General features: G+C 49.1%; 55 protein-coding genes and 1 riboswitch (2 of these 56 only partly in view). Of the genes, 24 read left to right on the top strand and 31 right to left on the bottom strand.

Going from position 1 to position 57,397, the window contains the following annotated elements:
- A protein-coding gene (locus tag JWG88_RS03650) for a hypothetical protein (protein WP_205232330.1) crosses the window boundary here: on the top strand, positions 1–897 show its 3' portion. 183 nt of this gene lie to the left of the window's left edge; the window shows 897 of its 1,080 coding nt (coding positions 184–1,080); its start codon lies off the left edge, out of view; its stop codon occupies positions 895–897.
- A 74-nt stretch (positions 898–971) separates the two neighbouring features.
- A complete protein-coding gene (locus JWG88_RS03655; RefSeq protein ID WP_205232331.1) occupies positions 972–2,954 on the top strand; it encodes a monovalent cation:proton antiporter family protein in 1,983 nt (660 codons plus the stop codon).
- 81 nt (positions 2,955–3,035) lie between these two features.
- Here the strand turns inward: JWG88_RS03655 and JWG88_RS03660 are convergent, their stop codons facing one another.
- The 8 genes from JWG88_RS03660 to JWG88_RS03695 all read right to left on the bottom strand — a co-directional run bounded on the left by JWG88_RS03660 (position 3,036) and on the right by JWG88_RS03695 (position 14,791).
- A complete protein-coding gene (locus tag JWG88_RS03660) occupies positions 3,036–3,227 on the bottom strand; it encodes a hypothetical protein (RefSeq protein WP_205232332.1) in 192 nt (63 codons plus the stop codon).
- 351 nt (positions 3,228–3,578) lie between these two features.
- Positions 3,579–4,340 (bottom strand): SagB/ThcOx family dehydrogenase, encoded by a 762-nt coding sequence (locus tag JWG88_RS03665; RefSeq protein ID WP_205232333.1) that lies wholly within the window; start codon positions 4,338–4,340, stop codon positions 3,579–3,581.
- 243 nt (positions 4,341–4,583) lie between these two features.
- Complete coding sequence (locus JWG88_RS03670) at positions 4,584–5,732, bottom strand: PQQ-dependent sugar dehydrogenase (protein ID WP_205232334.1); 1,149 nt, start codon at positions 5,730–5,732, stop codon at positions 4,584–4,586.
- Between the two features lie 62 nt (positions 5,733–5,794).
- Complete coding sequence (locus tag JWG88_RS03675) at positions 5,795–6,919, bottom strand: AI-2E family transporter (RefSeq protein WP_205232335.1); 1,125 nt, start codon at positions 6,917–6,919, stop codon at positions 5,795–5,797.
- Positions 6,920–7,554: 635 nt separating this feature from the next.
- Positions 7,555–7,809: a hypothetical protein gene (locus tag JWG88_RS03680; RefSeq protein WP_205232336.1), complete on the bottom strand. Its 255-nt coding sequence runs from the start codon at positions 7,807–7,809 to the stop codon at positions 7,555–7,557.
- Positions 7,810–8,289: 480 nt separating this feature from the next.
- A complete protein-coding gene (locus tag JWG88_RS03685) occupies positions 8,290–10,572 on the bottom strand; it encodes a heterodisulfide reductase-related iron-sulfur binding cluster (protein ID WP_205232337.1) in 2,283 nt (760 codons plus the stop codon).
- Between the two features lie 918 nt (positions 10,573–11,490).
- Entirely contained in the window at positions 11,491–12,876 is a 1,386-nt protein-coding gene (locus tag JWG88_RS03690; RefSeq protein ID WP_205232338.1) for a sigma-54 interaction domain-containing protein, read from the bottom strand.
- Positions 12,877–13,402: 526 nt separating this feature from the next.
- On the bottom strand, positions 13,403–14,791 hold the full coding sequence (locus JWG88_RS03695) for a sigma-54 interaction domain-containing protein (RefSeq protein ID WP_371927033.1): 1,389 nt from the start codon (positions 14,789–14,791) through the stop codon (positions 13,403–13,405).
- 433 nt (positions 14,792–15,224) lie between these two features.
- Between JWG88_RS03695 and JWG88_RS03700 the strand changes: the two genes are divergently transcribed.
- Entirely contained in the window at positions 15,225–16,043 is an 819-nt protein-coding gene (locus JWG88_RS03700; protein ID WP_205232339.1) for an alpha/beta fold hydrolase, read from the top strand.
- Here the strand turns inward: JWG88_RS03700 and JWG88_RS03705 are convergent.
- Together JWG88_RS03705 and JWG88_RS03710 are read right to left on the bottom strand one after the other, a co-directional pair.
- Positions 16,040–16,273, bottom strand: coding sequence for an SHOCT domain-containing protein (locus tag JWG88_RS03705; RefSeq protein ID WP_205232340.1), 234 nt, complete (start codon positions 16,271–16,273; stop codon positions 16,040–16,042). The genes JWG88_RS03700 and JWG88_RS03705 overlap by 4 nt on opposite strands.
- A gap of 232 nt (positions 16,274–16,505) precedes the next feature.
- Positions 16,506–17,246 carry a pseudouridine synthase gene (locus JWG88_RS03710; protein ID WP_205232341.1) on the bottom strand — a complete coding sequence of 247 codons (741 nt, stop codon included), beginning with the start codon at positions 17,244–17,246 and terminating at the stop codon, positions 16,506–16,508.
- Between the two features lie 218 nt (positions 17,247–17,464).
- Between JWG88_RS03710 and JWG88_RS03715 the strand changes: the two genes are divergently transcribed.
- From JWG88_RS03715 to JWG88_RS03750, 8 genes are all read left to right on the top strand, one after another.
- Positions 17,465–18,301 carry an alpha/beta hydrolase gene (locus tag JWG88_RS03715; RefSeq protein ID WP_205232342.1) on the top strand — a complete coding sequence of 279 codons (837 nt, stop codon included), beginning with the start codon at positions 17,465–17,467 and terminating at the stop codon, positions 18,299–18,301.
- A 467-nt stretch (positions 18,302–18,768) separates the two neighbouring features.
- Positions 18,769–19,611 (top strand): cyanophycinase, encoded by an 843-nt coding sequence (locus tag JWG88_RS03720; RefSeq protein WP_205232343.1) that lies wholly within the window; start codon positions 18,769–18,771, stop codon positions 19,609–19,611.
- Positions 19,604–22,216: a cyanophycin synthetase gene (gene cphA, locus JWG88_RS03725; protein ID WP_205232344.1), complete on the top strand. Its 2,613-nt coding sequence runs from the start codon at positions 19,604–19,606 to the stop codon at positions 22,214–22,216. Before JWG88_RS03720 ends, cphA begins: the two co-directional genes overlap by 8 nt.
- Before the next feature lie 131 nt (positions 22,217–22,347).
- Positions 22,348–23,130 carry an ADP-ribosylglycohydrolase family protein gene (locus JWG88_RS03730; RefSeq protein ID WP_205232345.1) on the top strand — a complete coding sequence of 261 codons (783 nt, stop codon included), beginning with the start codon at positions 22,348–22,350 and terminating at the stop codon, positions 23,128–23,130.
- 396 nt (positions 23,131–23,526) lie between these two features.
- Positions 23,527–24,153: a MarR family winged helix-turn-helix transcriptional regulator gene (locus JWG88_RS03735; protein WP_205232346.1), complete on the top strand. Its 627-nt coding sequence runs from the start codon at positions 23,527–23,529 to the stop codon at positions 24,151–24,153.
- A 345-nt stretch (positions 24,154–24,498) separates the two neighbouring features.
- Complete coding sequence (kamA, locus tag JWG88_RS03740; protein ID WP_205232347.1) at positions 24,499–25,821, top strand: lysine 2,3-aminomutase; 1,323 nt, start codon at positions 24,499–24,501, stop codon at positions 25,819–25,821.
- Positions 25,811–26,644, top strand: a complete 834-nt coding sequence (gene ablB, locus JWG88_RS03745) for a putative beta-lysine N-acetyltransferase (protein WP_205232348.1) — start codon at positions 25,811–25,813, stop codon at positions 26,642–26,644. Before kamA ends, ablB begins: the two co-directional genes overlap by 11 nt.
- A gap of 310 nt (positions 26,645–26,954) precedes the next feature.
- The gene (locus JWG88_RS03750) at positions 26,955–27,422 is read left to right on the top strand and encodes an NAD(P)H-dependent oxidoreductase (protein WP_205232349.1); all 468 of its coding nucleotides are present in this window, start codon (positions 26,955–26,957) and stop codon (positions 27,420–27,422) included.
- 29 nt (positions 27,423–27,451) lie between these two features.
- Here the strand turns inward: JWG88_RS03750 and JWG88_RS03755 are convergent, their stop codons facing one another.
- The 7 genes from JWG88_RS03755 to JWG88_RS03785 form a co-directional block, all read right to left on the bottom strand.
- Positions 27,452–28,075: a hypothetical protein gene (locus JWG88_RS03755; RefSeq protein WP_205232350.1), complete on the bottom strand. Its 624-nt coding sequence runs from the start codon at positions 28,073–28,075 to the stop codon at positions 27,452–27,454.
- A gap of 184 nt (positions 28,076–28,259) precedes the next feature.
- The gene (locus JWG88_RS03760; RefSeq protein WP_205232351.1) at positions 28,260–29,030 is read right to left on the bottom strand and encodes an SDR family oxidoreductase; all 771 of its coding nucleotides are present in this window, start codon (positions 29,028–29,030) and stop codon (positions 28,260–28,262) included.
- 211 nt (positions 29,031–29,241) lie between these two features.
- Entirely contained in the window at positions 29,242–29,742 is a 501-nt protein-coding gene (locus tag JWG88_RS03765) for a rubrerythrin family protein (protein ID WP_205232352.1), read from the bottom strand.
- Between the two features lie 178 nt (positions 29,743–29,920).
- A complete protein-coding gene (locus JWG88_RS03770) occupies positions 29,921–30,400 on the bottom strand; it encodes a universal stress protein (RefSeq protein WP_240194236.1) in 480 nt (159 codons plus the stop codon).
- A gap of 434 nt (positions 30,401–30,834) precedes the next feature.
- Entirely contained in the window at positions 30,835–31,284 is a 450-nt protein-coding gene (locus tag JWG88_RS03775) for a DUF4442 domain-containing protein (protein WP_205232353.1), read from the bottom strand.
- A gap of 73 nt (positions 31,285–31,357) precedes the next feature.
- The gene (locus tag JWG88_RS03780; protein ID WP_205232354.1) at positions 31,358–32,626 is read right to left on the bottom strand and encodes a radical SAM protein; all 1,269 of its coding nucleotides are present in this window, start codon (positions 32,624–32,626) and stop codon (positions 31,358–31,360) included.
- Between the two features lie 78 nt (positions 32,627–32,704).
- The gene (locus JWG88_RS03785) at positions 32,705–33,931 is read right to left on the bottom strand and encodes an MFS transporter (RefSeq protein ID WP_205232355.1); all 1,227 of its coding nucleotides are present in this window, start codon (positions 33,929–33,931) and stop codon (positions 32,705–32,707) included.
- Positions 33,932–34,228: 297 nt separating this feature from the next.
- On the opposite strand from JWG88_RS03785, the gene JWG88_RS03790 reads away from it, so the two are divergent.
- Positions 34,229–35,080 (top strand): mechanosensitive ion channel family protein, encoded by an 852-nt coding sequence (locus tag JWG88_RS03790; RefSeq protein ID WP_205232356.1) that lies wholly within the window; start codon positions 34,229–34,231, stop codon positions 35,078–35,080.
- 124 nt (positions 35,081–35,204) lie between these two features.
- Positions 35,205–36,269, top strand: a complete 1,065-nt coding sequence (gene corA / locus JWG88_RS03795; RefSeq protein WP_205232357.1) for a magnesium/cobalt transporter CorA — start codon at positions 35,205–35,207, stop codon at positions 36,267–36,269.
- 84 nt (positions 36,270–36,353) lie between these two features.
- On the opposite strand, the gene JWG88_RS03800 is transcribed toward corA, so the two are convergent.
- From JWG88_RS03800 to JWG88_RS03815, 4 genes are all read right to left on the bottom strand, one after another.
- A complete protein-coding gene (locus tag JWG88_RS03800; RefSeq protein ID WP_205232358.1) occupies positions 36,354–37,241 on the bottom strand; it encodes a hypothetical protein in 888 nt (295 codons plus the stop codon).
- Positions 37,242–37,321: 80 nt separating this feature from the next.
- A complete protein-coding gene (locus JWG88_RS03805) occupies positions 37,322–37,849 on the bottom strand; it encodes a GDYXXLXY domain-containing protein (RefSeq protein ID WP_205232359.1) in 528 nt (175 codons plus the stop codon).
- The gene (locus JWG88_RS03810; RefSeq protein ID WP_205232360.1) at positions 37,842–38,915 is read right to left on the bottom strand and encodes a DUF4401 domain-containing protein; all 1,074 of its coding nucleotides are present in this window, start codon (positions 38,913–38,915) and stop codon (positions 37,842–37,844) included. The genes JWG88_RS03805 and JWG88_RS03810 overlap by 8 nt, the downstream gene beginning before the upstream one ends.
- Positions 38,912–39,880, bottom strand: a complete 969-nt coding sequence (locus tag JWG88_RS03815) for a DUF2157 domain-containing protein (RefSeq protein WP_205232361.1) — start codon at positions 39,878–39,880, stop codon at positions 38,912–38,914. Before JWG88_RS03815 ends, JWG88_RS03810 begins: the two co-directional genes overlap by 4 nt.
- Before the next feature lie 463 nt (positions 39,881–40,343).
- Between JWG88_RS03815 and JWG88_RS03820 the strand changes: the two genes are divergently transcribed.
- Positions 40,344–40,685, top strand: coding sequence for a hypothetical protein (locus tag JWG88_RS03820; RefSeq protein WP_205232362.1), 342 nt, complete (start codon positions 40,344–40,346; stop codon positions 40,683–40,685).
- A gap of 471 nt (positions 40,686–41,156) precedes the next feature.
- On the opposite strand, the gene ribB is transcribed toward JWG88_RS03820, so the two are convergent.
- A complete protein-coding gene (ribB, locus tag JWG88_RS03825; RefSeq protein ID WP_205232363.1) occupies positions 41,157–41,903 on the bottom strand; it encodes a 3,4-dihydroxy-2-butanone-4-phosphate synthase in 747 nt (248 codons plus the stop codon).
- Positions 41,904–42,008: 105 nt separating this feature from the next.
- A riboswitch (FMN riboswitch) is annotated at positions 42,009–42,156 on the bottom strand.
- A 917-nt stretch (positions 42,157–43,073) separates the two neighbouring features.
- Between ribB and JWG88_RS03830 the strand changes: the two genes are divergently transcribed.
- From JWG88_RS03830 to JWG88_RS03870, 9 genes are all read left to right on the top strand, one after another.
- Complete coding sequence (locus JWG88_RS03830; protein ID WP_205232364.1) at positions 43,074–43,430, top strand: cupin domain-containing protein; 357 nt, start codon at positions 43,074–43,076, stop codon at positions 43,428–43,430.
- Positions 43,431–43,544: 114 nt separating this feature from the next.
- Entirely contained in the window at positions 43,545–43,793 is a 249-nt protein-coding gene (locus tag JWG88_RS03835) for an amphi-Trp domain-containing protein (protein WP_240194237.1), read from the top strand.
- Between the two features lie 237 nt (positions 43,794–44,030).
- Positions 44,031–44,378, top strand: coding sequence for a hypothetical protein (locus JWG88_RS03840; protein ID WP_205232366.1), 348 nt, complete (start codon positions 44,031–44,033; stop codon positions 44,376–44,378).
- A 270-nt stretch (positions 44,379–44,648) separates the two neighbouring features.
- Positions 44,649–45,230, top strand: coding sequence for a sugar O-acetyltransferase (locus tag JWG88_RS03845; RefSeq protein ID WP_205232367.1), 582 nt, complete (start codon positions 44,649–44,651; stop codon positions 45,228–45,230).
- 119 nt (positions 45,231–45,349) lie between these two features.
- Positions 45,350–45,976, top strand: a complete 627-nt coding sequence (locus tag JWG88_RS03850) for a DUF1294 domain-containing protein (protein ID WP_205232368.1) — start codon at positions 45,350–45,352, stop codon at positions 45,974–45,976.
- Positions 45,977–46,028: 52 nt separating this feature from the next.
- Complete coding sequence (locus JWG88_RS03855; RefSeq protein WP_205232369.1) at positions 46,029–46,637, top strand: NAD(P)H-dependent oxidoreductase; 609 nt, start codon at positions 46,029–46,031, stop codon at positions 46,635–46,637.
- Between the two features lie 96 nt (positions 46,638–46,733).
- Positions 46,734–47,063, top strand: coding sequence for a DUF1330 domain-containing protein (locus JWG88_RS03860; RefSeq protein ID WP_205232370.1), 330 nt, complete (start codon positions 46,734–46,736; stop codon positions 47,061–47,063).
- A 387-nt stretch (positions 47,064–47,450) separates the two neighbouring features.
- Positions 47,451–47,921, top strand: a complete 471-nt coding sequence (locus JWG88_RS03865; RefSeq protein ID WP_205232371.1) for a universal stress protein — start codon at positions 47,451–47,453, stop codon at positions 47,919–47,921.
- A gap of 128 nt (positions 47,922–48,049) precedes the next feature.
- Positions 48,050–48,406, top strand: coding sequence for a hypothetical protein (locus JWG88_RS03870; RefSeq protein WP_205232372.1), 357 nt, complete (start codon positions 48,050–48,052; stop codon positions 48,404–48,406).
- 37 nt (positions 48,407–48,443) lie between these two features.
- On the opposite strand, the gene JWG88_RS03875 is transcribed toward JWG88_RS03870, so the two are convergent.
- From JWG88_RS03875 to JWG88_RS03910, 8 genes are all read right to left on the bottom strand, one after another.
- Complete coding sequence (locus JWG88_RS03875) at positions 48,444–49,949, bottom strand: mechanosensitive ion channel family protein (protein ID WP_205232373.1); 1,506 nt, start codon at positions 49,947–49,949, stop codon at positions 48,444–48,446.
- Positions 49,946–50,845 (bottom strand): lipoyl synthase, encoded by a 900-nt coding sequence (gene lipA, locus JWG88_RS03880; protein WP_205232374.1) that lies wholly within the window; start codon positions 50,843–50,845, stop codon positions 49,946–49,948. Before lipA ends, JWG88_RS03875 begins: the two co-directional genes overlap by 4 nt.
- Positions 50,805–51,536 (bottom strand): lipoyl(octanoyl) transferase LipB, encoded by a 732-nt coding sequence (gene lipB / locus JWG88_RS03885; protein WP_240194238.1) that lies wholly within the window; start codon positions 51,534–51,536, stop codon positions 50,805–50,807. The genes lipA and lipB overlap by 41 nt, the downstream gene beginning before the upstream one ends.
- On the bottom strand, positions 51,496–52,953 hold the full coding sequence (gene gcvPB, locus JWG88_RS03890; protein ID WP_205232375.1) for an aminomethyl-transferring glycine dehydrogenase subunit GcvPB: 1,458 nt from the start codon (positions 52,951–52,953) through the stop codon (positions 51,496–51,498). The genes lipB and gcvPB overlap by 41 nt, the downstream gene beginning before the upstream one ends.
- Positions 52,950–54,284 carry an aminomethyl-transferring glycine dehydrogenase subunit GcvPA gene (gene gcvPA, locus JWG88_RS03895; RefSeq protein ID WP_205232376.1) on the bottom strand — a complete coding sequence of 445 codons (1,335 nt, stop codon included), beginning with the start codon at positions 54,282–54,284 and terminating at the stop codon, positions 52,950–52,952. The genes gcvPB and gcvPA overlap by 4 nt, the downstream gene beginning before the upstream one ends.
- A 28-nt stretch (positions 54,285–54,312) precedes the next feature.
- Positions 54,313–54,711 carry a glycine cleavage system protein GcvH gene (gene gcvH, locus JWG88_RS03900; RefSeq protein WP_205232377.1) on the bottom strand — a complete coding sequence of 133 codons (399 nt, stop codon included), beginning with the start codon at positions 54,709–54,711 and terminating at the stop codon, positions 54,313–54,315.
- A gap of 77 nt (positions 54,712–54,788) precedes the next feature.
- Entirely contained in the window at positions 54,789–56,042 is a 1,254-nt protein-coding gene (locus tag JWG88_RS03905; protein ID WP_205232378.1) for an aminomethyl transferase family protein, read from the bottom strand.
- Positions 56,043–56,128: 86 nt separating this feature from the next.
- Positions 56,129–56,572 (bottom strand): Lrp/AsnC family transcriptional regulator, encoded by a 444-nt coding sequence (locus JWG88_RS03910; protein WP_205232379.1) that lies wholly within the window; start codon positions 56,570–56,572, stop codon positions 56,129–56,131.
- A 354-nt stretch (positions 56,573–56,926) separates the two neighbouring features.
- Between JWG88_RS03910 and JWG88_RS03915 the strand changes: the two genes are divergently transcribed.
- The gene (locus tag JWG88_RS03915) at positions 56,927–57,343 is read left to right on the top strand and encodes a CBS domain-containing protein (RefSeq protein ID WP_205232380.1); all 417 of its coding nucleotides are present in this window, start codon (positions 56,927–56,929) and stop codon (positions 57,341–57,343) included.
- On the opposite strand, the gene mnmL is transcribed toward JWG88_RS03915, so the two are convergent.
- Positions 57,336–57,397 carry the 3' end of a tRNA modification radical SAM protein MnmL/YtqA gene (mnmL, locus tag JWG88_RS03920; RefSeq protein WP_205232381.1) on the bottom strand. Its footprint extends 862 nt past the window's final position, so the window shows 62 of its 924 coding nt (coding positions 863–924); the start codon falls outside the window, past its right edge; the stop codon is at positions 57,336–57,338. The genes JWG88_RS03915 and mnmL overlap by 8 nt on opposite strands.

Genomic DNA, 57,397 nt, shown 5'->3' on the forward strand with positions numbered 1-57,397 from the left:
CCTCTGGGGAGTGACAGAGACCGCTTTCTCTATTTAATAAATGATATACAAAATAGAAAGGATGATTATGCCGCTCAGCTCAGTCACATCACCCTGGCCTCCATGTCCGAGGAAAAATCAAAAGACGACGAAACCGAACAGCAGATAGTCTCCTCGCTTCTGGGTCGGAAAAGCGATTTTCCCGATCCGGTTGAAACAGGCAGAAAGCAGATGGTGTGGCAGGCCCGGCTGGTTCTCAAAATTGCCGAAATTCTCGACCGGGAAGAAGAGGAAGTGGCCCAGGCCCTTCTTTTTCTTGAAGACAGCGAGGCGGATGTCTTCAGCAGCCTCAAAGGTGAGAGTGAGGAGGAAGAGGGTGAAAACCTCTATGACGATCTCAGCAAGCTCACTGAAAAAATGGGCGCACCGCGCCTGAAGTCGATAGAGAAGCGGCTGCGGGCCTGGTTCAGGTTTACAGACGGTGAGGATCTGCCGAAATGTAAGATATGGTCGACCAGCAGACCCGAGGTTGCCGATCTCCTTTTCGAGAATCATGAAAAAACACATAACCGCCCGCCCGAGAAGATAGCAAGTATTGAGCTCCCCGCAAAAGCAGCTGTTGAGGGCGTTGATATTATTGAAGCGACAGAGCGGTTTCATTCCATTTGCGATACCCATATCACCTCTTTTTATAATATGGTGATCGAGGCTTCTTCCGATATCACAGGGGATAGCAAATTTTCCGATATGATGGAACAATGGCGGTCTTTGCTCGAGCTTAATTTTCCTGCGGCAACAGTGGGAAGATCGACTGTGAATTTCTATCGCTTCTCCGATCCGATTTCCTGCTTTTCCGGTACACAAACATCGGCATCGAATCAAGGTCCGACTTTGCTGGCGCTTATTGTGTCCCACTAAACTATTTTTTCCGAAATCGGATGTATTACAAATCTCACCGTTAATATTCTACTACCGTCTCTTTTGCTAATCTAATGGGAATTGCCGCCGATATAATCGTCCTTGTTCTTACCGCTTTTTTCTGCGGGCTGATCATGCAGCGACTGCATCAGCCGCTGATCCTCGGCTATATTATGGCCGGCATCATCCTCGGCCCCCATACCGGCGGCTTTACCATTGCCGAGGTCCATAATATTGAACTGCTCGCCGAGATAGGCGTCGCTCTGCTGCTTTTCGCCCTCGGCCTGGAATTTTCCCTTAAAGACTTAAAACCGGTCAAGCATATTGCCCTGATCGGCACTCCGCTGCAGATGCTGCTGACCATCGGCTTCGGGGTGATGATCGGTAAGTTTCTGGGTTTCGACGGCAAAACATCACTGTGGCTCGGGGCACTGATATCGATCTCGTCGACCATGGTGATCCTGAAGACCCTGATGAACCAAGGCTGGCTGGGTACGCTGTCGAGCAAGGTGATGATCGGCATGCTGATTATCCAGGATCTGGCGGTGGTCCCCTTGATGATTATCCTGCCGCAGATGAACGATCCGGCCACCGGTGCAGGCATCCTCGTTCTGGCGGCAGTAAAGGCGGCGATATTTCTTTTGGCCATGTTTTTTCTCGGCACCAGACTCCTGCCCTATCTACTGAAAAGAATTGCCCGTCTGGGCTCCCGGGAACTATTTCTGCTGGCCATCACCACCATCGGACTCGGTGTCGGCTTTGTCACCTATAAAGTGGGTCTTTCCTTTGCCTTCGGGGCCTTCATCGCCGGCATGGTGCTGAGTGAATCCGATTATGGCCACCAGGCACTCAGCGACATAATTCCCCTGCGCGACCTGTTCGGTCTGTTGTTTTTTGCCTCTGTGGGCATGCTCCTCGACCCGCGTTTCCTCTTCGATCATTTCGGCATGATCCTGTTGCTGGTGTCCCTCGTCAGCATCGGCAAAGGAGTGATCTTTTCGTCAATCTCCTGGATTTTCGGCTATCGCAATGTGATTCCTCTGGCCGTGGGACTTGGTCTCTTCCAAGTAGGAGAATTCTCCTTCGTTCTGGCCAGAATCGGGATTTCCACGGACTCCATCAGCAGCGATTTTTACAACATGTTCCTTACCACGGCAGTAATGACCATGGTGCTTACTCCGTTTATCTCGGCCCAGACCTCCCGACTCTACGGCCTGAAAAAGAAATTATTCCGTCACGAACCTCTGGAATCTATGAACCTGCCGGAGGATGAACTCCGCAATCATATCGTCATTGCCGGTTACGGTTCCATCGGCAGCCAGATAAGCAAGGTTCTGAGACGTCTGGCTCTGCCCTTTGTGGTTGTTGAGTTGGACCAGCACCGGGTGGAACTGGCCAAGGCCGCGGGAATTCCAATTATATTTGGCGACGGCAGCCAGGAAATCGTCCAGGAAGCGCTGGCTGTCGAGAGAGCATCACTGCTGGTGATCACCGCTCCGGGCATTATCACGGCCCGGGCGATCATCAGTAATGCAAGGAAGCTCAATCCCGACATCAAAGCTGTGGCCCGTATTTCTAATCCGGATTTTTTTGCGGTGTTCAAAGAACTGCAGGTGAAGAATCTGGTCTATCCGGAATTTGAGGCAGGCCTGGAGATGATTCGCCAGGTTCTCTTGTTTGAACGCATTCCTGTTCCGGAAATCCAGCAGTATACCGAAGAGCTGAGGCAGGAACTGCTGGCTAATGTAATTACCACGGACAATGATTATCAGACCCTTGGCCAACTTCGCGCTGCCGAGCAGCAATTCGATCTGCAGTGGGTAGATCTTGAGGACGGCAGCCCGCTTTCCGGCTGCTCCATCGCGGAGGCGGAAATTCGCAAGGCCACCGGTGTTTCCGTGGTCGGCATAATACGACAGGGAGAACTGACAACCAATCCACCACCGGACTTCAGATTTCAGCATGGCGACCTGGTGGCTATCATCGGCTCGGCTTCAGCCCGGCATAAATTTCACTGCTTCCTTAATCCACTCTCGGAAAAATGTTTGCTCCCCTGACCGGGTTTAGTACCTTACAGATTGTTTTCTTGTTTTTTTGCAAGAAAATAATCTGTAAGGTACTTATCCAGCTCAGCTGGATTAAGGAGATTTAGCCCCTTCCTTAACACCTTTGATTATCTTGCGACATTCATTTTCAGCGTCCATTGCACTCTTGGCTGTGATTGTCTGAATAACCTTGTGATTGTCCTTCTGGATCAGCTCATATTCATCATCGCCAACATGATCCAGAAGCCAATCCCGCCATTGATGAATAGTAGTTCTTCTCTTCATATCTTATTATCCTCCCGGCAGAACCGGGCATATAATTTATTTCCGATTCGCCTGCCCCTTTTAGCGACCTGTAATGTACAAGAAAGGTTTAAACAGGCGGCAGGCATTCATTGGATCACAGCCGGCCTTCGGATCTGATGATACCGGTACGGTAAATTCTCTACGTCTTACTTTCAAATGGGAGAGGGAAATAAAGATCCTAACCGGTCCAGCGTTAGTTTGTAAGTTGTATATTTATATATGCTCTGTTTTTGAGGAAATGGCCAGAGTTATTATTCTCTTGGCCACAGAAGGCAATAATCACTCTCGCTCGGGAGCATCCTGTTAACACAAATAATCAGAAAAAAAACATCAAGAAGAATATTTCCCAACCGGCGCAAGGTAAATTGTGAACTGCTCTTGCCCATCCACACCGATAAATTCGTCCATAGCTTCCTGATCATAGGCGGCAATGGCGCAAGTTCCGGCCCGGATCGCCTCACATGCGAGATAGAGGTTTTGGCATACATGGCCTGCATCGAGGAGAATCACGCGGTGGGCCGCCTGCAGGTAACGCCATTCCATGCGATAGGGAACGGTTGTCCAGACGAAGACAACAGCAGCGCCGGCCACAAACTGCTGCCCAAAAACAGCCCGGGAAAGATTGGTTGAACTCCGGCTGTCGGCTGCAGCCATGAATACCAACTCATGAGAGAGCGGAAGATAACGGTAAAGCCCCGCCGCCAAATTTTCCACCCGCTGAATGAACAGGTAGGTTTCGAAACTGTGCCTGGCCCCGGCCGATGGAACCGTACGGAAGTGAGGAGTTTGTTTCTGCGGATTTCTCTGCCCCTGGGTAGCCCAGAGCAGAAACGCCAGCTCTTCAAGGCTGAGATATTCATCATTAAAATTCCGCCGGCTCCGACGATTGCCCATGGCAACCGCCAGATCGATTTCATGTATGACCGAACTCCATGATTCCCTCTCGGGCAACCGGACCCGGGACATCCCTTCATCAACATCTTCCTGCAATGGCGGCACGGCCACTCCCCTGTGCTGGTCGCTGGCACGAAAATCGATAGTCTTCCGGAGACTGTCCTTTAAAAACTCACGATATCGTTTCATCTCATCCATTGTGAAAAACTCATGTGTTATTTAACCTCAAACCCCGTCCATGGGGGGCTTCGCTGCAGCCGTCCGGGGCAGAGGCCCGTGAAAAGAGAGCAGTCCCAACCTTGAGCTGAGGATTAAGGTTAATCAGTTAACATAATAATGTTTTATTCTGAATCAGGCAAACCAGACCTGTTTGAACATGGGGAAGACTGCTCCGTTTTCCATTTTTTCCGTCGAGTCTCCGGCATGGCACCAGTCGAGTAGTTACGGTTGCTCGGTGGAGCTGATTCGCCAAACGTTCCCCTCATCGTGATCGGTCAGAACGTAAATCGATCCATCCGGAGCAACATCAACATCGCGTATGCGCTTCGGCAGAGAAAACCGTTCTTCATCGACCACTGTGGAACCGTCCAAGACAAGTCGGACAACTTCCTTTGTTGTCAGGCCGCCGATCAGCATATTATTTCTCCACCCGGGAAACATATCACCCTGATAAAAGGCCATTCCTGAAGGGGAGATCACCGGTGTCCAGCGTCTGAGTGCATCTTTAAATTCAGGTCGTGTCGGCGGCTCGGGTATTTTCCTGCCGTCGTAATGCTTACCCCAGCTGACCACCGGCCAACCATAATTGGCGCCCTTCTCTATGATATTAAGCTCATCTCCGCCTGAGGGACCCATCTCTCCTACCCAGAGGATTTCCGTCCCAGGCTGAAAGGCCACCGCCTCGATATTGCGGTGACCATATGTCCAGATCTCATCTTCTGCATCTTGCCGGCCAACAAAGGGATTGTCTTCCGGAATGGAGCCATCTGCATGGATACGAATCACTGTCCCGAGATGATTGGACAAATCCTGGGCGGGATCAAACTTGAAGCGCTCACCCAGAGCCAAAAAGAGATACCTGCCGTCCGGCGAAAATTCAATACGGTTGCCGAAATGATTGGAGCCGTCGACATACGGTTTTTGCACAAAGATATCTTCGAAGCTGTCGATGCCTGCACCGGCCAGCACACCCCGGCCGAGAGCTGTGGCAGCTTTGCCTCCTTCCCCGGGCTTGGCGTAGGAGAGATAGATCATATTGTTCTCCGCAAAATCGGGGTCAAGCGCCACATCCATCAAACCGCCCTGTCCGCCTGTCCTGACTTCCGGAACACCCGTCAAGGGTTCGGAAAGGGTATTGTCAGTTTGCAGAATATAGAGGTTACCCGTATTGCGCTCGGTGACCAGCAGGCGTCCATCGGGGAGAAAAGCCATCCCCCAGGGATGGTTCAGCCCCGCCGTCAGGTTTTCTACCTTTAAATCAACACCATCTTTGGTCGTAAGTGTTTCTACCTGTTCAAGCGCCATTGCCGAAAAGGATGTTACAGCAAGGACGAGCAATCCGGACAGAACAATTAGGTGTATGTTTTTCATATCAGTCTCCTCGTAAGATTTAACCTCACAATTTTAACAATCGACAACTTTTCAGTTTTCCTTCAGATGTCACCCTCCCCGCTTTTATCTCCAAGCACATCCTCGACATATACCATTTTCAAGAATTGGAGGATGACGGCCATCAACGGAATGGCCAGGATAAATCCTATTATGCCGAACAGACTGCCGAAGAGAATCTGGCTGATCACCCCCAGGGCAGGTGGTATCCTGGCGGTTCTGTGAAATATAATCGGCATGATAACGTTGGCCTCCACATTCTGGATAATCATATAGAGAATAAATACATAAAGGGCCAACGTCGGGGACTCAAGAAAGGCGAGGAGAATGATGGGCACCATGGCGATGAGGGGCCCAAGATAAGGGATAAAGGTCATCAATCCTGTGATCAGGGCGAGGATAAGGGCCAGGGGAACATCCAGCAGACTGAGCATAATCCAGGTACTGAGCGCCAGCACAGTCATGGAGATCATCTGCCCCAGAAGCCACCAGCGGAGCGTGCTGCCTATGGCAATCAGGACCTCAGCCGTTCTTTTGCGGCTGTCGAGGGGAATCAGCTGCAGGAAGCCGGATTTGTACATTCCGGGACTGTAGGCGAGAAAGACCCCGACAACGATAATAATTATCAGGCCGGTGACGGCATCCAGTGTAATGGAAAAAATGCCTGCGATCCTGCTCCAGATTCCAGTACCATCTGAATCATCATCTTCGAAATCAGCAAGCTGCTCCACCAGGTACTGCCCGGCTTCATACCTCTGCAGCCAGTCCAGAAGTTCCTCTATTGATTTCTGGATCTGTGTAGACAGCGCCTCCATTTCATCTGCCAGCATGGGGACCACCATAATGACCATGAGAACGAGCAATCCTGTTAAGACTGCCAGAGTGATCGTCACGGCAACCCAATGCGAAATCAAGGGCAAACGCTTTACCTGACTGCTCAGGAAGTCCAGCAGAACGGCAAAAAGGATTCCGGCGAAAAAGAGCAGAAGAATATCGGTTGTCTGTCGGGCAAGTACTGCCAGAATGACGATAACCAGAACCGTGATCGCCTGCACCAGGGTTTTCCTGAATATCTGCCCGCTGGAACCTCTGGAACCGAAGAGTCCTCCCTCGTCCTTTGCATGGATAACTAAAGCTTCCGCCTTCTTTTCCCTTTCTTCCTGATTCATCCCAAACCTCTGGTTTGCCGATGCATCTTGCTCGCTCCTTGCCGAACTGCAGCGCTTGAGCTCCAAACTTCAGGAATTGAAGTCCATTCTATCCCGGATATTTCACGAGTCAGTAAAAATCATTATTAATATGATGGAGTGCATTTAAGGAATGATTATTTCATGCAATGTTTTCAAGTTAGAGGATGCAATATTCATACCGTAGCACGAACGACCTTTCAGCACGGCAGGTTTTTTACCACGGGAGAGCAGGCGGAACCAGAGTTGTCGAGATACTTTCTGATAAAGTTTCAGAATGCCAGTGAGAAATAGGACCTCAGCTGAACGGGCATGTATAATACGAGGCAGCTCAAGGACAATTAAATTTCGGCTGGAGCGGGAGAGAGGAAAGACAAATCACGCCATTCGCTCTACTTTGTCCTCTCCGGCGGGACTCATCCGTTTATAAAAGAACAGATGCTTAAATTTGGTTCATCAAACAGAAGCCCCTTTGGTGCACAATCATCAAGATGGCGGTGAGCAAAAACGTTGGGCTTCGACCGGCCGGATTACCGTAATCGAATTTTGAAAGGGTTGATTGGCGGTGAGCCTGGCGAACTCCAGTAATTAGCAAAGCGTTAACCTAGCGAATACCCTCAGACAAGAATCAGCACACACCAGAGCATAAAATTTATCTGGTAGATATGGAACCACGCCAAAGGCATTTTTTTGTCTCTGCAGATCTCATAATATCTTGCCGCGGATTCGAACAAATAGAAGGGATTGAACCAGAATTTATTTTCGTTGAATTCATTATGTTCCTGCAAAAGAGGAATAATCCTGTAGACATAAATTGCTACATAGAGGACAAAGGCGCTGGTGAAAAAGATAAATTTTGTTTGAAAATCCATGCTGTTGCGGAATTATAAGATGATTTTTGGCGATACAACCAGTACCCTGCTGATTTTCCTGGTTTTTATTGTGAGTTAAACAACCTGTCTAAAGTTTCTTATCCAGCCTGGCCGGGTTAGCAGAAAAGAACTTACAATAATAATTATTAGAAAACAAGATTGATGGTGGAGCAAAAAGTCCTCTAACGCCTCGTGGCAGCACCGTACCAGGCTCCTGGACAAACTGACAGCGGATTACGGACGAACACTGTAAAAAGGTAATCGATCGATAGCAGAAACGGATTGAGTAAGGAGGGCAAAGTCCGCGGCAGGTGGGAATGTCAGCAATCCTGGTTATCAGGTAAAGTTGCCCTGTGGTAGACGTTTCGAACCATGGATCCTGTCGGTGGGTGTGGACATGGAATCTGATTGATGCCGTCATTCCGAATCTGATCCGAAATGACGGCAATTACAATTTTTCGCTAATTTCAAAACCCAACATCAATTAAAAATAGTCAGACTAGATTTTTCGTGCCCCCGTGTATCCGATAAGTCTACAGACTGACAGAGAAGCTCGGCGACATCCTGAACCTTAATCTTATCTTCCACACCTAGCTTACCTATAGCATCACTCAACATCCGGATACAATACGGACAGGCAGTGGCAATCACCTCGGCACCGGTATCCATGGCCTCTTTGATGCGGATCTCCCCCATACTTTCCTTGCCAGGAGTACCAGCCCAAATACCGCCCCCACCGCCACCGCAACAAAAACTTCGGTCCCTGTTATTCCGCATCTCCACCAGTTTGAGACCGGGTATGGAATGAAGAATCCGGCGCGGTGCCTCGTAAACGTTATTGTATCTCCCCAGATAACATGGGTCGTGATAGGTCACCTTCAGATCGAGGCTGTTGACAGGGTTTACCTTGCCGGATTGAATGAGTTGGTCGAAGAGCTCGGTATAATGGATTTTCTCAACATCTTTCAGCCCTTCATAGTCTTTGCTGAAGGTATTGAGACAATGGGGAGAAACTGCCAGGATCTTTGAGACACCTGCTTCCTGGAACATCTCGGTATTTTTACTCTTCAGATCATCTGTAACTTCGACGGCGCCTATCTTATCTGTTATATCACCGCAGCAGCTTTCCTTTGTCCCCAGAGTTCCGTATGAAACCCGGGCATGCTCGAGAAGACGCAAAAGAGCCACTCCACCTCTCTCGCTTCTCTTGTGGGAACTGGTGTCGTAGGTAGTCGTACAGCAGTTGAACAGGCAATATTCATGATCCTGTTGATAGGCTGGAATTTTGATTTCTCCTGTCCATTCCAGCCGCTCCTCCCGTTTTCCGCCCCAGATATTGCCTTCTTTTTGCAGATTGCCGATCGCTTTTTTGAAAATCCTGGGCATAAGATCGGCATCGACCACTCGCCTGCGGATGGATTTAATCACATATAGGATGCCGATCCCCCGCGGACACTGCTCGGTACAAATATCACAAGTAACACAATCCCAGGAAGATTCGTCGACACCGACGGTTGTCGCTCTGTCCAGAGCGAGATGCCGGAGGATCAGGCGCGGACTGTAATCCACTATCTCTGCACTGGGACAGACGGTGGTACAGGTGCCGCAGTGCATGCAGGCGGTAAAGGCATCACCGACTTCGTTCTTTATCGCTCTGGTATCAACGACGGAAGGAATCAATGCCTTTTCCTTTACAGTCGCAAGAAAGACGGCCAACGGCCTGTAGAACAGATGTGACCATTTCCCGAACGGAACCTCGATGACAAGCATGGGAACCGCGATCGCCAGGTGAATTACATAGATAACATAAGTTCCCATCGGCCATCCGCCGATGCGAAAGAGATGCATCATGATACCCGTCAACGTTGTAAGGAAAAGGAGAACCAAAAAAAGCCAATCGGAGGTGTGGGAATAGCGATGCATCATTTCCTGCTTTTTGCGGCGGCTGACAAACATTTCCACAGTTATAAAAAGCAGGACACCGGTTGCATAATAACCAAAGAGACTGGAAAAATGCCAACTGCTGTCGTCGACCTGAAACCAGCGGAGAAAAACAATGATCAGGGTCAGCATTGTCAGATAGCCGCTGACCAAAAGAAAGTGTTTCAACCATCTGCTATTGTCCTCGCCGCACTTTCTCCATTTTTTCTGCGTGGCAAAATGGAGGATAAAGGCTTTGGCCTCGGTAAGGTAAAGCCTGAATGGCACTTTGGTCCCATTCATTATATAACGGTACATCCGCAAGGCATTGGAGAGCAAAAAGAGCGACAAAACTCCGGCCAGCGCCAGATCCCCCACTTCCACCCAAAAAACGGGAGCAAAAGTATTGACCGAAACATATTCGGTGATCATCGGTCCATGAAAAAATACAAAGAGAAGAATGACGAAAAGGGCAACGGCGCCCAGGGCTCCGAATTCCCAGGCCTTGGAAAGGTAAAACTTCCGGGCCAGTCCTGTCCAGTCATACTGAATAGTAAGCCAGCGCCGCACCGCCATCATCGTCTCGGCCGGTTCGGCTCCCCTGGGACAGTTAGTGTTGCATTCTCCGCAGTAGTAGCACAACCAGGGTTCGGTCGAGGCAAGGAGCCTGTCCTTCAGACCGAGCTGCAGATATCGATATATCTTTCGCGGAAATGGATTATTACCCTGCGACAACGGACAGCTTGCACTGCAGGTACCACACTGCATACAAACTTCCATGTCTTTGGCTCCCAGCTCCTTGACCTCACTGTACAAGTCCAGGTATGTACTGATGTTCTTCACAATATTCTCCTTGGAAAATCAGAAAACGTGACTCCCGGAACGAAGAATTCGTCCCGGTGCCCTATCATCTCTGTTCTGTGCCGATCAATATTTGAACAACTACAATCACAGCATTTTATCGAACATATGCACATTACGAAGTCGGTATATTCTTCATAGCTTCCAGCCGTATATCTTTTCTGAAATTTTTGGCTTTGAATGAAAGACTCTGGATCTTAAAATGTTTTTTCCAGCCTGTTACCGGATACTTAGTTTAGGTAATCGACCTGTCCATTAGATCGATTTCAGATCACAATTACCATGAGGCAGAATATCAGGATAACAAGCATCTCTATGGCCGTACTTAAAATATCTTTTATTTTTTCTATCATTTACGTACCCTCCAGTGAAATGCTCGCCTAATTGTGCTTTTCTTGTTCTGGTACAATTCGTCGTTAGGCGATGATTGCTGTTTGTGCAATGTCGTCTCCACGTTTATTGCCAGCGCCGATCCCGCTTTTTACCTGGTTTTTGAATTGACTGATTATTTGATATCTTGCGTTCTCCCTCGCATTTTGAATTCAGTAGCAGAATGAGTTTTCCGCGCCTCCTGCGCTCTATTTTGAACTTATGATTGAAAAAGCATGAACCATGCCACAATATATACAAAAGAATTGACTATGGTATGTGACTGAATATATTGTATCTATTGAATTTTATATACGAGTTCATCGCCCTTAATGGAGACCATGGAGTAGCACAACAAAAACCCTTTGCAACTTAAAGGTTGCATTTTCGCTACTCTTTGGCAATTTAATCCTGAAATCATCCACAGCAGTGTTTGTATTGGAGTGTCGGGAACTGGGAGCAAACGATAAGAAGGAGTTGGTCATTCGAGGCAGCCTCAGAGGGGGAAACAGCGGGCAGGAGTCGGTCGCATCAGTCGGAACCGGATTTTTGCTTTGAGGAAGACGCGGTACGGCCATCACCATCAGGAAGATGAATGCCGAATTTTTTAATTTTTCTGAACAGGGTGGTCTTGTGCATACCCAACTCTCTGGCGGCGGCCAGACGGTTGTAGTCATTACGCTGCAGTGCCTTCATTATCGCCTCTTCCTCGGTGGAACGGCGAATGGCAAGCATGGAAGAAGGGCCGGCGGCTGACGTGGCTGCAGAAACCGCCAGGTCTGACGGCAGATGCCGGGTACCTATCTCCCCATGGGAACAAAGAATAAAGGCATGCTCGATGATATTTTCCAACTGCCTGATATTTCCCGGGTAGTCATAGTTCATCAACCAATTGAGGGCTTCTTCTTCTATTCCGGTCACCGCCTTGTCCTGCAGTCGATTCAGTTTATCTATAAACCGTTCGATTAGCAGCGGAATATCTTCTTTTCGTTCCCGCAGGGCCGGCAACAGCAAACGAACGATATTGATTCGATAAAACAAATCCTGCCGAAAACGCCCCTGCTCAATCAGGTTTTCCAGATTTCGGTTGGTAGCGGCAAGGATGCGGACATTGACATGTTGCTTCTGTACACCGCCCAAGGGTTGGAATTCACGTTCCACTAAAACTCTTAGAAGTTTCGCCTGAAAAGCGGGACTGGTTTCGCCCAATTCATCGAGCATGATGGTGCCGCCGTCAGCCATATTGAAATATCCGGGCTTGTCACTTACCGCGTCTGTAAAGGCGCCTGCCTTATAGCCAAAGAGCTCCGACTCGAGCAATGTATCAGGCAAGGCGCCGCAGTTGATCGCGATAAACGGCTTTTCCCGGCGCAAAGACAGATCGTGCAACGCTTTGGCCAACATCTCCTTTCCGGTGCCGGTGTCGCCCTCGATGAGTACCGTACTCTCGCTTTTGGCAATCTTTGGCAAAACGGTGAACAGATTCTTCATCAGTGGACTGCGGCTCACCATGCCTCCAAGCCTGAAGCTGTCTCTCAGTTCCTTCCTGAGCTCTTCCACCACAGAATTATCACGGAAGGTTTCAACCCCACCCAGGATCTCACCATGTTCATCATGCAACAGAGCCGTAGACAAGCTGATCGGAATGCGTTTTTTATGTTTATTAGTAATAGAGGCGGATATCCCGATAAAGGATTGGCCATTTTTCATGGTTTCCCGCAGAGGACAGGCATCCTTGCACATGTTGGAGCCAAAGACATCCCAGCACAAACGGCCTATCGCCTCATTACGGGAAAATCCGGTAATTTTTTCTGCTGCCCGATTGAAAGAGGTGACGCGCCATTCATGATTGACCGTAAACACCCCATCGGAGATACTCTCAAGAATATGCGGTTTAACCACTATTTTCTCCATCATATCACCACTTACTGTACCTAACAGCCAAAACGGCCGAGGAAATTACGGATCGTATGGTCCGCAGAGATTTGGATGCGGCTGCAGCTGCCGGTCTATCCTGACTGTTGTCGGGTAACCGGCGGTCAGGCTTGCCAGTAGTTTAGCAGGAACTATGCCACCCGATATGGGCTGCAGGAGGAGATGGATAATTAATTGACAATACGTTCTTTTTTCAAAAAAGGAACTTCTCTGGGAACACCTTCGAGCTGATCACGGTAGCAATCACGCTACTCTTTGCAACAACGCAACATTGCATATACGCTACCCTATTACAAAGATTGGCGAGACAGCAGCTCTGGGATGACAGTCTGGGAAGTTGAATTTGAAAACACTGGAAGCAAATAAAGGAGTTTGCCGATAAGGCGCTTTAGAGGCATGGGCGAATTCAGGATCTTAACATCTCAGAGGCTGAGTATTCGTCCAGGAGGCGAAAAAGGTTTTTACGAATAAGATAAGTAAAAGGTTCATTCAGATGATGCAGAGCTCTTTATGCTTTTGAGGATAGTGCACTGCGGCCGTCGGCATCGGGAAGGCGGATGTTAAACTTTTTGATCTTCCTGAACAGGGTTGTCTTATGCATGCCCAACTCTCTTGCTGTTGCCAGACGATTGTAGCCATTTCGCTGCAAAGCCTTTAAAATTGCCTCCTCTTCGCTAAACTGGCGGATGTCCTGAATCGACGACAATTGCGCTACACCGGGTTGAGCAGTAGCAACCGCCAGGTATCCCGGCAGATGCCGTGTTCCTATTTCTCCATCAGAACAAAGAATGAAGGCATGTTCGATAATATTTTCCAATTGCCGGATGTTGCCCGGATAATCGTAACTCATCAGCCAGCTCATGGCCTCGGCGTCAATTCCGGTCACCGCCTTATCCTGCAACCGGTTCAGTTTATCGATGAACCGCTCGATCAACAGCGGAATATCCTCTTTGCGTTTGCGCAGGGCGGGTAACTGCAAACGAACAATATTGATGCGGTAAAACAGGTCCTGTCGAAAATATCCCTGTTCAATTAAAGCTTCAAGGTCACGATTGGTGGCGGCGATAATGCGGACATTTATGCGCTGCTTGTGGACGCCCCCCAAGGGTTGAAATTCACGCTCCTCCAAAACCCGCAGGAGTTTCACCTGGAAAGCGGGACTGGTTTCACCCAGTTCATCAAGCATAATAGTGCCGCCCTCGGCCATGGTAAAATAACCGGGCTTGTCGCGTACCGCATCAGTAAAAGCACCGGCTTTATAGCCAAAAAGTTCGGATTCGAGCAGAGTGTCAGGCAAGGCCCCGCAGTTTATAGCGATAAAAGGCTTTTCCCGGCGTAGCGACTGATCATGCAAGGCCCTGGCCAGCACCTCTTTTCCGGTACCGGTATCACCCTCGATCAATACCGTACTGTCGCTTTTAGCTATCTTCGGCAGGATTGTGAAGATTTTTTTCATCAAGCGGCTCCGGCTGATCATGTCGCCCTGCCTGAAACTACCGTTAAGCTCCCGGCGAAGTTCTTCCACTACGGAATTGTCGCGAAAAGTTTCGACCCCACCCAGAATATCACCTTGTTCATTATACAGCAGGGCGGTGGACAGACTGATGGGTATGCGCTTTTTGTTTTTATTGATAATAAAGGCTGAAACGCTGACAAAAGATCGCCCGCCTTTCATGGTCTCGCGCAGGGGACAACCTTCTTTGCACAGATTGGAGCGGAAAACATCCCAGCAAAAATTGCCGATTGCATCACTGCGCGGAATGCCGGTGATCTCCTCAGCCGCCCGATTGAAAGAGGTGATACGCCATTCGTGATTGACGGTAAAGACACCATCAGAAATACTTTCAAGAATGATTTCGGTGGCATCGACAACCGCTGCTTTCTTTTGCTTCACAATATTTTCTTCCTCAGAACCAAATGAGGTCATAGCAATGAAAAACAGCCATTTTACAGCCAGCCCCGTTTTTTTTTCAGAGACTGCCCGAACCCCACTATTTCTCCACAACTTATATTCTTTTTGCTGCTTTTTCCAGTCTTTTCCGACGCCTTTTTTTTGATAATCTATCAATTTCCTTCAGGGTATCGAGAAGGGTCGATATTTCACTCAAGATCAAGGCCGGCGTTTCTGACTATAATTCTCCTGAATATACTTCTTCCGTTTGCAATGCAGTTGATTCCCGCAGCTGAGTGTTATCAAATCGGGATAATCCCCAGAGTACCTGTTGATCCATGCCAAAAAATTAATATATATTTATAAAGCTCTGCAATATGTGCATTGATGATGAATTTTGCCTTGAAGAAGTCGTGTCTTGAATATTACAGGAGAGATCATGGAAACTCATACCCTGAAAGTAGACGACATCAACATGCACTGGGAGGAAGCCGGTGAAGGAAATCCAGTGATATTCTTGCATGGCATTCCCACCAGTCCCCGCCTGTGGCGGCATGTAATTCCGAAAATCTCCCCAGCCCGCTGCCTGGCTTGGGAAATGGTAGGGTATGGGGCCTCCATTTCCGAAGGGAGGGGACGTGACATTTCAGTTGGCCGGCAGGCGGATTATCTCATTTCGTGGATGCAGGTCCTGGGTCTGGAAAAAGCCGTGCTGGTAGGTCACGATTTAGGGGGCGGTGTGGCGCAAATCGCCGCCGTGCGGCATCCCCGGAGAGTGGCTGGCCTGGTGCTGATGAATGCAATATGCTACGATTCCTGGCCCATTCCCGAAGTCAGGATAGCAAAAGTCGCAGGGTCGCTGATGAAACAGCTGCCAAACAGCATCTTTAAAAGTATTTTCAGAGAGTTCATCAGCATGGGACACGACAGGCCCAGCCGGGTTCGGGAATCGATGCACGAACACTGGCCTCACTATGCCGCGGCAGGGGGCGCAGCTGACTTTTTGCACCAGGTCCAGTCCCTGGATGTGCACGATACCCTGTCCATCAGCGACAGCCTGCCACGGCTAAATATCCCGGCCCGGATAGTCTGGGGAGCAGCCGACCGCTTCCAGAAAATCGGCTATGGTTATCGCCTCTCCCATGATTTGAAGTGCTCCCTCACCCGCATCGAAGACGGCAAGCATTTCGTACCGGAGGATCACCCGGAAGAGGTGGCTCGAACTATCAACGAACTGCTTAATACCGAGGGTATCTAATAGACAATCGACTTACTTTCGATCTCATCTTTGCGGCGCTCATATTCCTCCTGGGTTATCCGTCCGGCCGCCAGATCTTCTTCGAGGTTGTCCATAGCCCGCTTGTTCTGGTATTCATAGGCGGCTCCGGCAGCTCCGGCTCCTATCGCCGCGCCTCCAACCCCTTCTCTACTGCAGCCCGATAAGAATAACAGAGGAAGTATAGTTATCAAAACTAGAAATCCTTTCATGGTCTCACCTCACGCTGATTTTATTTTAAAGATCAGACAAGCAGATTCTCGCCGCCAAATAAGTCTGTCACTCACCTGATTAATGTATAAAAAATGTAAATCCTCTGCTCAGCCAGTCAAGTAGGAGGGAGATTATCCGGCACTCAAGTCGTAGCAGATCCCGAAAAAATCATTGAAGTTGCCGATTGTGATGTCGAAATGAGGGCTGCGGCGATCAACCTTTCTTTCGGTCTTATCGTGGTGCTTGTACTACTCTTCTGCGTTGGGCCGGTCTTGTACCAAGGCCATTCTGTTTTATCGCTCGATATTCAGCATCATCCAGCATTTTCCATTTCCCTGCGCCGAGCTCTTTCAATTCAATAAAACCGATCCGGCTGCGTTGAAGATCAGTAATCTCCAATCCGACAGCAGCGCATATCTTGCGTATATGCTTGGTCTTGCCTGTGCGGAATATACATTTGAGATTATTTTCCCGGAACAGTTCGACACCATCGGGAACGATCCGGTCATTCCCGAGCAGAATGCCTTGTTTTAGGCGGGCGATCGCCTCTAAATCAGCTGTTTCTTTTATGGTCAGCAGGTATTCTTCTTCATGCCCACTGGAACGAGCCAGGATATTGCCTAATTCTCCGTCATTGGTAAGCAGGAGCAGGCCATGAGACTCATAATCCAGTCGACCAATAGGAAATACGCGATCAGGACCGAAATCGAAATCAACCAGTGTTCTCCTCCAGAGGCTTTTGGTCATGGTGCATTCCACCTTCCCGGGTTTATTAAAAACGATGATCTTCTTTTTGGAAGGTTCTTTTACCTGCAGCTTGCGGCCATCGACGATAATTGTCTCTTTTCCGGAAACCTTATCGCCAAGTATTGCCTTTTTTCCATTTACCAGAATTTTTCCTGCCTTTATAAAGTCTTCGGCATCACGCCTTGAACAAAACCCCACATCAGACAAATATCTTTGCAATCTCATTTTTCCATTTCCGTGTCAAACCTGCTAAATTTATACTATCCGCGCAATACTTTTGAAATAGTTGTCCATGTCTCTCTAACTGTAACTCAAGGAAAGAGAAGGATATACTATAGATAGTGTTCTGGTTGAAAGATAGCTCTTTCTTTGGGACAGTCACTGCTCAAGCCATTTTCATCGAACTAAACGGCCCGCTGTCTTCCCTGATGTGGTAAAGACCAATGGTAAAAAGAACAGGATTTGAACTTTTCTTTCTCCTCCTCCTTCTGCTGTTGCCGCTATCTTTCGGAGGCTGCAGCACTCTCATTTATATGCCGCGTGGTTATTCCGAACCCAAACATCTGCAGTTATTAGATGATCCATCTGTTATAAAAATCAGCTACTTTCTCAGAAACAATGAGCAGACCGCCTTTTATATCGGCCCCGATAAGCATCCGCAAAGGCTCTGGCTGCTCTTCGGGGGCATCAACAGCCTGGCCCTTGACTGGCATCAGTGGTTTGTGGAAACAGCTGGCGAAGACGCGGCTTTTCTTTTTGTTGATTATCCCGGATATGGGTTGAATCACGGGGTACCCAGTGCGAATTTGATTTCTGAAGCCAGTGTTGCAGCCTTCGGTGCTTTGAAGGAATTTTTACAGCTCCCGAATGAGGACCAACACCCCGAGGTAAATATACTTGGACACTCTTTAGGTTCTGGCGTAGCCGTGCACTTTGCAAGCCGCATTAAGGTAAAAAAACTGTTGCTTGTCGCCCCCTTTACCAACCTGAACGAGCTGGTAATTTTTAGATACGGCGGCTTTCTGGGAACACTGATAAATGCCATCTATCCCGAACAATATCATAACATGAAAAACCTCACTTCCATTGCCAAACAGCACCCCCCTCCGCAGATAATCATTATCCATGGAGCTGAAGATCAGGTGATACCCGCTGCAATGAGTCGCAGGATGGTACAAATGTTCCCCGACATCATCACCTATCATGAAATCCCCCTGACAGGTCACCGAAACATGTTTGCCGACAATCTCGATCTTATCTTGCAACATATGTGCGATTGAGCCCAGTAACACCTCCCTGTGTGCAGAAAAACAGACCATATTAAAATGGTATTAAAAGAATAAAAAGAGTAGTATTCGCGGACTTTCATCATCGAGTGTCAGCTCACCCATTATTGCTTCTGCCGGCGGTATTCCTGGACTGGTGGGACATATTTGTCTTTGGAATTGATGTCCGTAACGGAGCTGCGACTCACTATCACTTTTTTTATCCTGACAAAAAAAATTATGATGGCGTCATAAAAAGCCCGATCTCCTGCGCCTTGTATATCGAGCTTTGTATCTATCAATCTGAAATCGTAGCGACTTTCTAAATTTCATATTTGCGAAATTACGACAGGTTAACAACTAGCTGATACAATATCGGCTGTCGGCCATCCTGTTGAAGGCGGATGCAACCTTTTAACCACAAACAAATGTGCGGTATACTTGTCTTGGACATTTACTGTCACATCTTCGGAGATAACCGTATGTCACTGAAACAATTTTTTCGGGGGCGTCTCCTTGCAATAGGAGGCAATGAAGATAAAGCCAATGACCTGATTGTATTGAAGCGGGTAATTCAGGAAGTTGGAAAATCCGATTTCAAAGTCGGCGTGATCACCACTGCAAGCGAGGACCCTCAACAGCGAGGAGAAGACTATCACAAAGTGTTTTCCGATCTGGGTGCTTCGGGAATCGAACTATTGCATATAAGCACCAGACCCCAGGCCAACGATGCACTATTCACAGACATGCTCGAGAATGTGGATTTGATTTTTATCACCGGCGGAGACCAGTTGCGACTGACAACCATTCTGGGGGGATCAAAAATACTTGGAACTATCAAAAACCGGCTTGAGAATGGGGCCGTCGTTGTCGGTACCAGTGCCGGGGCAGCGGTGTTTTCCGATATCATGATATATGAGGGGAAAAGTGAAGAGGGTCTCTTTAAAGGAAGAGTCCTGACTACATCCGGATTCAGTTTCGTTGAAAATATCGTCTTTGATACTCATTTTATGTCAAGAGGACGTATTGGCCGTCTGGTCCAGATTGTTACCACGAACCCATCCTGTATCGGAGTCGGCATCGGCGAGGATTCGGGCGTGATCGTCAGTGGAGATGGAATAGCAGAGGTTATCGGTACCGGGCAGGTAATTATTGTCGACGGCAGTGATATTACCCATTCCAATATAATGGATATTGAACCGGGGAGACCTATCGCCGTGGAAAACGTGCGCATCCATTCACTGGTGGATGGCTACAGATACAGCTTCACGGAAAGACGTTTTTTAGCGCCGCCACGCAAATTGGAGAAAACTATAGATGATTGAAATACAAGAGCTCAGAGCTTTAAACGGACCAAATAAACATTCCAGACATCCGGTGATTTTCATGGTTCTGGATATCGGAGATTTTGAAGATCGGCCTTCGCATACAATCGCAGGTTTTCCGGAGAGATTGGTGAAGCTTCTTCCAACTCTGCGGGAGCATCAATGTTCGATCGGCAAACCCGGCGGTTTTGTACAGAGGCTGCACACGGGAACCTGGGCCGGCCATATCATCGAACACGTCGCCATTGAACTTCAATGCCTTGCCGGCATGGAGGTTAAATATGGAAAAACCCTTGATACAACGCAGAGAGGAATATACATCGTGGTCTTTCGATACCTCGTTGAATCCGCGGGATTAACAGCGGCGAAAGAGGCGGTATCGCTCTTTGAGGCAATAGTGGAAGGAAAGAGTCCCGATGTCGGCAAGGTAATTGCCGAACTCAAGGTTCTGCGCGAGAACGATATGCTGGGGCCCACTACCTGGAGCATTGTCAAGGAAGCGAAGTCGAGGAACATTCCTTTTATCCGGCTCAATCAAGAGAGTTACATCCAGTTGGGATACGGTGCCCATCAAAAACGCATTCAGGCCTCCATAACCAGCCAGACCTCGGCCATTGCCGTGGAGACCGCCGATGAAAAGACCAATGTAAAGAAGTTTCTGAAAAGAGCGGGAATTCCTGTTCCGAGCGGTCGGTTGGTTACCACGGAAGAAGAGGCTATGGCTGTTTTCGATGAAATTGGAGGAGCTGTCGTTGTCAAGCCGGATGTAGGCAATCACGGTAAGGGCTCCACCATCAATGTTACCGAACCTGGGCATCTGCAGAAGGCTTTTCTGGCAGCCCAGCCCTATTGTTCGGATGTAATTGTCGAAGAATATGTTCAAGGGGGAGATTTTCGCCTTCTGGTGATAGATGGAAAGTTTGTGGCGGCAGCAAGGCGGGAACCTGCTCATGTCATCGGTGATGGAAAATCTTCCATCAGGGATCTCATTGAAAAGATCAATACCGACCCTCGCCGCGGCTTTGGCCATGAAAAAGTGCTGACCCAGATAGATATCAACGATATGACGAAAAGGCTATTGTCCCTGCGCGGACAATCTCCGGAATACTCCCCGGCGGAAGGAGAAAAGGTGTATCTGAAGACCACCGCCAATCTGAGCCAGGGCGGTACGGCAACGGATGTAACCGATGAGGTAAACCCGGAAATTCGCCTGATGGCGGAACGAACCGCCCGGATTATCGGTCTGGACTGTGTGGGGGTGGACGCTCTGGCGCTCGATATATCGCTGCCCCTGCGCCAATCCGGTCTTAAGGTGATCGAGGTAAATGCCGCACCGGGATTTCGCATGCACCTGGAGCCAACCAGCGGACAACCGCGCAATGTGGCCAAGCCGATAGTCGACATGCTTTTTCCGGGAGGTTACGTTCAGGTCCCCGTTGTGGCTGTCACCGGAACAAACGGAAAAACCACGACCTGCAAGTTGATCGCCCATACCTTGAAGTATTCCGGTAAAATCGTGGGATTGACCTGCACAACCGGCATTGGGATCGATGGCAACTTTATCCTGAACGGGGATTACAGCGGTCCGGAAGGCGCCGGCATTGTTTTGCGGGAACCCACCGTGGATCATATCGTTTTGGAAGTGGCACGAGGAGGGCTGGTGCGGCGGGGTCTTGGTGTGGATGAAGTCGACGTGGGAGTTTTGTTGAATATCGGCAGTGATCATCTGGGCACCGACTGGATAGAAACCAGGGAGGATCTGAGCCTGGTAAAATCGACGGTCATAGAGGTAGTCAAAGATTCGGGTACCTCGGTTCTCAACGCCGACGACGGCATGACCATGAATGTCGTGGATCGGGCCCGCGGCAATATTATTTTGTTCTCGCTGGATCCGAACAACCAGAAGATCAGAGAGCATATGCAGCAGGGAGGCACCGTAGTCACGGTAGAGAACCGCATTGCCGTTATCCGCAACAGCGAGCTGGACATTCCCGTCTGCACGCTTGAGGAAATTCCCATTACCTTTGACGGTCTCGTCGATTTTAATATCGCCAATACCCTCGCCGCCATCGCGGCGCTGCACGGCATGAATCAGCCCCTGGAACAGATCCGCAACGGGATTATGACCTTCTATCCATCGGCCAATCAGAATCCGGGACGAATGAACCTGTTCGATTTTCAAAACTACAAGGTGCTGGTCGATTATTGCCACAACCCCGATTCAGCCCGTGCTCTGGCTGCATTATTGCCGCGGCTCTCACCGGGGAGGAAAATTGCACTATGCCACGGTACCGGCAATCGTACCGATGAGCAAATCATAGAATATGGCATAGCTCTGGCTTCAATATACGATTATGTCGTATTGGCTGATTTCGATCCTCGCAGCAGGCCCGCCGGAGAAACTTCCCGTCTGGTTCGTGAGGGGCTGATAAAAGGAGGGGTTCGGGAAGATTTTATCGACATCGTTGCCGAGCCGGAAAAAGCCGTGGAGTATCTTTTTTCCAAGGCGGAAAAAGGAGATCTGCTGGTCATCAATCCCGACGAACTGGAACCGGTTATGAGCCAGGTCAGAGAACGCTATAGGAAGCTGGTTACACATATTTGATGAACGCTATCCGGGAACCGGCAGTTGCACTAAATTACATTCTGACTGCCCCTGAAATTCAGTATTTTCTGGCCCAGGCCGGGACTGCTCTTTTCATCGGGACATCATAAACCATCAAAAAAGCCAGCGAAATGATCGGAGCAATCGCCGGGGACATTATCGGTTCGATATACGAGCACTCCCCGATAAAAACAAAAAATTTCATTCTCTTTCATCCACACTGCACCTTCACAGATGATAGCGTGCTCACCATCGGTGTTGCCGAAGCTATACTTACCGGCCGCCCCTACCTGGAAGCGGTGCGAGAAATCGGGCGGCGCTATCCTGGCGCAGGCTACGGCGGATCCTTTGTCAACTGGCTTCATTCCGACAAACCTCACCCCTATAACAGCTGGGGCAACGGCGCTGCCATGCGTGCCAGTCCCGTCGGCTTTGGTTTTTCCACAGAGGATGAAGTGCTGCAGCAGGCAAAAGAAACCGCGGAGATCTCCCATAACCACCCGGAGGGAATAAAGGGAGCGCAGGCCACGGCTCTTGCCGTTTTCATCGCAAGAACGGGGAAGGGAAAGGAGCAGATCAGATCGCAGATCATGCGGCGCTTCGGCTATGACTTAAAGCGCAGTGTCGAGGATATCCGCCCCTCTTATACCTTTGATATCTCCTGCCAGGGAACCGTACCCGAGGCCATCATAGCATTTCTCGATTCTGACTCATATGAGGATTCCATACGGAACGCCGTCTCACTGGGCGGCGACAGCGACACTCTCGCCTGCATTACCGGTGGTATTGCTGAAGCGTTCTATGGTGGCGTACCGGAGGAGATTGCCTTAAAGGTAGAGGAGTATCTGACGCCGCATCTATGGAAAATTTGCGAGAGATTCCGTCAGAAGTATCCGAATTCCCCTACCCACTAATGAAAAAAAGCGTTCATCTTTCCGAATGAGCTGCCATCTTCCTGTGCCTGATCCCCCAAACACCCCTTCGAAAAACGCCATGCTCAGGTTTTTTTAGGCGGCTTGTAGCCCCCCAGGTTTGCTGAGAAACACCTACAGCCATAAAGGTCTTGGGATCAAAGCGATTTATAATTTTTTCCGCCGATTTTGCCACTATTTCAAAGGAGTCCTGTTTCAAAGATAATTGTAAGAATGATAATCTGCTGGTCCAGACGAACCTCCAACAGGAGAACCGTCCTTGGTGGAATTCGGCTTTTCCAGGAAAAACCACTATCCATAATTTGCCCGGCTGGATTTTTCCGGGCTCTTGAAAAATCATAGATAAAGAGAAATAATTAGTTTAGGTTTACAGTCCATATGAAAAGATTTATCCAGCCTTTATTGTCGGCTTTGCTGCCAATGGCTTTGGGATATCAAGACATCCGGGAAGATCCCGCCTCCCTTAACGGACTGACGATGAAGACAGAAGGAAAAAAGACAATGGACCAGGAACCGCAGGTTCCCAAACAAAACTATGAGCTGAGAATCCTGCAGTCTTTACGTCGCATCATCAGATCAATAGACATTCACTCCCGCAAACTGGCAACCGAACACAAGATAACCGGGCCGCAACTCGGCTGTCTGCTGGCGTTGAAAGAGACCGGACCACTGACCAGTTCAAAACTGGCACGGAAGGTCTATCTCAGTCCCAGTACGATTGTCGGCATCATCGACAGGCTTGAAGAAAAGGGACTGGTGCAGCGCAGTCGCGACAGCAGAGACCGCCGTCTCATCCATATCTGTATCACCACCGCCGGCCAAGAATTAGTTGCCGCCGCGCCCTCACTCCTGCAGGATACGCTGTCCAATGCCCTTGTAGAGCTTCCTGAATCCGAGCAGATCTCTATTACCATGGCTCTGGAAAAACTTGTCGATCTGCTGGAGGCACGCCATATAGGTGCCGCACCGGTTCTGGAAACAGGTCCCCTCGATTCCTCAAAATAATTCCCTACAACCAGTCTCTTTCCCCTCAAATTACCCATACCAGGCAGCCGGCGCGAACCCCATGACTTGACAACACCGATATTTTCTACTATAATCCTTCGTACACAAATTATTAGTGCGCCAACCTACTGCTCATCTCTGCATGAGCATCCTGAAAACCAAGAAAGAAAACAAGACGATGAGCCCCTGGCGCTCACGCAGTACCGATTGTGGCTCAAACGTCGACCATCTTGCCGCTTTTTGCGGTTCAACAAGAATATAGCGCAACGGCCGCCTTGCCCGAGATGCAGCTTTATCGGTCTGCACTCCAGGGAATGGCTTATTGCAAGCAAGGATCTTTTGATTATGACAAAGAATATTTTTTGCACAAGTCAACGAAAAATCGCCGATCATCTCAGTGACGAAAAAGTAGCCCTCTCCAAATGGAGTAGCTGGCACTGGCAGTTGAAAAATGCAATCACAGAGGTGGAGACTTTCGAGGAACTTCTGGATATCAATCTCGAACCATTAGAGAGGCGCAAGGTCGAGATGACCATGAAAAAATTTCCGATGTCGATCACGCCTTATTATCTTTCCTTAATCGATCGAAAGGACTTCCGGAACGACCCCGTCTTCCGCCAGGCTTTTCCCAATTCCAAGGAATTGCATATCGAAAAATGCGATATGGCCGATCCGCTGGCAGAGGACAAGGACAGCCCGGCACCCGGTATCACCCATCGTTATCCTGACCGGGTGCTCTTTCATATCAGCAATGTCTGTTCCATGTACTGCCGCCACTGTACGCGCAAGCGTAAAGTCGGTGATGCCGACTCAATCCCCAACAGAGCCCAGCTCCGTGAAGGAATAGAATATATCCGCAACACCCCGGAGGTGCGTGATGTTCTGCTCTCCGGCGGCGATCCCCTGATGCTCAGCGACATCCAGCTCGACTGGATTCTCAGCGAACTCCGCGCCATCGACCATGTGCAGGTAATTCGCATCGGTTCACGAATGCCCGTGGTGCTGCCGTATCGCATCACCGACGAGCTGGTTGAGATGTTGAAGAAGCATCATCCGTTATGGATCAACACCCACTTCAACCATCCACGTGAAATTACCAGCTCATCCCGCCAGGCCCTGAAAAAAATGGCAGATGCGGGCATTCCCCTGGGAAATCAGTCGGTACTGCTGGCCGGCGTAAATGATTGTCAGAGGATTATTAAATCATTGGTCAGCAAGCTTGTCGAAAATCGGGTGCGACCCTACTATCTTTACCAGTGCGATCTTTCCGAAGGACTATCACATTTCCGGACCCCCATCGGCAAGGGCATCGAGATTATGGAAGGCTTGATCGGTCACACCAGCGGTTTTTCCGTACCAACCTATGTGGTCGACGCTCCCGGCGGCGGCGGCAAAATTCCTCTTACTCCTAATTATCTGATTTCACTGTCAACCAATAAGGTGGTGCTGCGAAATTACGAAGGAGTGATTACAACCTATAAAGAACCGGACAGCTACAAGGAAAACTTCTGCGACCGCAAATGTGATGAGTGCAATCTGCAGCTCAAGCTCGAGGATGGGGAAGAAACCGCCATCACCGGTATTGAAAAATTGCTGTCAGACTACGACAAAACAATCAGTCTGACCCCGCAGAACAATTCACGAATGGACAGGCGTAATGGCTCTTGATCAAATCGAATCCTTCGGGCACTCGCTGATTCAGCACGGTCCCTCCAATGACCGGGTCTACCTGATGAAATTGGACAGCAGCGACCTCCCCGATATTCTGGCGCATATCGATGAACTTGCCACACAGCGCGGCTATTCAAAGATATTTGCCAAAATCCCAGCCTCTGCCGGAGATTTTTTCCGGCAGAGCGGGTACCAGATCGAGGCAGCTATCCCGAACTTTTACAATGGTGAGGATGACGGCCTCTTTATGGCCCGCTATTACCAGGCCGGGCGCATGGTGGATCCTGCTTCCGAACAGGTCGAAAAAGTTATCGAAAAAGCTCGGCAAAAAGCCGCTCCCAGGAAAAATGGGAATAGCAGTTTTTTGGAATGCCGGCTGGCGGCCCCGAAGGACTGCCCGCAGATGAGCGAGCTTTACCGGCAAATTTTTGCAAGCTACCCCTTCCCCATTGACGATCCGCAATACCTGCGCTGCACTATGGCCGAAAATGTTGTCTATGCGGGCATATGGCAAGATGAAAAATTAACTGCACTGGCCTCGGCGGAAGTCGACAGGAAGGCGGCCAATGCCGAAATGACCGACTTTGCCACCCATCCCGACTATCGCGGTCAGGGCCTGGCCACGATCCTGCTGCAGAAGCTGGAAGGATTGATGAAAAAAGACGGCATCAAGACCTGCTACACCATTGCCAGAGCAACCAGCTACGGCATGAATATCACCTTCGCGGCAAATGGCTATGTTTTCGCCGGCACCCTGATCAACAACACGCAGATTTCAGGTTCTCTTGAGAGTATGAATATCTGGTACAAGCAGATATAGCTGCCGGTGTTTCCTGAGTGCTTCATCTCTCTACCTGCCTTCTGCACCCGTATATGCCGAGAGATTTTTTCCTGTTGTTTCGGCAAGAAAATAATCTTATGATTAAATTTGGAACTAACCCCTTTCGGGTACATTCCTGAGTCCGATTACCCAAAAATGGCGGTGAGCCCGGCGAACATCAACAATTTACAGTTTCCTTCTAACATCGTCGATAAGCTGCATATCTATAAATACATCCATTTGTCCATACCGAAATGCGGGATTCTCTTAAAAGCACCGCAACAAGGCCATCGACCATCAGGAGCAGCCCGTGAACATTCCACAGAAAAAAATTTTGATACTTTACCATTCACAGGGCGGGACAATGAAGCTTATGGCCCGCAGGTTTGCAGAGGGAGCGGCGATGGAGGAAAATATTGCTGTAACCTTGAAAAAAGCAGCGGACGCGACCCTGGAAGACCTGCTTGGCTGTGACGGAATAGCCATTGGTTCTCCTGAATATTTCGGAACGATGGCAGGTATGATCAAAGATTTCTTTGATCGTACATACGAGCTTGCCAGAAACGAAACCATCGGGCTTCCATACGTCATTTTTGTATGCGCCGGCAATGATGGACGCCAAGCAATCACCCAGATAGAACGAATTGCCGCCGGCTACAAATGGAATAAGGTCCAGGAGCACCTGCGGATCGTCGGCCATCCGACTGAGAAGGATCTGGGGGATGTGGAGGAACTGGGCCAGACCTTGGCGGCAGGACTGGATTTTGGCATTTTTTAACCCGGTTGAATTGAATGGCAGTAAGGCATTTATCCGGAAAATGGCCGGATGTCGGCGGTTTTGATGAAATCAGGGGATAAGATAATCACATCCTCTGATCTGCCCGACATATAGACAAGTACCGCATCCTTGCTCATATCCACCTCATAAATTTCCCCACCTCCCTGAGAGGTATCTTTCCACCTCTCTGCAAACCTTCTTGCTCTTTTTATATCAGGAGTCCATGCCAGGCTTCTCCTGAATCCGGTCACCGAGCCTCTGTAGGCTGTGGTAGAATCGGGAAACAGGGGTTTACCGCATTTTCTCAGCCCGGTCTTGTCACAGAGGTTGAAAAGTTTTTCCCATAATGCAGCATCTCCGCCCGAGGAAAAGGGTGCGTTTTCTTTGCCATATAAAAATAACACGGCTTCTTCAAATTTACCGCAATGACGAAATTCATCGATATTATTGGTCAAAAACTGAATATGATCTCTATGATTGAGAATATACATAGCCTTTAGAGGGTCGGCTTCCTCAGCCAGAGCACCCTTGATTTTAACGAGTTTCTCTTCAAGCTCCTGTTCGTGCCTTAACTGCATCTGAGGACTGTCGAAGGAACCCAAGAAAACATCCGGCTGGTAAAGAAAGATAATTTTATCTAAATTCCACTTCATTGTATTCCCTCTATATTATCAAACAGAAAGATCCCGGAAAAGGCATAGAGTCGCCGAGACCGGAGTACCGTATGCCAGGGACAATACCTGATACGATCATCAAAAGCGACAGGAAAGAGTAAGATTCGTGCGCGCAAAAAGAGGCTTGTTAGCCGAGTTTAGCGGCAAGCTCATCAAGTTTTTCCTACTCCACATAGATCATTTTTTTCGTCATTCCGCCATCAACGACAAATGATTGACCCGTAATAAAAGCTGCCTCGCTGCTCAGCAAATACGCAGCAAGAGCGGCGATATCCTCTCCGACTCCGACTCGTCCCGCCGGATGCTGCCGATGATCCTCCCAGCTGAGCCGCGAATCATATCGCTGTGATTTCTTTTTAAGGGAGCTTACATCGATCCATCCCGGAAGAATGGCATTGACCCGGATACTACCGGAAAAGCTGATAGCCAGGGCATGAGTGAGAGAAACAAGACCACCCTTTGAAGCGGCATACGCTTCCGTATTGGGTTCGGACTGCAGAGCCCGGGTTGAGGCGATATTGACGATGGCTCCATTCTGTCGTGTCAGATGCGGCGCAGCATGTTTAACCATCAGGAATGAGCCAGTCAGATTGGTCCGCAGCATGGTTTCCCAATCATTTAGATCCAGCAGAGTAACCGGGCCCTGCCGCGGGTTGGATATTCCGGCGTTGTTGATCAACCCGCCCAGTGAACCGTAAGTTTTGACCGCCAGATCGACACAGGCGATGACATCCTTTTCGTCTCCTACGTCCGTTTCAATAAAGCTGAGACGCTCAGGCGCATTGAGATGCTCTGCCAGCTCTTCTCCCGCCTCCCGATCGCTATCCGCTATTATCACGAAGGCATCACGCTTCAAAAGGTGTTCCACTATGGCCCGGCCGATCCCCTGGGCTCCGCCGGTTACAATGATGGCCATGCCGGTAAAATCCATCATGAAGCTACTCCTGTGAAAATTTTTTGGAAACTATTATCAACCTGAGGAATGCTGGCCATTAGGCAAGTGCAGCCATAAAAAAGCTCACCGCCACCTCTTTCACGGGGCGAGAAAATTCTGAGTTCAGGAATAATCAGAACAGAGCAAACAGCAACGGCCGGAGAGCAGCAGCTTTCTCCGGCCGGAGCATTGCGGGTTAGGAAGAGACAGTTTAGGCAACGGTCAGGAAAACTTTTCCAAGGGCATTACAGACAGGGCATTTTTCGGGAGGTGAACCCAGTTCAATATACCCGCAGATTGGACAAAGATAAAATTCACTTACATCCATGTCTTCACCCTTTTTTACAGCCTCAAGTGCTTTTTTGTAGATATTGGCATGTACCTCTTCGGCTCCAAGAGCAAACTTGAACATGGTCTTGGCCTTATGGCCTTCTTCCTTGGCCTGCTCTTCCATCGGCGGATACATGTTGGTGAATTCATCGGTTTCTCCGGTGATTGCCGCCTCGAGATTTTCGGCGGTGGAAGCTATCATATCAAGAGCCTTGAGATGACCTTCTGCGTGAATCCGTTCCGCTTCGGCTGTTGTCTTAAAGAGCTTGGCGATATTGCCAAACCCTTCTTTTTCGGCTTTCTGGGCAAATGCTCTATACTTTTGATTGGCCTGGCTTTCTCCGGCAAAAGCTTCCTTTAAATTGTCGGTGGTCGATGCCATCTTTGTCCTCCTAATTTTGTTTGAATGAAAAATTATGTTTCGACATATCTATATATACACACTGAGCAGACTTTTCAATAACAATATTCATTATCAATAAGAATTTTTTTGCCGAATGAACCGACAAGAAATATGCTCAATCCCTAAGAATCGTTTTTAATGTTTGCGGCGACTGTTTTTACTCACAACAGGTATATGGATTGATTGTCATCACCGGACATTTAGCCGTTTTTACGACTTTATCGGCAACACTGCCGAACATGATTCGCTCGACACCTTTGTAGCCATGGGTTCCCATTATGATCAAGTCGCTCTTTTTCTCGGAAGCATATTCTACAATTTTCTCAGAGACATCGCCTACCAGAACCTTGCTCTCAATAATAGAAACACCTGCCTTCTCGAAATAGCCGTTATGCTCGCGGCAAAAGGCTGTCATCTGCTCTTCAGCTCCGGTAAAAAGCTCATGTTCAATATTGGGAACATTCATCTGCGGAACAAAAAAACCCGAATAATCTTCAAAATTCTGGACAACAAAGATGACATGGAGAGCAGCACCAAAAGTTCCCGCGACATAGGCCGCAGATTCCACCACCGTTCCCGCGTTATCAGAAAAATCAATTGGTGTTACTACGGTTTTTATCGGATTCATTTTCTTCATACCAGCCCTCCTGTATCGTGATTTGATTAAAGACCCGCTATATATTAACCCAGCTGAGCTGGATAAATATTAGACAGATAATTGCCTGCCAAAAACAGGAAACAACCTGTAAGGTACTAAATTGTCTCATACAACAGCCGGCATTGCAAGCACATCAAGAAATACTCCTCTCTTTTGGATTATCAGGTTAAAGTCAGGCGCACAATCATCAGGATGGCGGTGAGGAAAAGCGTTGGGCTTCCTTGCGTCAGCACCAACCTGCCGGATTGCCGCAATCGAATTTAAAAAGGGTAGGTTGGCGGTAGGCGCAGCGAACCCCAACAATTTAAAGGTTTCTTTGCAACATGAATAATTTGTTTTTCAGGGTATTCTTTTTAAATAGCAGAGCAAAGGCACGCTGATCCGGAAGAGCCCTCTTTATGGCTTCGTCCGTGCTATTCCTTCTTCCTCACGTAGAGCGTCTTCACCACTTTGGCCACCTTCTTTCCAGCCTCATCGGTAATATCCACCTCGAACTGCGGCATTACCTTTCTCCTTCTTTTCAGTTCGGCGTGGATATTTTCCAGATCATGATCCGTAACTACCAGTTGCGCCTTAACTATGCCTCTTCCCGGTCGTATAAAATCAATTTCTGCTGATTTATCCCAGACAATATACTGCTTGCCGAGCAGCTGCATGAGCATCAGCATGAGATGTGGATCAACCATGGCATAAAGGCTTCCGCCGAAATGGGTTTTCACGGCATTGCGGTTGTACCAGCGCAATTTCATGGAAACATCTATTCGTCTCCAGTCCCACGCTATGCGGTCAATATGAATGCCTGTTCCAAAATATGGAGGATAAGCATTGAGGACGAAGCGTAAAAGTCGTGGTGTAAAATTCATTTTCCAACCATATTATCAAGAATCTATTTGAACTCGATTTTCCGGTAACAGGGACGAGGTTCAACACCTGAATTTACAGTCGCTGAATTATATAGAGAAATGTCGGCAAGCGGCTCTGCAGTTTGAAGCGATTGAAAGCCAAAACAAGTTCCCTGGACGGTGCCCCGAATTTCAGAGGCGAGAGGTAAATGGTGCCTTTGGGTTTCCTGCGGGGTATCGAATCCCGGATTAATCTTAGAGTAGCGGGATAATGGCTATCGGGCAGGGAAGCATCCATCAGAAAGTTGGCACTCACCTCGATATTCATATAGGCGGCATTGATGCTCTGCATCCTTTTAAAGGCTTCTTCCACAGCCGCAGCTGAAATGGGTTTTCCCAGCTTGTCCAGGGTTTCCTGATCTGCCGACTCCAGGCCGATATTCATATAAAATTCGCACGGCAGCCTGCGCAACTCATCAAAAAGCTGCTCTTCCGCATTGAGAAAGGAGTCTACGCTGCCGAACAGAAAAACATTGCTGCCCCGCATATATGACGTACCGAAACCGAGGCGCTCATACGCCCTGGTTACGCTGTACAGCAGCAGTTCCCGGCTGCTGCACAGGGCATCGTGCTCACCCAGAAAAAGAGAATTATAGTTATTCAGATCCTCTCCGTAAAGCTCCACCAGTTCATCGAGCCGACGCTCTATCTCGGCTTTCGATACCTCCTGAAACGGTCTGGCTGTTTTGACTTTGCAGAATCTGCACTTATAAAGGCAGCCCTCGGCAGCTGTCAGTGGAATGACATTGTAGTCGGCATGCCTCGAATCAGGAGGAAGCACGGTCACCCTGCCGCCGCTGATCTGAAAGAGACGTCTCGCCTTTTCGGCAAGTATCGCCGGATTATTGGCCACTGCCTTACCCAGGAAATCCTTTACCTGCGGAGGGGCACCGGCAAGCCCTCCTCTCACCTTGACAATATTATCATGCCACTCGTTTATAATGCGGCGTACGGGATCGGAGGCGAAGGGGTTGCCGCCCATCAGGGCATTGGTCGGGTATTGCAGGTTGGGCAGATAAAATTCTCCTATTGCCTCAAAAACCCCGGTATATCCGCCGGTGGAGTAATAGATCCAGTCGTTGCCGACACTTCTTTTGAGCCATTCCTGAGGGTTCGGCCATGTCTCTCCCTTTCCTCTGGCAAAGATGATCTCAGCGTTCCCATTGAACTGGTAGATGGCCTCTTTAGTTTCCACCTCGGAATACCGGCCATAGCGTTGCGGATAACTGATTTTGGTATATCTGTCCGCACCCTGCTTCCCCAGGGAGACCTTGTATCCGTTTTGATGATATACAGTGTTCATTGACACTCTCTGGTGCATTGTTTTCCTTCATTTACATATTAATCAATAGTAATAGTGATGATCTCCTCCAAGGTCATGTTATTTTACCGGCATTCTGCGGCCGGCATAAACAAAATAGGCCAGGCAGAGTATCTGCAACACCAGCATAAGGCCGAATCCTGCGCTGAATCCGGCAGGAGATAATTCACCGGCTTCGCCCACAGGCCACAAGCTGATAATTGCACCAATTGCCCATTGCCCGGCAAAAGCTGTGACAAAGACAAGCAGGTTGACCGCCGTGGTCACCCGGCCGGATAAGGTCACGGGGAAAGACCGGGTCAGGGCGGAGTAAGCGATAATACCCGAAGTCCCCAGAAAGCCGAAGGCCATCCACAAGGGAAGCACGAAGCCTTCCGGAGCTATGATCACCAGCAGTTGTACCATCATAAAAAGAGACATACAGGTAACGGCAGTCGTCAAAACACTTACCCCTGCCCTGCTCAACCGCTCAACCAGGGAACCGAGCGATATGAAACCGGCTATCATGGCCACCGCGATCCAGAACAGGTTATCGGCAACAGCATCCCGACTCAGTCCGGCTACATCTTTAAGCCATGGTCCGGCCCATAACCCCTGAATGGAGAGAAAGGCGGCCTGTGACATGGTGGTAAGCGGCGCTGTTCGCCAAAAATCTTGGCTGGTAAAGACTTTGCGGACGCCGCGCATCTGGCTGTGGAAGCTCTCTCCTAAAGCGGTTGCCTTCTTCTCCGGCACTACCACAAAGACAAGCACCGCAATAACCAGCGTCAACACGCCAAGGAGAGTAAAAATCCCGCGCCAGTCGGTGAACTGTAGAGCGCTTTCCACCGGAGAGGTCGCCGCCAGAGCGCCAAGTCCTCCGGCAGCCATCTGAAAGCCGTTGACCATCGGCCATTTTTCTTTAGGAAACCATAGAGTATAGGCCTTAAACGCCGCCATCAAACAGGAGGAAACGCCAAAACCAATAAAGGCTCTGCCGACAACAAGCCCCGTCAAACTCTCCGCCCGTGCAAATAAAACAGCACCGAGACCTGCAAAGAGAAGAAGAGCCGCTTCGATCCTTCTCGGACCATAGCGGTCCAGTAAAATTCCGAGAGGAAGCTGAAATGAGGCAAAGGAAATGAAATAGACGGCCGTTAACAACCCAAGAGCTGAAGGCCCTACACCGATATCCGCTATCAGGTCCGGGGCAATCACCGCATTGACGACCCGATAAAGATAGGAGAGAAAATACCCTGCCGCAAAGGGCAGAAAAACTCTTAAAACAGTAAAAGGAAGTGAACGCATAGCCGCAGAAAGCCTCCAGTTAGAATATATTTATACCATCAGAGGCAGAATACGGCATCAGCGGCCTCTTAGCAATCATTCAGTTCCATGTTCCCGGAGTTAAAAGATATAATTTAGCTCATGACAAGATCTTGCCAGATGGTGATGCTTCATGTTAAGCATGGATTTAAAAAATGGGAAAATCAGTCCACATTGTTTACTAATCTTAGAAACTCAGGTTCTGGCCTTGAGAGGATTGGGGATAATCAGGTTTACTCGTTCCGGAAGTAGATTTCATATCACATAAGGGAGAACAAAATGATGCAAACTATCGAGACATTCTGGACAAACCATTCCGTAACGATAATCAGCATTGGCTATAATCTTTTACTGTCTATAGCCGTTCTGCTGGCCAGTTTTCTCATAGCCAAGGGACTCAAACGGACGATACAGAAAAAAGATGGGAAAATCAGCAGAATGGATGCCACCCTGATTCCCATACTATGCACGACGGCCACCTACCTGATATATACGATTGGTATCGTCTTCATCCTCGATATTTTTGGGGTAAACACAGCCAGTCTTATCGCCCTTCTCGGTGCTGCCGGTTTAGCAATCGGATTTGCGCTGAAGGATACTCTCAGTAATGTTGCTGCAGGTATAATGCTTGTTTTCCTGAGGCCTTATAAAGCCGGTGATTTTATTGAATTCAACTCCTCCATGGGAACTGTGCAGGAAATCAACTTATTTACCACCATCCTGGAAACCTTTGACGGCCTCTATATTTCATCCCCAAACAGCACCATCTGGGGCAACAGCATCAAGAATTATACCCGCAACGGCAAAAGACGCATGGACATAGTCGTGGGCATCTCCTACAACGATTCGATAGATACCGCTTTCAAGGTCCTTCAATCGATTATTCAATCTGAACCGCGATTCCTCAAGGAACCTGCCCCGCAGGTTTTGGTGGGATCCATGGGCGACAGTTCCATTAACATGCATCTCAGAGGATGGGCAACAGTGGACGATTACTGGCAAACATTATGGGATCTGAATAAACGGGTTAAAGAAGAAATCGAGCAAGCCGGGTTGACCATACCGTTTCCTCAGCGTGAGGTTCATATTGTCAATTCGAGTCAAGCTGAATTCACGGATACGCTTGCATGATTCTTTCAGTTCCGGCACTACCCGCAGCTGTGTTGGTGATTTAATACTAATCGGATTGTTACTGATCCTGCAGCTGACAGCAGGGTATTCATAGTACCCGGCAAGGAAAAAAGGAAAAACACATATGGCTCGTTTTTTACGGAGTAAAGTGGAAAGCTCAGGCGACGTACCCGGTTCTCTCGTCTTTATCGGCAATCAGAAAATCGAACAGACCATTATCCAGGTCACAACTTTCAATTCCACTCAATTTGAAGAACTGGATATCGAGGAAATAAGAGAAACCCAGCGATTTATAGCTTCGGATACCATAACATGGATCAGAATTTACGGCCTGCATGATACCGCTCAGCTAAAAACACTTGGCGAGATATTTCAAATTCATCCTCTGGCACTGGAGGATATACTCAATACGGGCCAAAGACCGAAATTTGAAGAGTACGATGAAAACCTCTTCATTGTCCTGAAAATGCTCCGTTTCGATCCAGAAAGTGAAATCATTCAGGGGGATCAGCTCTCGATCATACTCGGTAATAACTATCTCATCTCCTTTCACGAAAAGCCTGCCGACATTTTTCATCCGGTACGGGAAAGGCTCCGCAAGCATCGTGGCAGAATCCGCGAATGTGGCGCTGATTATCTCGCTTATGCCATGCTCGACACCGTCGTCGACAACTACATAATTGCAATAGAGGCCATAGGAAGTAATACTGAAGATCTTGAGGAGGCGGTTCTCACTGATCCCAGCCAGGAAACTCTTAATCAGATAACAAATTATAAAAGAGAGATAAACTACCTGCGCAAAGTGATCCGCCCCACCCGGGAACTGGTTATCAATTTAGCCAAGAGTGATACAAATATTTTCCGGGAACAGACACTGCCTTTTCTCAAGGATCTGCAGGATCTTGTCTCCCAGGCAAGCGAAGCCCTCGACAGCTACAGGGAAATGCTTTCCGACCAACTTAATATCTACAATACTACTGTCGGCAACAAGCTCAATGAGATAATGAAAGTGCTGACAATCTTCGCGGCAATTTTTATACCTCTTACCTTTATTGCCGGGATATATGGAACAAATTTTGATTATATACCTGAGCTGCGGTACAAATACAGCTACTTTATTTTATGGGGCATCATGATCGCTGTGGCAGGAGTTATGCTGCGCTTTTTCAGGAGAAAAGGCTGGATGTAGAAATTTTCCCGCAACATCGGCCAGATGCCATACTGGGGCGAAATAGGCGATAGACCGCGACTTCTCCAGATTGGGGCTTTCTTTCTATGGTTGCCCGAGAGCACCCTGAAGTGCCCGCCAATCGATCATCTCGAAAATAGCAGCAGCTCTTTCCGGATCAGCCTCCAGCCAAACAACAATTGTCTGGAGCTTGGTTTGCGGTGCGCCCTCTTCATTGGCAAACTGATATGCGGATTCTCCAGGAGGAGGAAACCACCTGCCGCCCAGAAAAACCATGGTTGATCCTTCATTCCAGGTACCCGATGAGGAATAATATCCCTCGGTCCTGAAGGCCGGCTGGCCTGCAACGGTGATGCGTTCCGCTTTCGGATCAATATCCTGATAAAGTCTGTTGGCAAAGAGACGCAGATGGACATAAGTATCGGTTGGAGACTCCGCCCGATTGATCGAGGCAACCTGCTCGTCCATAGCCTCAAATTTCTGGTTCATGAGCGCAGCCTTATGCTCCATCTCCTCCTGCAGAGCCTGTATCGCTGCGATATTACCGGAGGCTGCGGCCTCGGCAATTTTTGCGGCCAGCTGTTCATACTCCTCCATCTGTCCATCACTTATCGCAGATCCGGCAGCAACCTCCGAGATTTTTGTCATTGCGGCTTCCTGTGCCTGCCGCTGTCGTACAACATCGGTCCATTCAAGATGATACTCAAGCTTCATCGGCCAGACCTCACTGCCCTCTCCAACGGTTTCGAGATCCTTCATTTTTGTTTGCCGTGTGGTTTCCCAACCCTCTACAGGGTTACCATTAAGCGAGGCGGCAAAAAGATCCTGGACGCGGCGATGATAAGCCTGCTCCTCCGGCGTGGCTTTGCGGCTGTCCCCGTCTGCCTGAACGCAGATGGCAGAAGAAAGGAAGACGATGAGGAAGCAGAGACATTTTGACAGATAAAGAGCTGAACGATTATCTTTTTTCATAACATGAATGCCCATAGATGAGTTTTAGGGAATATGCTGCAACTTATCGAATTAAACATAGCCGGATATTTTGGAGATACCTAAGGTCTGCCGGATGGACCAAGCCGCTGGAGCGATTCATCGCGCAGATCTGTGAGCAGGAGATCTCCTTCGTTGTTGAGGCGAAATTCACCGTACCTGGCGTTTTCATAGTCCGGTGCTGTTCCCTCCTGAAAGAAAAAGGCATTAGTTGCAAACTTGACTCTGCCGTTGCGCAAACGGAAGTTGAGAACCCTCTCGTTTTGCGCCCTGCTGCTCTCGCCCAGTCGCTGAAAATTTGCCACTCTGTTGGCGTCCAGACTGACGATGACGCGCCCGTTTCGTGGTGCCAGGTTGTCCGGCTGTTTTTTGTCATGCTGCCCGGCCAACGCACTTCGTATCTCGTTGCCCATGACGAACCGCAACGCCATATAATCACCCTGCATAAGTGACCGTGGATCCACCGGCGCCAACTGGAGAAAAATAACGTCGCCTTCCTTGAGCAGCGTTTCCTTTTGGTAAATTGAGTAATTTATGATGCCAAGGGTGAGCATTCCTGCGAGGATTGCCACCAGTGCCGGTTTACTCATGGCCTACCTCCTTTACTCCGGTGAAAAGCCATTTCGAAACCGCCAGTCGAACAAGCAGAAGGATACCGCCCGTTGCCGCCAATGTCGCCGATTTATGGAGAAGAGTAGTTTCGAGTGAATAATAATAGGCCGAGATGTAAAGGAGCAGCGAGGCAATACCGAGCCCCAGAACAATCCGATTGAAGGAACCAAAACCCAGTAAAATCAAGGTAAGTCCAACCGATATCCCCGGTGCCTCGAAAGAGACAGCGGCAACGGCTGCCGCCAGCAGGATCACCAGCTGCATTCTGCCATCGGTCCACCCTGTGCCATAGCGGTGCATAATCCTGGCGGAAACGGCAACCAGCAGGAACCCCAGGACAACCTCGTCCAGCCTTCCCGGCAGAACGAATGTGTTTTCTCCATGACTTCTCAGAAAAAGGTCGGCCACCTCATCCAGCACGGTTTGGCCCTTTATCTGGAGAAGAGAGATGGTCACCCCGTAGGCTGCGGGTCGGAGAAGTATTCCCAGACTCCCCCAGCGAAATTCGTTGAGCCAGAACAGAACGGCCAGTAGAGCGGCGAAAGCAAGGGCAAGTGAAACCCCGCCATAATAGGAGAGTGCCGCCGAGAGTGCGACGATGAAAAAGTAGCCGGCCAGCAAGCGCTGGAGAAAATTGGCCATCAAAAAGATCACTATAACCTGAAGACCGGCGCCGATAAACCATGGAGCAGGCCCATGCCAGCCGATTGCGTCGATGATCCCGAAGAGGAACAGGGCTTGGCCGGTCAGGCTGAGGACCAGGCCGAACTGTTCGATGAATTCGTTACTCCCCTTGCGGAAAAGGGCAAAGGCTACCACCATGACCAGAGCGCCGAAAATAGTGGCTAGGGCCTTGTTTTCGATGATAAACTGCAGGCCGACGGCGACGAACCCAAGCAGGAACAGGGCAGCCAGCCAACCTGTAATACCGAGCATGACCCGGATATACCAGGGCGACGAATCCTGCTGCTTTTCCGGGCAGTCGCCCGCAACGATATCGGCATCCCGCAAGCGCCGCCAGAGAAGAGAGGTATCGTTGTTCATCCGACTGTCTCCCCATGGACCTTTTTGAGCCACACCGCCGAAATGGCCGACATTGCCACCATGGCAAGAGCGATAAACAGAAATCCTCCGGCATTGCCGGAGTCGAGCAGAACTTTGGCGAGCAGGACCATTGTACCGATAATGATCGAAAGACATAGACCCGCCAGCATGAAAAGGTCATGCCTGAAATGCCGATAACCCAGATATATGCCTGTACACCAGCCGAGATAGAGCAGGATATTCCAGCCGCCGGCCTGGTGCCGGTCAACGATAGTGAAGATGACGATCATGGTGGCCACCGTCCCGCCGGCAACGGCAAGCAGGCGGATGGCCCAGCGACCTTCAAGCCAGGAGAAATATTTCGTTCCCATCTCCCAGAGAATAAGCAGAAGCGTATTGAAGAAAAAGCTGGTCCAGAGCGTTGTCTCAGTGGAGGAGAAAGCCCACCACAGAGGAGGAAAGGTAGTATTATAGAGATAGACCCAGAAATTGACCAGTACGGCCCACAACAGCCACAACGGGGCGAAACGGCCGATGAGCACCCAGGGGAATGCCAATAGAGCCCAGCCGGCAAAAAGCTGCCAGGTATCTGCCCCGGTCTGATATATCTGGCCGAAAAGCGCCATCAATACTCCAAGGAGGATCATTGCAACGGTAAGAATGATTTTCCCAGTCAGTCGGCTGCCGCCGAAATAGCAGTAGCCGATAAGCGAGAGGATAATCAACGATTCAATGAGGCCCAACTTGGTGAGCCGTCCGAGAGAATGCCAGTTGAAGGCGAAAAAGAAGAGTACCGAGACGGCAAGCGACAGCATGCCGGCAACAAGCAGCAACCGGCCAAGGAAACGGCTCCAATCCCGTGTTCCGGGAAGAAGGCCTGCTGTTTTCAGTGCCGCATCCATTTTGTCGGCTGGTATGCTGCCCTGTTCAGCCCAGCGAAGCAGCTGTTGTCGATGGTTGCTCATATCGTAAAAGTCTATGTCGGAAGACACCACTTACTAACTTTCAGAGATAGTACAAAAAAAATCATGATGCGCCCAGATACCCTATTGTATTTTTGTATCTGGAGCAAGATGAAAAAGCAAGGAGACGGGCATGCTTGTCTTTGACAAAAGAAGTCGGCACCCGTGGTCATATCAGCGTATCATGAAACGAGATAATCTTAGGTGTGTTTTGTGTGGCTCATCGCCTGCAAATAAGCCGGGCTGTGAACTTCCTCCAAACACTACCTCACGATAATGCTCTTGCCATAGGTTAGTATTTCATGTTAAGCAAAGGACTTAACACAGGATCACACACAGGGGACTTTAACCCCGTTAGTTCGCCCATGCCGGGCGCACACAAAAAAATACAGCCGACGAAAAAAATCGCGGCTGATTTAAGCGTTATGAGATTCAAAGATAAATCACTATCAAATTAGAGGTTAACATGAAGAAAATTGTGATTTTTATGCTCTTGCTCTCCTTATCTGTTCCTGCCCTTGCAAAAAATAAAGATAAGTCGGAAAAACAAAAGGCATTACCACCAGGCTTGCAGAAAAAATATGAAAAAACTGGAGAGCTACCTCCAGGTTGGCAAAAGAAATTAATCAAAGGTGAAGTCCTCGATCTGGACCTTTATAATGTGGCTAGGAAAAATACGATAAAACCTAGTGATTACTCTCTAAAGCCAAAAGATGGGACAAAATTGCTAAGAATTGAAGACAGAATTATACGAATAATGAATGATACAAAAGAAATTTTAGAAGTCTTTGGGATCAAAACAAACTAGACCGCATAACCACTTAATATTTAACAACATTAAAATCTTAATCGGGTAGCCGGGGGTTTTGCTCCCCCCAGCCCCCACAACACCTAGCATGCGGGTCCGCACTAGGCGTTTCACGAAGATTACCGAGCCGTAGCCGGGTAGTGAATCCTACTCCACAGTTTCTTGACTGATATAAGTCCTGGATAGGTGGATAGGGGGTCGGATAGGGGTCAAATCTTTGCTTGACTCTTGTTACCTGCCGACTCCTGTTTACATGTCTGGAGGAGAAATAAAATGAAGGAAAGCCGCCAGGAAACCGGAATACACGAAAAGACTAATCTACGAGGAGCGGAGAATATGCTCCACTCCTCGCAGTCATCATCCTTTCAATTTACAACTGCTTGAAGTTTTGTCTCATCGACTGTCCGAATTCTCCAGAAAGTCGGGAAATTCAGTGATCGTCAGGAGTTATATCGCTGTAGCCTTGTCCAGTCAGGCCGGGACCATCATGGCTTCTCGATACTCCACGATATCCTCTACCGTCAGCACAACCATATCATGCTTCTCCGCAAAGGCAACAATTTCGGGAAGGCGCGACATGCTGCCATCGAGGTTGGTCAATTCACAGAGCACCCCGGCCGGTGCAAGGCCGGCAAGCTTCATAAGATCAACCGTGGCTTCGGTATGACCGCGCCGTTCCAGCACTCCACCGGGCCGAGCTCTTAAAGGAAAGACATGACCGGGATGACAGAGATCCTCCGCCTTGGCATCTTCTGCGACAGCTGTTTTTATGGTGGTGACTCTGTCGGCTGCGGATACACCAGTGGTCACGCCTTCTCTGGCCTCTATTGATATGGTAAAGGCAGTCTGGTTGGCACTGTTGTTATTGGCGACCATCGGGGAGAGCCCAAGCTTTGTTACTCTTTCATCGGTGAGGCATAGACATACGATTCCGCTGCACTCACGTATCATCAACGCCATTTGACCCGGCGTCAGATGTTCAGCGGAATAGATCAAATCCCCTTCATTTTCACGGTCTTCATCATCAACGACAAGAACACCTTCACCCGCCTGCAGAGCTGCAAGTGCTTTTTCCACCCGTTCGGTTGCATTACCGAATTGGCAGATCGGTCCCGCTAAACAGGAGATGCTGCCTGGTTTATCGGCCTTTAAACTACTTCCCGTTTCCTTGTTTTTTATGATGCTGCTTGATGAGTAAGGTACTGAAGACTGATTCATGGTAATCCTCCTTTCGTGTTACCAGAATCAGGGCACAGGAGTATTCACGGACATGCGGATGCATGGCCTGACAGCTCCTGGATCGGCAATACTTCCAGGTCGCTGCGCTATCCTCTCCCTTCCGGACTCTAACCGTCGGCTCTGGAATCTCACCAGATCTGCTGGTCCCCGCTGCCGGGCAGCGGGCGCTCGCGGGCTTACCACTTGTGGAATCACCGCCGGTGGGGAATTCCACCCCGCCCTGAGAATAGTTTGCGCATTATAAGCGCTCCAAAATGTCAATACGTGCAGTCGGATTCTTCCGACCGTACGCATCCAAGCATTGCCGATGTTCCTTATGAAGTCAAGTAAATTACACAAATTCCTGCCTCGGCCTTCATCATGAAAATGCTCAGCCTGCCCTATATACTTATTTAGAAGGTGAGCCTCGAGATTAGGGTCGAATTTTTGCTTGACTCTTGTCATGACTGGTCTGTCGGTTTGTCGATCCCTCTGTGTCAATATAAGCACCTCAATATCAGGATGCCTGCGGGAAAGGTTGAGCCCACAGTTTAGTCATCCGGGTTACCGTTCCTTTCAGTCACTTTCGCTTTCAGCTCATGATTTCCGCTCCAATTCCTCCAAACACTACCTCGCGATAATGCTCTTGCCATAGGTTAGTATTTCATGTTAAGCAAAGGACTTAACACAGGATCACACACAGGGGACTTTAACCCCATTAGTTCACGCCCATGCCGGGCGCACACAAAGCGTTGCTGCGGAAACGCAAACAGCTGCGATCCGCAGAGTTTCACGTTATCTGAAGAAGAGAAACTTTGAATTGCTCAAATGGATTTTGCCAAGAAAACATCGAAAGTATTTAAAATACTAATGTTTATGGCAAGTCTACTTGTAGTGTGCTGGTTTATTGGCTCTTTGTATCTCAAAAACTGCAAGAAAATCATAGATGGCACTTATGTATATGACAGATTTGAGACACCATTGATGATATCGCCCTTGTTGATACTCTTTCTTTTATTCTTGTACTTAGGAGTAAAATCAGCAGCAATGAGGAAAAAACAAAAATAAACCATAAAATATAATAGATAACCACCTGCTGCACCGGACCGGCAAATAGCGCGGCGGTTCGGTGAGCAAACCGTTCTCTATACACTTTTCAAGGAGAACAAATTGGAGAAAGAAATCGTAATTAAGAGTCTCAAGATTTCTAAAAATACCAGAGAATTTATCGACGGAAGCACTCGATCAGCGGAAAATCTAAGAACCTCATATGTTGGGTTGGGTACTTACAAGCCAGGTTGGTTCTGGTCAAAGCATGCAGGCAAGCAAACAGGCAAGCCTAGTCAAAATCACATTGGTTACGTCATATCGGGAAGTTTCGTCGTAAAAAGTGCAAGTGGCGAAGTGCAAATCGTTGGTCCTGGTGATGCCTTTGAACTGACTCCTGGTCACGATGCTTGGGTCAACGGTACTGAACCATGCACTGCATTAGATTTTGGATGCAATCAAAAACATAAAAATGACTAAAGGTGTCAAGACCTTCACAGCCATATCTCCCTTCAACCATGACCAGGCGATGAATCTTGACATCTTCCAACTCCTGTCTCATAAAAGAAAACACTCAAGCGAGTACACATGAACATGAAACCAGAACGAGATGTAGAGAAAGAATATCCGAAAGCCGAATTCGTGGCCAAGCTGCGGCGTCTGGCCGACGCCATAGAACAGGGCAAGCGATTCGAGATACAGATTGCAGGTGAGCGCATCTATGTGCCTGTCCGGGCTGAATTCTTCATTGAGCATGAGCGTTCGGATGATCAAGAGGAAATCGAGTTTCAGATCAAGTGGGAGCGCGAGGAAGTTAATCACGGCTCTTGCTTACTCTGGTGATCGCCTCGCGGGTTTGAACGGGGAGCGACGCATAACACAGCGTTCCAGTCGCCACGGGGCCGCTGGCGTTCTGCTGAAAACAGCAGCTTAGCAGCGACGAAAGAGCTAATCTGCAGTAGCAGAGCTCCGTATCCCCTGTGCCGTTGAACTTAAAAGCTAAACCTGTCGCTACGCATCTCGATTAACATACAAAAGTCTGGAGGCTCCGCATTTTAGCCCGTACAAGGAGAAGTACTAATGAAGAATCAACTGAATTTTTTTGTATTAGTTATCACAATTGGAATAATGCTCGCTGGTTGCATGAATATGCCTACTCACCCCTCCCAAATTACAGGCTCATACACGTCAGGTCTTAACTATAAGAATTTCACTTGCGATGAAATTGCTGCAGAGATGGCCTCATTGGCTCGTCGGGAAAATCAGTTGATCATAGCTCAAGAACAAAGGATTAAGACAAGCGAAATCCAAGCGTTTTGGTGGGGTTATGGTCAAGGTGATGGTGTAGAAGCATCTGAACTGGCGAATGTAAGAGGTGAGAAGGAAGCGGTTAGAAAAGCAATGGAATCGAAAGGCTGTAAGCAATAATATGATTTGGACTAACCACCGGATCAACTCGGACTGGCAATCCCGCCGCACTCCATTGCCGGTCTGTTATGCTCTTGCCAGAGGTTAGTATTTCATGTCAAGCAAAGGACTTAACACAGGATCACACATGGGGACGGTCCCCCCTAGTTCACACCCATGCCGGGGGCACACAAAACACTCCAGTGGCCACGCCAGACCTTTGCTATTACAGAAGGTGAGGTCGAATCTGATCGAGCTAATCATCATATGTATGCCTGAGAGAGAGGTGATATGTTGTCAGAAAGGGAAAAGATGTTGAGGGGGGAGCTATATGACCCTTTCGATGCAGAACTCGTCCGAGGGCGAAACCGCGCAAGGGATCTCTGCCAGGATCTTAATGCCACTCGCGAGGAGCAACAGGAGGAGCGCCGGCATATCCTGTGCCGGCTCTTCGGCCAGGGCGGCGACACGGTCTGGATGCAACCACCCTTCTTCTGCGACTACGGGACGAACATAGAGCTTGGCGAGCGGGTATTCTTCAACTTCAACTGCGTCGTGCTCGACGTTGCCCGCGTCACAGTTGGGGACTACACACTCTTCGGTCCGGCCGTGCAGATCTATACGGCAACCCACCCGCTCGATGCGGAACTCCGACGCCGGCAGGAGTTCGCCAAGTCAATCGAGATCAGCTCCGATGTATGGATAGGCGGCGGAGCTATTCTCTGCCCGGGAGTGCGAATCGGCCCGCGCTCCGTGATCGGAGCCGGAAGCGTCGTGACGAAGGATATCCCCGACGCGGTTTTTGCGGCCGGCAATCCCTGCCGCGTGATCCGCGGGCTATCCGAGTGCGACCGCTCTTCTATGAGTGGGTGAGATTTGGAGAGGGTCGGTCTTCCTGACGAGTCGCGCCTTGAAGTCCGGCTCCTTGAGGCCCCGGAAAAGACGCGGGTTCGATGAGCCCGCACAATAACCATCACTGGACAACAGAAATAATGGAATCAGAAATCGGAAAAATCACTACGTGGAACGATGAAAAAGGTTACGGTTTCATAACATCAAGATCCGGTGGAAAAAATATTTTTATTCATGTCAATGATTTCAGTAAAGAGCATAAGCGACCGATTCAAGGTCTATCAGTCACATTTGACCGAAAAACTGACCCAAGAGGGCGAACTTATGCTACTAATATTTATCCACTGAAAGGGCATAAAAAAATTAACAAGGCTGATAGTCAGCTTTTATTCTCAATAATGTTCTCAAGCACATTTTTCACAGTCATCGGCATATTGGTGATAATCAATAAGCTGTCTATCATAATTATGGGTGCTTACACAATTTTTAGTCTGGCGGCTTTCGTAATGTACAAAAAGGACAAATCTGCAGCCCAATGGGATGAATGGAGAACGCCGGAAAGCACTTTGCATTTGATTTCCCTTATCGGCGGTTGGCCTGGCGCGCTTATTGCTCAAAACAAACTGAGACATAAATCTAAAAAAATCTCTTTCAAAGCAGTATATTGGGCAACGGTTTTGATCAACTGCGGCGCTTTAGCCTGGCTCTTGACCACCGAAGGCTCATTGACGTTTAATGCCTTGATTCAAAAAGTGAATTTTGGCTAACGAGCTATTTGAAGAGGTCTGTCTAGAAAATCTTATAAAAAACACGGAAACCATGAAAATATCAGTCATCCTTGCTCATCCTGATAAGGCGAGCTTCAATCATGCAATTGCATCGATCCTCGTCGAGCAGCTCGAAATTAACAGGCACGATGTATCTTTCCACGACCTCTATGCGGAAAACTTTTGCCCTCTGCTCGCAAGTGAGGAGATTGCGAAGGAAGCAGTATTGCCGGAGACAGTTAAAAGCCATTGCGAGGAAGTCCGAGAGGCAGACGGTATTATTGTCATTCATCCCAACTGGTGGGGGCAGCCTCCGGCGATAATGAAGGGTTGGATTGATCGGGTGATCCGTCCGGGGATAGCTTACGAATTTCTGGAAGGCGATTCCGGCGAAGGTATCCCAAATGGCCTGTTACAGGCGGAAGCCGCTGTCGTCTTCAACACCTCAAACACCATGCCGGAAAGGGAACATCAAATCTTTGCAGACCCGCTCGAGACAATATGGCGGAACTGCATCTTCGGCTTATGCGGAGTTGATAACTTTTATCGCCGTACATTCAGCACAGTGGTGGACAGCACGGAAAGCGAGCGGCAGGAATGGTTAAACGAGGCAAGAACATTGATTGACAAGATATTCCCTGAAGTAGAAAGAACCACATGACTATTCACTGGCGTCGGATGCACTAAAAACGTCACGCCGCAAAAAATACCGCGCCCTTGAGGTTGTGAATCGAAAAAACTGTTTGGAGGTGAGGTGATGAGTAATCCGGTTTACGCATTAAATTTGTTCAATGTCTCCGATAAAGAAGAATATTTGGCGTATTCGAGACGTTCGGCCGGAGAAGTGCAGGCCCATGGGGGATGTGTTGTCGCTCTTGGGAAATTTCGAGAGACTGTAGCAGGAGACATAGCGCCCAGATCGGTACTCATAGTCGTTGAGTGGGAATCCCGGGAGGCATTCCAGAGATATTGCTATGACCCCGCCCTTGAAGACCTACATCCACACCGAGTCAACGGAACAAGCAATTATGTCTGGCACCTCTTTGACAAACTGGCTGATTTAAGGCCCTTATTGCAGGAATATTGAGATTAAGCCGCGCGATGTGACGGTATATCTTGCAAGAAAAAGATGCTGTTTTGGAGGAGATCAATCATGAATTCGGACTGGATTATCCCCTATGCAATATAGTTACCAGGACAGCAAACCAGCTCTCTCAAGATAAACATCTACGAAAGCGGATTACAAAAATCAGGCTGAGTTCATATTGCCTGCCTGCATTTGACCCTCACGTGAGCCCACATAAACTTTTTCCTTTTGAACCAAGAACTTCCTTTGATAGAATAGAAGAAAGGCAAATGCTTGATGGAGAACAGCAATGAGGTTTTTCACTGCATTTTGCTTATCAAGCAAGAGATAAAATAATAAGTACTATTAAACGATACTTTTGAAGCTTCCTTAACAAAGAGGTCAGATATGTCAGAGAGAATACTTATGCCATTGGATGGCTCAAAATTAGGTGAAGCGGCTCTTTCCTACGTAGATGAACTCATCTCTCGATTAGCTCCTGGTGAAACTGTCGAAATTACGTTGTTTCATGTGATAACTACCGTTCGGCATAACATTAGTTATCAAGGCGGAGGAAGTGTTTCAATCCCTTACACGGAGGAAGAGCTGGCGAAATTCAAAGATGAAGCAAAAGCCTATCTTGAGAGAGTGAGCAGGCGCCTGCAAAGCACGAAGATAGCTCTAGCATGTAAAGTTGCGGTTAATGAGAATCCTGCGGAAGCGATAATAGAGGCTGAAAAAGAGGTGAACGCAGATCTGATTGCCATGGCAACTCATGGAAGAAGCGGCCTCTCTCGATTCGCCATCGGGAGTGTTGCTGATAAAGTAATGCGGGGAGGTGGAGTACCGGTATTAATGGTTAGATCGAGTGAAGATTAACCATGGTACAGATCATGGTGAGATATTGATCAAGAAGATGCCACTGGCGATGCAGGGCCGCTGATATTTGAAATAGCAGAGCGAGGCAGTGTTTTTCAGCAGGTTAATACCAGTGCAGCGGGTGAGCCATGTCAATTGAAAACCTGGCCGTAATTCAAGGTATATATTATTTCGTTTCGGGGATCTGGCCGCTGCTGCATATGGGCAGCTTTATGAAGATAACCGGTCCCAAGACGGATCAGTGGCTGGTGAAAACAATTGGTATACTGATAGCTGTTATTGCTGTTTCTTTACTCTTCGATGCCCTCGGCAACGAAATCCGTTACAGCACCTTTCTGCTGGCCTTCGGCAGTGCGCTCGGCCTGACACTGATTGAAATTTTCTATGTCGCCAAAAAAGTTATTTCTCCTGTTTATCTTCTCGATACCGTCGCTGAAGTGATCCTTATGCTGCTGTGGATCTACTATATATTTTTAGCGACGTAAAGATGTCTTCGCGTTAGCTCAACATTGGAATAAACATTCATTCTTCCTGAAGCAGGTCCTTCCCCTCTTCAGGAGTTCTGGAAGCCCGGGCCTGCAACCGCAGCTGCATATCTTCGCTGGACAAATCGCCCTCAGAGGTAGTGCTGAGTTCTTCCGATTTCAGGGGATCGATACTTTCTTTTTGCTGTACCCGCTCAACCGGTTGTGGCTGTTCCATTTGCACCGGCACCCCTTGGGGAAACACCACTTCCCTGGCCTCATCAGGCATGGAAATATTTTCTTTTTCAAAGGCACGTTTGACCAAGCGCGTCAGGGAGGATTTAAGTTTCAATTTGTCATGGACTGTACCGTCATACCAAAAATAGACTTTCAGCTTCACTGTAGCCGAGCCAAGGCTGTCGACCAGAACCAGAGCCTCGGGATTGTCGAGCACCGCTGGATGTTCAACAAGTATTGCAAACACAATTTTCTGGGCAGAGGAGATTTCGTTGTCGAATCCTATCCCCACCTCGAACATTCCCCGGCAATTGGGATTGGCGGTATAGTTGCGGATAATCGATTTATAAACAATGGAATTTGGAATCTGCACATGATTGCCGTCCAGGTTCATCAGAACCGTTCCCCGGGTGGTTACCTTCTCGACGACTCCGGTATGCTCGTTTATCTCGACCATATCGCCGATACGGAAAGGATTACGAATGCTGATCAGGATACTTGCCAGATAATTTTCCAGGATATCGCGAAAGGCAATTCCCGCAACAAGTCCGGCAATACCTGTCCCCCCAAGGACAGTGGTGGCAAGGCGTGAAAGTCCGGCGATCTGCAGAGCAAAGTAAAAGCCGATGAGGATGGCCAGAATCGTCAGGATCCGCGATGCCACATCGCGCAGCAGCGGCTTCATGTGACTGCTTAAAATTTTACTGAAGTAATTGACGACAACTCTGACAACCAGCAGGAAAAGGAGCAGAACCGCGACAGCCACCCCCAGGCGCGGCAGCCTCTTGAGAGAAGCTTTCCACATTCCGTGCAGTTCATTGAACATCGGAGTCATGTCCCAGACGGAAGGCTCGATGATCTGGATACGATTGACCACAGCGGCAACATCTGAAATCTTCCGGGAAAGCTCGCCGGCCCATTTGCGATAATCTTCCGTATTCGTGCTTCCGTCCAGAAAGACCACACCCTCTTCGACCTCGACGGCGATATCGACAAACCACCCGGTGGCCTCGAGGATTTTGATTAACCGTTCTTCAATGGCCTCATCGTCGGCAGCCGGTAGAATATTGATTCTATCGCCACTGCCTTCAGCGGGAACGGTTATTTCTTCGGTAGAATTGGCCTGCTGTGCGGAAGAGGGACTGACCGATATTCCCAGGACGATGAGGCTGGAGAGGCAAAAGATCAATGCAGCAAGAAGAAGCGGCACATGGAATTGACGCAGATACAGGGGCATATGAACGACAGGATGTTTTTTTATTCCGCAATCATACCTTTTATCCAGCCATCTTAGAGTTTCGTGCAGCCTGTCGGGATATGGGTTCAAGAGCTCTGATTTTCCAAGGCTTTTTTATAAAGAACCCCAGCCTCATAACTGCTGCGCACGGACGGCCCTGAGGCAACTCCCGCGAAACCCTTACGCAAGGCGATGTCCTGCAGGTCGGCAAACATTTGCGGAGTTACAAACTCATGCACCGGCAGATGGTGTCGCGATGGTTGCAGGTATTGTCCGAGGGTAAGAATATCGCAGTCAACCTGCAGAAGATCATCCATCGCCGTTTCCAATTCTTCCAAAGTTTCTCCCAGTCCCACCATAATGCCGCTTTTGGTCACCATCCTGGGATAACTCTTCTTCACCTCGGCGAGAAGTTCCAGGGATCGTGCATATATCGCCTGAGGGCGAACCTCAGAATAAAGCCGGGCAACCGTTTCAATGTTGTGATTGAGGACATCCGGCCGTGCCGCAGCGATACGGCGGAGGGCAGCCCAGTTTCCCTGGAGGTCGGGAATAAGGATTTCAATCAGCGTCCCGGGCGACTGGCTGCGTATTTCATTGAGGGTCGAGATGAAAAAAGAGGCACCGCCATCCTCCAGATCATCTCGCGTCACCGAGGTGATGACGGCGTATTTGAGCTTCATTTTTTTTATCGCCTGGGCAACACGCAGGGGCTCGGTATCATCGGGCGGGCCGTCCGGCCCATTACCGACGGCACAGAAGCGGCAGTTCCGGGTACACTTTTCCCCCAGTATCATAAAGGTTGCCGTACCCTTGGAAAAACATTCGAATTGATTGGGGCACTGCGCCTCCTGGCAGACCGTGGTCAAGCAGCCGTTTTTCAGAAGCTTCCTGATTTCTTCATATTCCGGCCCTGTCGGCAGTTTGCGTTTGAGCCATTTGGGTTTACCCAATTTGATCGGCTGCTCTTGCTGCAATGGCTTCATCCCTTTTTTCCTCCTGATTACAAAGCAATATGGTGATATGCCTGCGCATGCTTTCCCTTACCTCTTCCAGCGACACAGTACCCCGCTCTTTTTCCAGCGAAGTAATGCCGACCCCGACCAGCCCGCAGGGACGAATCCAGGAAAAAGGCTCCAGGGCCAGATTAACATTTAAGGCCAGGCCATGAAAGCTTATACCGTGACGCACCCTGATGCCGACGCTGCCGATCTTATTATCGCCGACCCAGATGCCTCTGTTACGCTCATCGCGGGTGGCATCGACACCGAAGTCGGCCGCCGTATTAATCATTATCTGCTCGAGAATATCGATGAAGCCGGTCACCGAAAGCTTGCGCCGGCGCAGATTGAGGATTGGATAAACCACCAGCTGGCCGGGACCATGGTAGGTGATGTCCCCGCCCCTTTCGGTATGCACGATGTCGATGCCCTTGCCCGCAATCTCCGCCCGGCTCTTCATCAGGCTGGTGAGTTTGCCGTTTTTACCGAGGGTATAGACAGGCGGATGCTCTGTAATAAGTATCTGCTCCTCGGTATCATCATCGCCATTCCTCTGCCGCTCGACACTTTGCAACTGCATCTGATGGGCCATGGTATAAGCCATGACCCCGATATCTTTGACAGTGGTGTGCATATTAGCCGCGCAGACAGGGATTTCTGGCAGCCAGGGTTTCATCGAGACGCCTGACTTTGAACCGTGTCGGTGAAGATTTCAGAAGTTCCGGACTCTCTTTCGCCTCTTTGACGATCTCCTTGAAAACCTCGATGAATCTGTCGAGATCTTCGAGACACTCGCTCTCGGTAGGTTCGATCATGATGGCGCCGGGGACAACCAGGGGGAAATAGATGGTTGGCGGATGGTAGCCGCAATCCATCAGCCGCTTAGCCATATCGAGAGTGGTTACCTTGGACCCCTGCTGCAGCTTATCGGAGAATACCGCCTCGTGCATACAGGGTCTGTTGTAAGCAAGATGGAGATGTCCTTTCAAGCGCTCCTTGATATAGCAGGCATTGAGAACGGCATATTGGCTCGCCTTCTTCAGATTCTCCGCGCCCATGGTGAGGATGTAGCTATAAGCTCGGACAAGTACGCCGAAGTTCCCGAAGAATCCATGAATCCGGCCCACACTCTCGGGAATATCATCCTTGAGTGAATAGGCATTTCCATCGAACACAACGCGGGGCACCGGCAGGAATTTCTTTAATTCCTCGACAACACAGATCGGTCCTGCACCAGGACCGCCGCCGCCATGCGGGGTGGAAAAGGTTTTATGAAGATTGAGGTGAAGAACATCGACGCCGCATTTTTTCAAGTCCACGATTCCCATGATGGCGTTCATATTGGCACCATCGCCATAGACAAGTCCGCCCTTTTCATGGACCAGCTCGGAAATTTCTCTGATATTTTCCTCGAAAAGGCCAAGGGTGTTGGGATTGGTGATCATTATACCCGCGGTTTCCTCATCCATCAGGTGGCGGATATCATTCGCCTCAAGAATGCCGCGCTTTCCGGATGTAACCTTTATCGGCTTATAGCCGCACAGGGAAGCGCTAGCCGGGTTGGTGCCGTGAGCCGTGTCTGGTATGAGGATCTTGGTCCTTTTACTGCCTCTGCTTTTGTGATAAGCCGCAAAAATAAGCATGCCGGTCAACTCGCCGTGTGCTCCGGCGGCAGGCTGCAGAGAGACGCCATCCATGCCGGTAATGGCTGCCAGATGGTTTTGCAGCTCATGCATCAGTTTCAGGGTACCCTGGCAATGTTCGTCGCCAAGCAGTGGATGAGCCGAGACTATTGCCGGGGCTCCGGCATGTTTCTCATTTATCTTGGGATTATATTTCATGGTGCAGGACCCCAGAGGGTATGTCCCGGTATCCACGCCAAAGTTCCACTGCGACAGCCTGGTATAGTGCCGCACCACATCTATCTCACTGAGGTCGGGAAAATCAGGGGCATCGCCGACGAGTTCATCAGGCAACTCAGCGCCTGGAACATCGCTTGTAGGTATACTCATGCCGTTTCTTCCTTTTTTCCCCTTCTCCCACAGCAGCCCTTCCTCTAAAATCAATCCACTCATTCCGGGTGCGTTTTTCATGACTTCACCTCCCCGACAACGGTATCCAGCACTTTTCTGGATGCTGTCTCGGTTACACAAAACAGATACCTGCCTTCAAGCTCCGGGTAAAAACGACCAAGCTCTAAACCGGCAACAATTTTATCTTTGAACAACCTCTGATGAGATTCGCTGAAACCACCGGGAAATTCAACCACGAATTCATTAAAAGTCGCTGAATCGAAAACCAGTTTCGCACCGGCTTCCACCAGCCTGTTCTTCAGATAAGAGCATTTATCATAGTTGAGCCGCGCCAACTCCCGGATGCCCTTCTGACCAAGAGCAGCCATGTACATGGCCGCGGTTATGGTGTTGATACCCTGGTTCGAACAGATATTCGAAGTAGCCTTTTCCCTTCGGATATGCTGTTCACGGGTTGACAGAGTCAGGACGAAACCGCGCCTGCCCTCGAGATCTGTCGTTTCACCGACCAGCCGCCCCGGTATACTGCGCACGAACTCCTGCTTACAGCCAAACATGCCCAGCCCCGGACCTCCGAATGATCGGCCGATGCCAAAGCTCTGCCCTTCTCCACAGACAATGTCAGCTCCCTGACTTCCGGGATTTTTCAGCAATCCGAAAGCCAGCGGTTCGGTAAAGCAGGCGACACAAAGGGCATCATTATCATGAATGGTTGCGGCGGCTTTTTCCATATCTTCTATTACTCCGAAGAAATTGGGAGACTGTATGGCAACCCCGGCCAGATCGGTAATGTCCGCGAGTGAGGAAAGATCCGTGGTGCCATCTGCCAGACAGGGCAATTCAACCAGCTCGAACTCAGTGGGATGCAGATAGGTTTCGACCACCTGCCTGTAGTGGGGATGAACGGCCCTGGACACCGCTACCTTCTTCGTTTTCTTCTTCAGACGCAAGGTCATCAGCAGGGCCTCGGCCAGCGCTGAGGCGCCGTCATACATGGAGGCGTTGGCAACATCGACTCCCAGCAGCCTGGCGGTGAGGGTCTGATACTCAAAAACTCCCTGCAGCGTACCCTGGGCCATTTCCGCCTGGTACGGGGTATAGGCGGTCAGAAATTCCGACCGGCTGGTCAGATAGGGGATGATCACCGGGATATTATGGTGATAGCTGCCTGCTCCGATAAGAGTGGTAAACTCCGGACCAACCTGCATCATCGCCCCAATTTCCGCCATATGAGCATCGAGTTCCCACTCACTGTGGGGTTCAGGCAGGTCCATCGGGCCTTCGTGTCTGCATTCCTGTGGAACAGTGGGAAACAATTCTTCGAAATTCTTTACGCCGATCCGCGACATCATCGTCTGTATTTCTTCATCGGTATGTGGTAGGTAGCGCATGTAGAGCCTCACGGTTGATATTTTGACTTCATTCCCCCTCGAGGATTTTCAGGTAGGCATCATGGTCGAGCAGATCATCCATCTCTTCCATGTTATCCGGCTTGACCTTGATTATCCAGCCGCCGTAAGGGTCCTGGTTGAGCAGTTCAGGGGTATCTTCAAGCTCTTCATTAACCGCTACGATCTCTCCGCTCACCGGAATGTAGAGCTCAGACACGGCCTTGACGGACTCCAGCGTACCAAACTCTTCACCGGAACTGAAGCTGTCACCCTCCTCCGGCATCTCCACAAAAACGATATCGCCCAACTGATCCTGGGCATAATCGGTAATGCCGATAAGAACCACATCACCCTCAATCTTGGCCCACTCATGTTCCTTGGTGTAAGATACATCTTCCGGTAGTTTTAACTCTTCCAGTTCTTTCATTTTATCACCTCCATAAAATTGTATAATCGTAGTCTTTTGATGAATCGCCCAGGTAGTCAATTGATCTGACTGAATAACTATATCATTTCTTTTATCGGGCGCCTGGCAGTACGGTCAGGCCTGACATCCTCCCGAATTTCTATTTCCAGCTTACGCTTGCCATCTGTTAAATAGAGTCTGTCACCGACACTGTATTTCCCGGAGACTCTGACAAAACCGCAGCACAATCCTTTGGGCTGGAAACCTTCCGGTTTACCGTCTGATTCCGGAGTAGCTATGGAAATGATCCTGCCGTCGACACGGCCGATTGCCATATCCGTAGCACAGGTGAGGATTTCACCAACGGGATTGCCGTCGGAGTCGATAACACCGCTGCGCTCATTAGGAACGATTTTTCTCGGGTCGAATCCTGCAAATGGATAGGTCGCTTTCTCATTGTTGAGTTTTTGCAGGGATTCCGAACCGACAAAGGACTTGGTGAAGTGTCCCTGGCTGTCAAGGGGAAGCACGAATTCCCAGGGATTATTGCTGAAAGGCCAGTCGCCTATGTCCTGATGTGAAAGCGGAAGAGCGGCACCGGCACGCAGGGAATCACGGGCCGCAAGTCCGCAAGGCGTTATCCCGGAACCACCAGTTTCCAGAAGTGCATTCCAGGTCTTTTCCAGGTGCTCGGGCTCGACAAATATCTCAAAGCCGAATTCTCCGGTATATCCGGTGCGGGAGAGCAGAATCGGGGTGCCGTCTTTCAGGAGAACGGAAGAGTCGGGTCCAAACCAGCCTTTGAAAGAAAAATACATCATCTTTGCAAAAACATTTTGCGGATCCTGGAGGAGTTTACCGAGAATCTGCGCGGAGGCAGGGCCCTGAATATCGATTTTTCCGAGCTTCTCGGTCAGATCGGTTATCTGTATCTGGGCAGAGTCGCCGAGCCGACCAAGATGTTGTGCAACAACCCGTCCCATTCCGGCATTAACTACCACCATGTAGGAGGTATCGCCCCGCTTATAAACGATGGCATCATCTATGACATGGCCTTGCTCATTGAGGAAGACCCCGTAGACACATCTGCCCTCTGCAAGTGGTTTGTCTCCGGAGCCGAGACACCTGTCGAGATCTTTGGAAATTGCCTTCTGCAGAAGCTGATAGGAACCAGGGCCTTCTACCAGAACAACTGCCATATGACTGGTATCAAATAAACCGGCACTTTCTATTACGCCTAAATGCTCCTTACGGGCGCCTGCGGGATACCACAGCGGCATCAGGTAAGATCCGAATTCGGCCATATTAGCGCCATTTGCGACATGCCATTGATAGAGTGGTGTTTTTTTCATGATATCTTTTCCCTTGCTGATCTGCAAAAAGCACCACTTTCGTTGCTGCTGTTCTAACCAACCGGAAAGAACGACGACTCTAGATACTAGACAACCAGCGGTACTTTAAGATTAAAACTCTTATATACGACAAAGGTTTCGACGGAACGTACATTTTCAACCTTGGAAACTTCATTGGTATAGAACTCAAGCATACCGAACTGTTTTTTCAACATCACAGTCAGCAAAAGATCAAACCTTCCGGTAACCACACAGACGGAAATAACGCCGTCTAACCTACTGAACTCCTCACCCTTCTTGACAAGATCCATGTCCTTGAGCCTGACTCCCACCATGACAACGTATTGATCAGGCAAGGCGTCAGGATTGATGAGACCAGTGATTTCAAGCACTCCTTCGTCTTGCAGCTTCTTCACTCTGGAACGAATGGTTCCTTCAGAAACTCCCAGATCCTCGGCTATTTTTCGATACGGCACCCTGCCGTCGCGGAGATGTCGGATAATAGATATATTAATAGTATCAAATTTCATTATATGGTTACCAATTTTTGTTGATCTGGCAGTGATTTTACGACATATTTACGCTATTGTCAATATTGATAGTTATTTTTCCCGAATTCGTCATTTTATAGGCCTTTTTCTACGCTTTCAGCTGTCGAGCCTCACCACAACCATCATACACTTCTGCAACAACGCCTGTTCCTCCAGGAGCCATTGCCAGCCCTGCCGGGTTTTAAGGTTCTATAATATTGTCATTTCTCCTTTTGTTACCTATATTATAAACTCAGCGGATGTGGTTTAGTTGATCCGTAATCCATTTGTTTCTTTGGGAATAGTTTCCGAATGCGTAGCCCCACTCAACCTTCAGACAGCAAGGAGATCCACATGAGCTTACAGGATAGAGTCAAGGAGGCGGTTAATTGGGACACTCCCTCCATCGATGGAGAAAGCAGCCTGCACCAGGCAATCAGCCAAATGGTCAAATACGACGTTTCCGCTTTTGTGGTGAAAATGAATGGCATCGTCGCGGGCATTCTCGGGTGTGTCGATCTTATTAAAAGCGTGATTACCCATCAGGATCTTCATGCGGTAAAGGTCGCCGAGGTCATGACCAGCTGCCAACTTGTCACCGAGGAAGGGGCTGTCAATCCATGTGCCCAGATCGACGAAGATGAAAGTGTTGAAAATGCCCTGAAAGTTTTGGACTCGATGGGAACTCATAATCTTCTGGTGGCAGGCTCCACTGAACGGGAAGCCGGCCTTGTTTCCCTTCGCGACCTGCTGGGGCTTGCCATCAAGTAGGATCTCGGGATTCAGCAGGCCTACCCTGACAGATGCCGCGCTCTCTCATAACCT

Source organism: Desulfopila inferna, assembly GCF_016919005.1.
In the GTDB taxonomy this organism is placed as follows: domain Bacteria; phylum Desulfobacterota; class Desulfobulbia; order Desulfobulbales; family Desulfocapsaceae; genus Desulfopila_A; species Desulfopila_A inferna.

What these genes read in the sequence shown, in the direction of transcription:
- JWG88_RS03655 (WP_205232331.1), top strand. Translation starts at nt 972, where the DNA reads ATGGGAATTGCCGCCGATATAATCGTCCTTGTTCTTACCGCTTTTTTC.
- JWG88_RS03660 (WP_205232332.1), bottom strand. Translation starts at nt 3,227, where the DNA reads ATGAAGAGAAGAACTACTATTCATCAATGGCGGGATTGGCTTCTGGAT.
- JWG88_RS03665 (WP_205232333.1), bottom strand. Translation starts at nt 4,340, where the DNA reads ATGGATGAGATGAAACGATATCGTGAGTTTTTAAAGGACAGTCTCCGG.
- JWG88_RS03670 (WP_205232334.1), bottom strand. Translation starts at nt 5,732, where the DNA reads ATGAAAAACATACACCTAATTGTTCTGTCCGGATTGCTCGTCCTTGCT.
- JWG88_RS03675 (WP_205232335.1), bottom strand. Translation starts at nt 6,919, where the DNA reads ATGAATCAGGAAGAAAGGGAAAAGAAGGCGGAAGCTTTAGTTATCCAT.
- JWG88_RS03680 (WP_205232336.1), bottom strand. Translation starts at nt 7,809, where the DNA reads ATGGATTTTCAAACAAAATTTATCTTTTTCACCAGCGCCTTTGTCCTC.
- JWG88_RS03690 (WP_205232338.1), bottom strand. Translation starts at nt 12,876, where the DNA reads ATGATGGAGAAAATAGTGGTTAAACCGCATATTCTTGAGAGTATCTCC.
- JWG88_RS03700 (WP_205232339.1), top strand. Translation starts at nt 15,225, where the DNA reads ATGGAAACTCATACCCTGAAAGTAGACGACATCAACATGCACTGGGAG.
- JWG88_RS03705 (WP_205232340.1), bottom strand. Translation starts at nt 16,273, where the DNA reads ATGAAAGGATTTCTAGTTTTGATAACTATACTTCCTCTGTTATTCTTA.
- JWG88_RS03710 (WP_205232341.1), bottom strand. Translation starts at nt 17,246, where the DNA reads ATGAGATTGCAAAGATATTTGTCTGATGTGGGGTTTTGTTCAAGGCGT.
- JWG88_RS03715 (WP_205232342.1), top strand. Translation starts at nt 17,465, where the DNA reads ATGGTAAAAAGAACAGGATTTGAACTTTTCTTTCTCCTCCTCCTTCTG.
- JWG88_RS03720 (WP_205232343.1), top strand. Translation starts at nt 18,769, where the DNA reads ATGTCACTGAAACAATTTTTTCGGGGGCGTCTCCTTGCAATAGGAGGC.
- cphA (WP_205232344.1), top strand. Translation starts at nt 19,604, where the DNA reads ATGATTGAAATACAAGAGCTCAGAGCTTTAAACGGACCAAATAAACAT.
- JWG88_RS03730 (WP_205232345.1), top strand. Translation starts at nt 22,348, where the DNA reads ATGATCGGAGCAATCGCCGGGGACATTATCGGTTCGATATACGAGCAC.
- JWG88_RS03735 (WP_205232346.1), top strand. Translation starts at nt 23,527, where the DNA reads ATGAAAAGATTTATCCAGCCTTTATTGTCGGCTTTGCTGCCAATGGCT.
- kamA (WP_205232347.1), top strand. Translation starts at nt 24,499, where the DNA reads ATGACAAAGAATATTTTTTGCACAAGTCAACGAAAAATCGCCGATCAT.
- ablB (WP_205232348.1), top strand. Translation starts at nt 25,811, where the DNA reads ATGGCTCTTGATCAAATCGAATCCTTCGGGCACTCGCTGATTCAGCAC.
- JWG88_RS03755 (WP_205232350.1), bottom strand. Translation starts at nt 28,075, where the DNA reads ATGAAGTGGAATTTAGATAAAATTATCTTTCTTTACCAGCCGGATGTT.
- JWG88_RS03760 (WP_205232351.1), bottom strand. Translation starts at nt 29,030, where the DNA reads ATGATGGATTTTACCGGCATGGCCATCATTGTAACCGGCGGAGCCCAG.
- JWG88_RS03765 (WP_205232352.1), bottom strand. Translation starts at nt 29,742, where the DNA reads ATGGCATCGACCACCGACAATTTAAAGGAAGCTTTTGCCGGAGAAAGC.
- JWG88_RS03770 (WP_240194236.1), bottom strand. Translation starts at nt 30,400, where the DNA reads ATGAAGAAAATGAATCCGATAAAAACCGTAGTAACACCAATTGATTTT.
- JWG88_RS03775 (WP_205232353.1), bottom strand. Translation starts at nt 31,284, where the DNA reads ATGAATTTTACACCACGACTTTTACGCTTCGTCCTCAATGCTTATCCT.
- JWG88_RS03780 (WP_205232354.1), bottom strand. Translation starts at nt 32,626, where the DNA reads ATGAACACTGTATATCATCAAAACGGATACAAGGTCTCCCTGGGGAAG.
- JWG88_RS03785 (WP_205232355.1), bottom strand. Translation starts at nt 33,931, where the DNA reads ATGCGTTCACTTCCTTTTACTGTTTTAAGAGTTTTTCTGCCCTTTGCG.
- JWG88_RS03790 (WP_205232356.1), top strand. Translation starts at nt 34,229, where the DNA reads ATGATGCAAACTATCGAGACATTCTGGACAAACCATTCCGTAACGATA.
- corA (WP_205232357.1), top strand. Translation starts at nt 35,205, where the DNA reads ATGGCTCGTTTTTTACGGAGTAAAGTGGAAAGCTCAGGCGACGTACCC.
- JWG88_RS03800 (WP_205232358.1), bottom strand. Translation starts at nt 37,241, where the DNA reads ATGAAAAAAGATAATCGTTCAGCTCTTTATCTGTCAAAATGTCTCTGC.
- JWG88_RS03805 (WP_205232359.1), bottom strand. Translation starts at nt 37,849, where the DNA reads ATGAGTAAACCGGCACTGGTGGCAATCCTCGCAGGAATGCTCACCCTT.
- JWG88_RS03810 (WP_205232360.1), bottom strand. Translation starts at nt 38,915, where the DNA reads ATGAACAACGATACCTCTCTTCTCTGGCGGCGCTTGCGGGATGCCGAT.
- JWG88_RS03815 (WP_205232361.1), bottom strand. Translation starts at nt 39,880, where the DNA reads ATGAGCAACCATCGACAACAGCTGCTTCGCTGGGCTGAACAGGGCAGC.
- JWG88_RS03820 (WP_205232362.1), top strand. Translation starts at nt 40,344, where the DNA reads ATGAAGAAAATTGTGATTTTTATGCTCTTGCTCTCCTTATCTGTTCCT.
- ribB (WP_205232363.1), bottom strand. Translation starts at nt 41,903, where the DNA reads ATGAATCAGTCTTCAGTACCTTACTCATCAAGCAGCATCATAAAAAAC.
- JWG88_RS03835 (WP_240194237.1), top strand. Translation starts at nt 43,545, where the DNA reads ATGAAACCAGAACGAGATGTAGAGAAAGAATATCCGAAAGCCGAATTC.
- JWG88_RS03840 (WP_205232366.1), top strand. Translation starts at nt 44,031, where the DNA reads ATGAAGAATCAACTGAATTTTTTTGTATTAGTTATCACAATTGGAATA.
- JWG88_RS03845 (WP_205232367.1), top strand. Translation starts at nt 44,649, where the DNA reads ATGTTGTCAGAAAGGGAAAAGATGTTGAGGGGGGAGCTATATGACCCT.
- JWG88_RS03850 (WP_205232368.1), top strand. Translation starts at nt 45,350, where the DNA reads ATGGAATCAGAAATCGGAAAAATCACTACGTGGAACGATGAAAAAGGT.
- JWG88_RS03855 (WP_205232369.1), top strand. Translation starts at nt 46,029, where the DNA reads ATGAAAATATCAGTCATCCTTGCTCATCCTGATAAGGCGAGCTTCAAT.
- JWG88_RS03860 (WP_205232370.1), top strand. Translation starts at nt 46,734, where the DNA reads ATGAGTAATCCGGTTTACGCATTAAATTTGTTCAATGTCTCCGATAAA.
- JWG88_RS03865 (WP_205232371.1), top strand. Translation starts at nt 47,451, where the DNA reads ATGTCAGAGAGAATACTTATGCCATTGGATGGCTCAAAATTAGGTGAA.
- JWG88_RS03870 (WP_205232372.1), top strand. Translation starts at nt 48,050, where the DNA reads ATGTCAATTGAAAACCTGGCCGTAATTCAAGGTATATATTATTTCGTT.
- lipA (WP_205232374.1), bottom strand. Translation starts at nt 50,845, where the DNA reads ATGAAGCCATTGCAGCAAGAGCAGCCGATCAAATTGGGTAAACCCAAA.
- lipB (WP_240194238.1), bottom strand. Translation starts at nt 51,536, where the DNA reads ATGAAACCCTGGCTGCCAGAAATCCCTGTCTGCGCGGCTAATATGCAC.
- gcvPB (WP_205232375.1), bottom strand. Translation starts at nt 52,953, where the DNA reads ATGAAAAACGCACCCGGAATGAGTGGATTGATTTTAGAGGAAGGGCTG.
- gcvPA (WP_205232376.1), bottom strand. Translation starts at nt 54,284, where the DNA reads ATGCGCTACCTACCACATACCGATGAAGAAATACAGACGATGATGTCG.
- gcvH (WP_205232377.1), bottom strand. Translation starts at nt 54,711, where the DNA reads ATGAAAGAACTGGAAGAGTTAAAACTACCGGAAGATGTATCTTACACC.
- JWG88_RS03905 (WP_205232378.1), bottom strand. Translation starts at nt 56,042, where the DNA reads ATGAAAAAAACACCACTCTATCAATGGCATGTCGCAAATGGCGCTAAT.
- JWG88_RS03910 (WP_205232379.1), bottom strand. Translation starts at nt 56,572, where the DNA reads ATGAAATTTGATACTATTAATATATCTATTATCCGACATCTCCGCGAC.
- JWG88_RS03915 (WP_205232380.1), top strand. Translation starts at nt 56,927, where the DNA reads ATGAGCTTACAGGATAGAGTCAAGGAGGCGGTTAATTGGGACACTCCC.